General features: G+C 72.1%; 52 protein-coding genes (2 of these 52 cut by a window edge). 25 read left to right on the top strand and 27 right to left on the bottom strand.

The window, feature by feature from the left end; translation table 11 throughout:
• Positions 1-1533, bottom strand: the 5' portion of a protein-coding gene (gene asnB, locus RBJ65_RS35345) for an asparagine synthase (glutamine-hydrolyzing) (protein WP_306319506.1). Its footprint begins 15 nt before the window's first position; only the first 1533 of its 1548 coding nucleotides appear in the window; its start codon is at positions 1531-1533; the stop codon falls past the left edge of the window.
• A gap of 80 nt (positions 1534-1613) precedes the next feature.
• Between asnB and RBJ65_RS35340 the strand changes: the two genes are divergently transcribed.
• Positions 1614-2384 (top strand): IclR family transcriptional regulator, encoded by a 771-nt coding sequence (locus tag RBJ65_RS35340; RefSeq protein WP_306319505.1) that lies wholly within the window; start codon positions 1614-1616, stop codon positions 2382-2384.
• 56 nt (positions 2385-2440) lie between these two features.
• Here RBJ65_RS35340 and RBJ65_RS35335 read toward each other — a convergent pair whose 3' ends face one another.
• Complete coding sequence (locus RBJ65_RS35335) at positions 2441-3226, bottom strand: SAM-dependent methyltransferase (RefSeq protein WP_306319504.1); 786 nt, start codon at positions 3224-3226, stop codon at positions 2441-2443.
• 202 nt (positions 3227-3428) lie between these two features.
• On the opposite strand from RBJ65_RS35335, the gene RBJ65_RS35330 reads away from it, so the two are divergent.
• Positions 3429-3893 (top strand): cupin domain-containing protein, encoded by a 465-nt coding sequence (locus RBJ65_RS35330; protein ID WP_306319503.1) that lies wholly within the window; start codon positions 3429-3431, stop codon positions 3891-3893.
• 21 nt (positions 3894-3914) lie between these two features.
• On the opposite strand, the gene RBJ65_RS35325 is transcribed toward RBJ65_RS35330, so the two are convergent.
• Positions 3915-4880, bottom strand: coding sequence for a D-2-hydroxyacid dehydrogenase family protein (locus RBJ65_RS35325; protein ID WP_306319502.1), 966 nt, complete (start codon positions 4878-4880; stop codon positions 3915-3917).
• A gap of 197 nt (positions 4881-5077) precedes the next feature.
• Between RBJ65_RS35325 and RBJ65_RS35320 the strand changes: the two genes are divergently transcribed.
• A complete protein-coding gene (locus RBJ65_RS35320) occupies positions 5078-5938 on the top strand; it encodes a glycoside hydrolase family 16 protein (RefSeq protein WP_306319501.1) in 861 nt (286 codons plus the stop codon).
• A gap of 105 nt (positions 5939-6043) precedes the next feature.
• On the opposite strand, the gene RBJ65_RS35315 is transcribed toward RBJ65_RS35320, so the two are convergent.
• Positions 6044-6733, bottom strand: a complete 690-nt coding sequence (locus tag RBJ65_RS35315; protein WP_306319500.1) for a ribonuclease H — start codon at positions 6731-6733, stop codon at positions 6044-6046.
• Between the two features lie 387 nt (positions 6734-7120).
• Between RBJ65_RS35315 and RBJ65_RS35310 the strand changes: the two genes are divergently transcribed.
• Both RBJ65_RS35310 and RBJ65_RS35305 read left to right on the top strand, forming a co-directional pair.
• Positions 7121-7615, top strand: coding sequence for a GNAT family N-acetyltransferase (locus RBJ65_RS35310; protein WP_306319499.1), 495 nt, complete (start codon positions 7121-7123; stop codon positions 7613-7615).
• Between the two features lie 46 nt (positions 7616-7661).
• Positions 7662-8492, top strand: a complete 831-nt coding sequence (locus tag RBJ65_RS35305; protein ID WP_306319498.1) for an endo alpha-1,4 polygalactosaminidase — start codon at positions 7662-7664, stop codon at positions 8490-8492.
• Positions 8493-8517: 25 nt separating this feature from the next.
• Here the strand turns inward: RBJ65_RS35305 and RBJ65_RS35300 are convergent, their stop codons facing one another.
• The gene (locus tag RBJ65_RS35300) at positions 8518-9234 is read right to left on the bottom strand and encodes a hypothetical protein (protein ID WP_306319497.1); all 717 of its coding nucleotides are present in this window, start codon (positions 9232-9234) and stop codon (positions 8518-8520) included.
• Between the two features lie 639 nt (positions 9235-9873).
• Between RBJ65_RS35300 and RBJ65_RS35295 the strand changes: the two genes are divergently transcribed.
• Positions 9874-10464 (top strand): hypothetical protein, encoded by a 591-nt coding sequence (locus RBJ65_RS35295; protein WP_306319496.1) that lies wholly within the window; start codon positions 9874-9876, stop codon positions 10462-10464.
• Here RBJ65_RS35295 and RBJ65_RS35290 read toward each other — a convergent pair.
• From RBJ65_RS35290 to RBJ65_RS35280, 3 genes are all read right to left on the bottom strand, one after another.
• Positions 10429-11781 carry an LCP family protein gene (locus RBJ65_RS35290; RefSeq protein ID WP_306319495.1) on the bottom strand — a complete coding sequence of 451 codons (1353 nt, stop codon included), beginning with the start codon at positions 11779-11781 and terminating at the stop codon, positions 10429-10431. The genes RBJ65_RS35295 and RBJ65_RS35290 overlap by 36 nt on opposite strands.
• Before the next feature lie 115 nt (positions 11782-11896).
• Positions 11897-13111 carry a class I SAM-dependent methyltransferase gene (locus RBJ65_RS35285; RefSeq protein WP_306319494.1) on the bottom strand — a complete coding sequence of 405 codons (1215 nt, stop codon included), beginning with the start codon at positions 13109-13111 and terminating at the stop codon, positions 11897-11899.
• Positions 13112-13383: 272 nt separating this feature from the next.
• Entirely contained in the window at positions 13384-14337 is a 954-nt protein-coding gene (locus RBJ65_RS35280) for an SDR family oxidoreductase (RefSeq protein ID WP_306319493.1), read from the bottom strand.
• Positions 14338-14593: 256 nt separating this feature from the next.
• Between RBJ65_RS35280 and RBJ65_RS35275 the strand changes: the two genes are divergently transcribed.
• A complete protein-coding gene (locus RBJ65_RS35275) occupies positions 14594-15160 on the top strand; it encodes a rhodanese-like domain-containing protein (protein ID WP_306319492.1) in 567 nt (188 codons plus the stop codon).
• Positions 15157-15429, top strand: a complete 273-nt coding sequence (locus tag RBJ65_RS35270; protein WP_306319491.1) for a metal-sensitive transcriptional regulator — start codon at positions 15157-15159, stop codon at positions 15427-15429. Before RBJ65_RS35275 ends, RBJ65_RS35270 begins: the two co-directional genes overlap by 4 nt.
• On the opposite strand, the gene RBJ65_RS35265 is transcribed toward RBJ65_RS35270, so the two are convergent.
• The gene (locus RBJ65_RS35265; protein ID WP_306319490.1) at positions 15386-16096 is read right to left on the bottom strand and encodes a DMT family transporter; all 711 of its coding nucleotides are present in this window, start codon (positions 16094-16096) and stop codon (positions 15386-15388) included. The genes RBJ65_RS35270 and RBJ65_RS35265 overlap by 44 nt on opposite strands.
• Between RBJ65_RS35265 and RBJ65_RS35260 the strand changes: the two genes are divergently transcribed.
• Complete coding sequence (locus RBJ65_RS35260; RefSeq protein WP_306319489.1) at positions 16073-16360, top strand: hypothetical protein; 288 nt, start codon at positions 16073-16075, stop codon at positions 16358-16360. The two genes, RBJ65_RS35265 and RBJ65_RS35260, sit on opposite strands and share 24 nt — an antisense overlap.
• A gap of 21 nt (positions 16361-16381) precedes the next feature.
• Here the strand turns inward: RBJ65_RS35260 and RBJ65_RS35255 are convergent, their stop codons facing one another.
• The gene (locus RBJ65_RS35255) at positions 16382-17041 is read right to left on the bottom strand and encodes a maleylpyruvate isomerase N-terminal domain-containing protein (RefSeq protein WP_306319488.1); all 660 of its coding nucleotides are present in this window, start codon (positions 17039-17041) and stop codon (positions 16382-16384) included.
• 127 nt (positions 17042-17168) lie between these two features.
• Positions 17169-18092 (bottom strand): sigma-70 family RNA polymerase sigma factor, encoded by a 924-nt coding sequence (locus RBJ65_RS35250; protein WP_306319487.1) that lies wholly within the window; start codon positions 18090-18092, stop codon positions 17169-17171.
• Between the two features lie 69 nt (positions 18093-18161).
• Here RBJ65_RS35250 and RBJ65_RS35245 point away from each other — a divergent pair, with 69 nt between their 5' ends.
• On the top strand, positions 18162-18629 hold the full coding sequence (locus RBJ65_RS35245; RefSeq protein ID WP_306319486.1) for a pyridoxamine 5'-phosphate oxidase family protein: 468 nt from the start codon (positions 18162-18164) through the stop codon (positions 18627-18629).
• An 85-nt stretch (positions 18630-18714) separates the two neighbouring features.
• Here the strand turns inward: RBJ65_RS35245 and RBJ65_RS35240 are convergent, their stop codons facing one another.
• Both RBJ65_RS35240 and RBJ65_RS35235 read right to left on the bottom strand, forming a co-directional pair.
• Entirely contained in the window at positions 18715-20340 is a 1626-nt protein-coding gene (locus tag RBJ65_RS35240; RefSeq protein ID WP_306319485.1) for an MDR family MFS transporter, read from the bottom strand.
• Positions 20341-20494: 154 nt separating this feature from the next.
• Positions 20495-21136, bottom strand: coding sequence for a TetR/AcrR family transcriptional regulator (locus RBJ65_RS35235; RefSeq protein ID WP_306319484.1), 642 nt, complete (start codon positions 21134-21136; stop codon positions 20495-20497).
• Positions 21137-21278: 142 nt separating this feature from the next.
• On the opposite strand from RBJ65_RS35235, the gene RBJ65_RS35230 reads away from it, so the two are divergent.
• Together RBJ65_RS35230 and RBJ65_RS35225 are read left to right on the top strand one after the other, a co-directional pair.
• Positions 21279-21872, top strand: a complete 594-nt coding sequence (locus RBJ65_RS35230; protein WP_306319483.1) for a DUF4232 domain-containing protein — start codon at positions 21279-21281, stop codon at positions 21870-21872.
• Positions 21873-21987: 115 nt separating this feature from the next.
• Complete coding sequence (locus RBJ65_RS35225; protein WP_306319482.1) at positions 21988-22455, top strand: hypothetical protein; 468 nt, start codon at positions 21988-21990, stop codon at positions 22453-22455.
• A 6-nt stretch (positions 22456-22461) separates the two neighbouring features.
• Here the strand turns inward: RBJ65_RS35225 and RBJ65_RS35220 are convergent, their stop codons facing one another.
• Both RBJ65_RS35220 and RBJ65_RS35215 read right to left on the bottom strand, forming a co-directional pair.
• The gene (locus RBJ65_RS35220) at positions 22462-22728 is read right to left on the bottom strand and encodes a DUF5133 domain-containing protein (RefSeq protein ID WP_306319644.1); all 267 of its coding nucleotides are present in this window, start codon (positions 22726-22728) and stop codon (positions 22462-22464) included.
• Between the two features lie 136 nt (positions 22729-22864).
• Entirely contained in the window at positions 22865-23587 is a 723-nt protein-coding gene (locus tag RBJ65_RS35215; RefSeq protein ID WP_306319481.1) for a PP2C family protein-serine/threonine phosphatase, read from the bottom strand.
• Positions 23588-23834: 247 nt separating this feature from the next.
• Here RBJ65_RS35215 and RBJ65_RS35210 point away from each other — a divergent pair, with 247 nt between their 5' ends.
• The gene (locus RBJ65_RS35210) at positions 23835-26204 is read left to right on the top strand and encodes a LuxR C-terminal-related transcriptional regulator (RefSeq protein WP_306319480.1); all 2370 of its coding nucleotides are present in this window, start codon (positions 23835-23837) and stop codon (positions 26202-26204) included.
• A gap of 78 nt (positions 26205-26282) precedes the next feature.
• Positions 26283-28007 (top strand): GAF domain-containing protein, encoded by a 1725-nt coding sequence (locus RBJ65_RS35205; RefSeq protein ID WP_306319479.1) that lies wholly within the window; start codon positions 26283-26285, stop codon positions 28005-28007.
• Positions 28008-28014: 7 nt separating this feature from the next.
• Here RBJ65_RS35205 and RBJ65_RS35200 read toward each other — a convergent pair whose 3' ends face one another.
• The 3 genes from RBJ65_RS35200 to RBJ65_RS35190 all read right to left on the bottom strand — a co-directional run bounded on the left by RBJ65_RS35200 (position 28015) and on the right by RBJ65_RS35190 (position 30193).
• Positions 28015-28728, bottom strand: a complete 714-nt coding sequence (locus RBJ65_RS35200; protein ID WP_306319478.1) for a response regulator transcription factor — start codon at positions 28726-28728, stop codon at positions 28015-28017.
• Positions 28729-28855: 127 nt separating this feature from the next.
• Positions 28856-29314, bottom strand: a complete 459-nt coding sequence (locus tag RBJ65_RS35195; protein WP_306319477.1) for a Crp/Fnr family transcriptional regulator — start codon at positions 29312-29314, stop codon at positions 28856-28858.
• 291 nt (positions 29315-29605) lie between these two features.
• On the bottom strand, positions 29606-30193 hold the full coding sequence (locus RBJ65_RS35190) for a hypothetical protein (protein WP_306319476.1): 588 nt from the start codon (positions 30191-30193) through the stop codon (positions 29606-29608).
• A 245-nt stretch (positions 30194-30438) separates the two neighbouring features.
• Here RBJ65_RS35190 and RBJ65_RS35185 point away from each other — a divergent pair, with 245 nt between their 5' ends.
• The 7 genes from RBJ65_RS35185 to RBJ65_RS35155 all read left to right on the top strand — a co-directional run bounded on the left by RBJ65_RS35185 (position 30439) and on the right by RBJ65_RS35155 (position 39214).
• Positions 30439-31296, top strand: a complete 858-nt coding sequence (locus RBJ65_RS35185; protein ID WP_306319475.1) for a universal stress protein — start codon at positions 30439-30441, stop codon at positions 31294-31296.
• A gap of 75 nt (positions 31297-31371) precedes the next feature.
• Positions 31372-32373, top strand: a complete 1002-nt coding sequence (locus RBJ65_RS35180; RefSeq protein WP_306319474.1) for a LacI family DNA-binding transcriptional regulator — start codon at positions 31372-31374, stop codon at positions 32371-32373.
• Positions 32374-32568: 195 nt separating this feature from the next.
• Positions 32569-33987, top strand: a complete 1419-nt coding sequence (locus RBJ65_RS35175; RefSeq protein WP_306319473.1) for an extracellular solute-binding protein — start codon at positions 32569-32571, stop codon at positions 33985-33987.
• Between the two features lie 36 nt (positions 33988-34023).
• Positions 34024-34977 carry a carbohydrate ABC transporter permease gene (locus RBJ65_RS35170; protein WP_306319472.1) on the top strand — a complete coding sequence of 318 codons (954 nt, stop codon included), beginning with the start codon at positions 34024-34026 and terminating at the stop codon, positions 34975-34977.
• A 42-nt stretch (positions 34978-35019) separates the two neighbouring features.
• Complete coding sequence (locus RBJ65_RS35165) at positions 35020-35895, top strand: carbohydrate ABC transporter permease (RefSeq protein WP_306319643.1); 876 nt, start codon at positions 35020-35022, stop codon at positions 35893-35895.
• A 52-nt stretch (positions 35896-35947) separates the two neighbouring features.
• Positions 35948-37549 carry a glycoside hydrolase family 13 protein gene (locus RBJ65_RS35160; RefSeq protein ID WP_372341292.1) on the top strand — a complete coding sequence of 534 codons (1602 nt, stop codon included), beginning with the start codon at positions 35948-35950 and terminating at the stop codon, positions 37547-37549.
• 243 nt (positions 37550-37792) lie between these two features.
• On the top strand, positions 37793-39214 hold the full coding sequence (locus RBJ65_RS35155) for a PP2C family protein-serine/threonine phosphatase (protein ID WP_306319471.1): 1422 nt from the start codon (positions 37793-37795) through the stop codon (positions 39212-39214).
• Between the two features lie 80 nt (positions 39215-39294).
• Here RBJ65_RS35155 and RBJ65_RS35150 read toward each other — a convergent pair whose 3' ends face one another.
• Positions 39295-40797, bottom strand: coding sequence for a hypothetical protein (locus RBJ65_RS35150; protein ID WP_306319470.1), 1503 nt, complete (start codon positions 40795-40797; stop codon positions 39295-39297).
• Between the two features lie 234 nt (positions 40798-41031).
• On the opposite strand from RBJ65_RS35150, the gene RBJ65_RS35145 reads away from it, so the two are divergent.
• Together RBJ65_RS35145 and RBJ65_RS35140 are read left to right on the top strand one after the other, a co-directional pair.
• Positions 41032-42186: an aminoglycoside phosphotransferase family protein gene (locus RBJ65_RS35145; protein WP_306319469.1), complete on the top strand. Its 1155-nt coding sequence runs from the start codon at positions 41032-41034 to the stop codon at positions 42184-42186.
• Between the two features lie 305 nt (positions 42187-42491).
• Entirely contained in the window at positions 42492-44462 is a 1971-nt protein-coding gene (locus RBJ65_RS35140; protein WP_372341291.1) for an N-acetylmuramoyl-L-alanine amidase, read from the top strand.
• A 23-nt stretch (positions 44463-44485) separates the two neighbouring features.
• On the opposite strand, the gene RBJ65_RS35135 is transcribed toward RBJ65_RS35140, so the two are convergent.
• Entirely contained in the window at positions 44486-44983 is a 498-nt protein-coding gene (locus tag RBJ65_RS35135; RefSeq protein WP_306319468.1) for a hypothetical protein, read from the bottom strand.
• Positions 44984-45119: 136 nt separating this feature from the next.
• Positions 45120-48002, bottom strand: a complete 2883-nt coding sequence (locus RBJ65_RS35130; RefSeq protein ID WP_306319467.1) for an AAA family ATPase — start codon at positions 48000-48002, stop codon at positions 45120-45122.
• A 139-nt stretch (positions 48003-48141) separates the two neighbouring features.
• On the opposite strand from RBJ65_RS35130, the gene RBJ65_RS35125 reads away from it, so the two are divergent.
• Positions 48142-48864, top strand: a complete 723-nt coding sequence (locus tag RBJ65_RS35125; protein ID WP_306319466.1) for a leucine-rich repeat domain-containing protein — start codon at positions 48142-48144, stop codon at positions 48862-48864.
• Between the two features lie 13 nt (positions 48865-48877).
• Here RBJ65_RS35125 and RBJ65_RS35120 read toward each other — a convergent pair whose 3' ends face one another.
• The 6 genes from RBJ65_RS35120 to RBJ65_RS35095 form a co-directional block, all read right to left on the bottom strand.
• Entirely contained in the window at positions 48878-49792 is a 915-nt protein-coding gene (locus RBJ65_RS35120; protein WP_306319465.1) for a universal stress protein, read from the bottom strand.
• A 146-nt stretch (positions 49793-49938) separates the two neighbouring features.
• Positions 49939-50181 carry a DUF397 domain-containing protein gene (locus tag RBJ65_RS35115; protein ID WP_306319464.1) on the bottom strand — a complete coding sequence of 81 codons (243 nt, stop codon included), beginning with the start codon at positions 50179-50181 and terminating at the stop codon, positions 49939-49941.
• 94 nt (positions 50182-50275) lie between these two features.
• Positions 50276-51457, bottom strand: a complete 1182-nt coding sequence (locus RBJ65_RS35110) for a thiolase domain-containing protein (protein WP_306319463.1) — start codon at positions 51455-51457, stop codon at positions 50276-50278.
• Positions 51457-52515 carry a thiolase domain-containing protein gene (locus RBJ65_RS35105; RefSeq protein ID WP_306319462.1) on the bottom strand — a complete coding sequence of 353 codons (1059 nt, stop codon included), beginning with the start codon at positions 52513-52515 and terminating at the stop codon, positions 51457-51459. The genes RBJ65_RS35110 and RBJ65_RS35105 overlap by 1 nt, the downstream gene beginning before the upstream one ends.
• Entirely contained in the window at positions 52515-53477 is a 963-nt protein-coding gene (locus tag RBJ65_RS35100; RefSeq protein WP_306319461.1) for a Zn-ribbon domain-containing OB-fold protein, read from the bottom strand. The genes RBJ65_RS35105 and RBJ65_RS35100 overlap by 1 nt, the downstream gene beginning before the upstream one ends.
• A gap of 46 nt (positions 53478-53523) precedes the next feature.
• The gene (locus RBJ65_RS35095; RefSeq protein ID WP_306319460.1) at positions 53524-54324 is read right to left on the bottom strand and encodes a crotonase/enoyl-CoA hydratase family protein; all 801 of its coding nucleotides are present in this window, start codon (positions 54322-54324) and stop codon (positions 53524-53526) included.
• A gap of 180 nt (positions 54325-54504) precedes the next feature.
• Between RBJ65_RS35095 and RBJ65_RS35090 the strand changes: the two genes are divergently transcribed.
• Positions 54505-55382, top strand: partial view of an acyl-CoA synthetase gene (locus RBJ65_RS35090; RefSeq protein ID WP_306319459.1) — the 5' portion only. The gene runs 742 nt beyond the window's last position; the window shows 878 of its 1620 coding nt (coding positions 1-878); its start codon is at positions 54505-54507; its stop codon lies off the right edge, out of view.

Here is a 55382-nt window from a genome sequence, read left to right as displayed (position 1 = left end):
GCGCGTGAGCACCGCCTCCGGGCGCACGCCGGGCAGTGCCGCGCGGAACGTCCGGTAGTAGCCGAGCTCTTCCTTGCTTCGCAGCTCGGGGGCGCCGTCCTCGGCGACGGCCGCCGCGAACTCCGCGTCCGTGATGCGGGTTTCCCACAGCGGGCTCAGGACGCTCTCGGCGCCGCTGCCCGTGCCGAACTGCTCCTTGCGGCGCCACAGCAGATGTTCCGGCAGCCATCCGGCGAAGGCGCGCCGCAGATGTCCCTTCTCCATGCCGTCGGCCTCAAGTCCCTTCACCGACGCCGGAAGTGACATGGCGTGCGCGATGACATCACGGTCGAGGAACGGGACACGTGCCTCCAGGCCGTGCGCCATGGTGACACGGTCGCAGCGCTGGAGGTTCAGGCCGTGCAACTGGCCGATGGTGCGGCGCAGTTCGGCGTCCAGCTCGCCCGGCTGCGCGTACCGCTCGTGGTAGTAGCCGTATCCGGCGAAGAGCTCGTCGGCGCCCTCGCCGGTGAGGACGGCCTTGACGTGCCGGGCGGCGAGTTCGGAGAGGAACCAGTTCGGGACGGCGCTGCGGATGAGACTGGCGTCGAAGGACTCCACGCACCCGACCACCTCGTCGAGGGCCCGCGCCGCGGCCTCGGCGTCGAGCACCGCCTCGTGGTGCTCGGTGCCCAGGAACGCGGCGGCCTCCCGCGCGGCGAGCAGGTCCGGGGAGTCCTCCGTGCCGACGGCGAAGGTCTTGAGGCGCCGCCCCTGGCGGGCGTACGTGTCGGCGGCGACCGCGGCGACGAGGCTGGAGTCGAGCCCGCCGGAGAGGAACACACCGACCTCGACGTCCGCCATCAGATGCCGGCGCACGGAGTCGGCGACGGCCTCGAAGGTGGCCTTCTCGACGACCTGCTCGGACACTCCGCCCCAGCCGTCTCCGGCCGCCTCGGGCACCGGCTGCGCGAAGCGCCGCAGGCCGTCCTCGGGGGTCCACCAGCAGCCGGGCGGGAAGATCTCGGCGCTCGGCTGTACGTCGGGGTGGAAGGCGCGCAGTTCGGAGGCGAAGTGCACGGCGGTGTCGGTGCGCGCCCAGTACAGGGGCTTGACGCCGATGGCGTCGCGGGCGGCGACGAACCGGCCGCCGGGCGTGGCCGCGCACAGCGCCCACATGCCGCGCAGCCGGTGCAGGCCGTCGGGCCCCTCCGTGCGCAGCACGGCGAGCGCCGCCGCCGAGTCGGAGGAGGACGAGCCGAAGGACGCGTCCGGCAACTCCTCGCGCAGTGTCTCGTGGTTGTAGATCTCACCGTTGCACACGAGCGACCAGTCGTCGTCGCCCGCGGTGCCGCCGAGGGGCTGGTGGCCGCCGTCGAGGTCGACGATGGAGAGGCGGCGGTGGCCGAGCCACGTGTGTCCGCCGACGATTCGGCTCCCGCTGTCGTCGGGTCCGCGGTGGGCGAGCCGGTCGAGCATGCCCTGCGCCGCCGCGTCGGCGCACTCGGTGTCGGGACTTCCGTGATGACTGTGTATGGCTGCGATTCCGCACATGTGGATCGACCATAGGGCGGTCCGTGCGAGGACAACAATGAGAGTTGCTGTATACGCACGCCGCTGGCAATCTTCCCGTCATGGCAGCGGAGAATCTCAGCAGCGTGCACCGCGCGCTCGACGTGCTGCGCGCGCTCGCGCAGGGCCCGATGGGCGTACAGGAAGTGGCCCAGGCGGTGGGCCGGGAGAAGACGCAGGTGTCACGGACGCTGAAGGTCCTGGCGCAGGAGGGGTTCCTGGAGCGGGATCCGCGCACGCTGCGCTATCGGATCGGCTGGCAGCTGCTCGCGCTGGCCTCGTCGGCGGGCGAGGAGCGGCTGTACGGGGAGGCGCCGCCGGTGCTGCGGGATCTGGTGCACCGGGTCGGTGAACCGGCGTATCTGACGGTGCTGTCGGGGCACGGCGTGGTGACGGTGCTGACCGAGCGCACGTCGCGCGGGCTCCAGGCGCACGAGTGGATCGGCCGCACCTCGCCCCTGAACTGCACGTCGGCGGGGCGCGCCCTGCTGTTCGCGCTGCCCGACGACCAGATCGCGGCGCTCCTCGCGACCGAGGCGGGGGCGCCGCTGCCGGGCACGGACGCCGCGCCCCGCGACGTACCGGCCGTCCTGGAGCGGCTGCGGGCGGAGCGGGCGCGCGGCTACGCGGTGGCGGCGGAGGAGATGGAGCCGGGCCTGACCGCGGTCGCCGTCCCGGTGCACGACCACCGGGGCGACGTGGTGGCGGCGGTCAATGTGTCGGCGCCCGTGTTCCGGCTGCCGCCGGAGGCGCTTCCGCAGGTGGCGGAGGCGGTGGTCGCGGCGGCGCACCAGTTGTCGGCGAGGCTCAACGGGGCGCCGCCGGCCGCGTGAGTCCGGGGGCCGCGGACCACGGGCACCTACCGGGCGACGTGGGCCACGGCCGCGTATCAGGGGACTCGGGCCACGGCCACGTAGATGCCGCTGTCCTCGGGCTCCGGCGCGTTGTCGTCGCGGAACCATTCCGTGGCGGTCGTCAGGCCGGGTGCCACGAGGTCGAGGCCGTCGAAGAAGCGGGCCACGCCGTCCCGGGTGCGCAGGCCGAGCTTCATGCCCGCCTTCGCGTACTGCTCGCGCACCTGCGCGCCCTGCTCGACGAACAGGTCCGACGCCGCGTTCGACAGGGTGAGGTAGCTGCCCGACGGCAGCTCGGACACCAGCGAGGCCACGATGCCGTACGCCTCCTCGTCGTCCGCGACGAAGTGCATCAGCGCGATCAGCGACAGGGCGACGGGGCGGCCGAAGTCCAGGACGGTGCGGGCGTGTTCGAGGATGGCGGCCGGTTCGCGGACGTCGCCCTCGATGTAGTCGGTGACACCTTCGGGGCTGCTCACGAGGAGGGCCTGCGCGTGCGCGAGCACGATGGGGTCGTTGTCGGTGTAGACGATCTTGGCGGTCGGGACCGTCCGCTGCACGATCTGGTGCAGGTTCGGCGCGGTCGGGATGCCGGTGCCGATGTCCAGGTACTGGTCGACGCCCTGCGCTGCGAGCCAGCCGGCGGCCCGGTGCATGAACTCGCGGTTCTGCCGCGCCGCGTCCCGCGCCTCCGGCGGCAGTTGGGCACCCACGGCCTCGTCGACGGGGTAGTTGTCCTTCCCGCCGAGCAACCAGTCGTAGACGCGCGCTGGGTGCGCCTGACTGGTGTCGATACGGGGCCGGGATGCGGGTGCCGTCATGAGACTCTCCAACGTCGCAGAGGGGGCGGGACGATGTCTGTGACCTGCCCGCAGTGTGTCATTCCAACTCCCCCATCCTTTCACGGAGTTGCAGGTCACGGCGGGTGTGCGGGCGACAGCGCACGGTACTCGCCGAGCTGCCGCGGCGCCGTCCGCCCGCTACTCTTGACCGCCCACTCATGATCCACCCGGAGGAGCCACCGTGCGCGACTGGGAATCCGAGCTCGGCCTTGAGCCGCACGGCGAGGGCGGCGCCTTCCGCCGCGTCTACACGAGCCCCCACACCCTGTCGACGCCGCACGGCCCCCGCCCCTCCGCGACCTCGATCTACTACCTGCTCGACGAGCGCAGGCCGAGCGGACTGCTGCACCGCAACCGGAGCGACATCCTGCACTTCCTGATCGACGGCGGCCCCCTGGAGTACCTGACCGTGGACCCCGGAGGCACCCTCCGGCGCACCACGCTGGGCCCGGACGACGAGCGGTTCCTGCTGGTGCCGGGCGGCTGGTGGAAGGCCTCGCACCTGACGGACGGCGCCCGCCACGGCCTGGTGGCGGAGGTCGTCACGCCCGGCTTCGACTACGCGGACCACGAGTTCGCGACGGGCGCCGTACTGGACGAGTTCCCGCATCTCGCGGACGCGCTCAGGGAGTTCGTACGGAACTGAACCGGGCCTCGCCCGCGCCGCTCAGCCGAGTGTCCGCACGGGCTCGCCCGCGAGATACGCCTCGATGTCCTCGACGGCGCCCTGGAAGAAGCCCTCGTAGTTGCGCCGCGTGACATAGCCGAGGTGGGGCAGGCCGAGGAAGTTCGGGGCGGTGCGCAGCGGGTGGTCGGCCGGGAGCGGCTCGACGTCGAAGACATCGCTGCCCGCGCCCGCGATCCAGCCCTCTCGCAGCGCCCGCACGAGGGCGTCCTGGTCGACGATCGCCGCGCGCGAGGTGTTCACCAGGTACGCGGTGTCGCGCATGCGGCGCAGCTCGTCGGCGCCGAGCAGACCGCGGGTGCGCTCGCTCAGGACGAGGTGCACGGAGACGAAGTCGCTGGTGTCGAGGAGTTCCTCCTTGGAAGCGGCGAGGGTGACACCCTCCTCGGCCGCCCGCTCGGCGGTGAGGTTCCGGCTCCACGCGGCCACCTCCATGCCGAAGGCGGCGCCGACGCGTGCGACCCGCGCCCCGATCTTGCCGAGCCCGAGCAGGCCGAGCCGACGCCCGTGCAGGTCGGCGCCGAGGGTGGACTGCCAGGGGCCGCCGTCGCGCAGATTGCCGCCTTCGGTGAGGACGCCGCGGGCGAGGCCGAGAAGCAGGGCCCAGGTGAGTTCGACGGGCGGTTCGGGGTTGCTTGCGGTGCCGCAGACGGTGACGCCGTGCGCGGCGGCAGCGGCGAGGTCGATGGAAGCGTTGCGCATGCCGGAGGTGACGAGCAGCCGCAGCTTCGGCAGCCGGGCGATCAACTCGGCCGGGAACGGGGTGCGTTCACGCATCACGACGACGATCTCGCAGTCACCGATCTCCGCGACGAGCTCGTCGTGCGTATCGACATAACGATTCAGGTACCTGACGTCGACACGGTCCGAGAGGCGGTCCCAGTCGGCAAGTCGCGGGGCGACACCCTGGTAGTCGTCGAGTACCGCGCACTTCAGCATGCTCACCATCGCTCCCGGTTCGAAGATCGTCCGGAAACCCTAACCGGGAGCGCTGGTACGGACTTTCGCGCGGTCCCTTGACGGCCCCTCACCCCACCCCTTAAATCAACTCTTGAACGGAACACATCAAGCGCAGCTTTCTTGCCTTCACTTTCTGGCGTGCCGCGGGACGGCACGACCCCCTACCCGAAGTGATGTGATGCCCCATGCGCAGTTCACTCCGTCCACTGAGCCGCAGACTTCCGCTGGGCGCGGCGGCGCTGCTGTGCGTCGCCGCGGCCTTCGTCCCCACGGCCAGCGCGGCCGGGACCGAGGGCGAGGCCCACGCCGCGGCGGTCACCTTCTCCGACGACTTCGACGGGCCCGCGGGCTCGGCGGTCGACGGCTCGAAGTGGCAGCTGGAGACGGGAGACAACGTCAGCAACCACGAGCGGCAGTACTACACATCAGGCACCAACAACGCCGCCCTCGACGGCCAGGGCAACCTGGTCATCACCGCCAAACGCGAGAACCCGTCCAACTACCAGTGCTGGTACGGGACGTGTGAGTACACCTCGGCGCGCCTCAACACGTCGGGGAAGTTCGAGACGACGCACGGCCACGTCGAGGCCCGGATGAAGCTCCCGCGCGGGCAGGGCATCTGGCCCGCGTTCTGGATGCTGGGCAGCGACATCGGCTCGGCGGGCTGGCCGAACTGCGGCGAGCTCGACGTCATGGAGAACGTCGGCTTCGAACCGTCCACCGTGCACGGCACGATCCACGGCCCCGGCTACTCCGGCTCGGGCGGGATCGGCGCGGGCTACACCCTGCCCGGCGGCCAGGCCTTCGCGGACGCCTTCCACACGTTCGCGGTGGACTGGACCCCGAACAAGATCACGTGGTCGGTGGACGGAACGGTCTACCAGACCCGGACGCCCGCCGATGTCGGCGGCAACCAGTGGGTCTTCGAGCACCCGTTCTTCCTGATCCTGAACCTCGCCGTGGGCGGGTACTGGCCGGGTGACCCCGACTCGAGTACGCAGTTCCCGCAGCGGCTACTGGTGGACTACGTACGCGTCAGCACGTGAACGGGAGCAGGTGAACGGGAGCACGTGAACGGGAGTAGATGAAGGAACGGCGGGAGGGCCCGGCGCGGTGCGCGCCGGGCCCTCCCTGTTCCGTTCTCCCGCGTTCTACGCGTCGGTGGTGCGGCACTCCGGATGGCCCCAGCCGTCGGGGTTCTTGGCGATGTCCACGCCGGCGGCGTACGTGCGGCCGCAGCGGCAGCGGCCGGGGAACTTCGCCTTGATGGTGCGCGACGAGGAGCCGGAGGAGGCGGCCCGCTTGGCGGGCGCCGACTTCCTCGCGCGCGGCGGCTTGGCGGCGGACGGGGCGGACGGCGGCGGTTCGGGCGAGCCGAGGGCGCTGCCCGCGTCCTGCTGGACCACGGCGGCCTGGCTCGCGGCGCGGTCCGCGAAGTCGTTGAGCGGGTCGCCGTCGACCTGGTGCGCGGGCACGTACTTGAACTCGACCGCGCGGCCCTCGAGCAGCGCGTCGATCCGCTGCACCAACTCCTGGTTGGCGACGGGCTTACCGGCCGCCGTCTTCCAGCCCTTGCGCTTCCAGCCGGGCAGCCACGTCGTGACCGCCTTCATCGCGTACTGCGAGTCCATCCGCACCTCGAGCGGCACGTTCGCGTCGACCGTGCTCAACAGCCGTTCCAGGGCGGTGAGTTCGGCGACGTTGTTCGTCGCGGTGCCGAGCGCGCCGGCCTCCCACCGCACGGGCTTCTCGTCGCCGTCGGCGACGACCCACGCCCATGCCGCGGGTCCGGGGTTTCCTTTCGACGCGCCGTCACACGCGGCGATCACACGTTCTGCCATGCCTCGATCATGCCAGGTCCGCCGGAGCGCAGAAGAAAGCCCCGGCCGCGACGGGGGACCACGGCCGGGGCGGCTCTGGTGGGACACGGATGGCGGTCGCCTCTCGGCGGGGGGCTCCGTGGGGCTTCAGCCGAACGATCTTCCCCACGGGCAATAGGTGAGGCCCGGGGACACTGTTCCATCCGTGTCCACGTCTTGCTCAACGGACGGGATGGCAGGGTTGTTCCCGGCGGCGCCGGGGCGGGTCGTGAGGTACGTCACGGAGCGCTCCGCTTGATGGCTGTGCGGCTTGCCGACTGTTCGGCTTGATGGCTGTTCGGCCCGGCCGCGTCGCCAAGTCCACGACGACACGACGACACGACGACACGACGAAAGGAACCCTCCGCAATGCCCGAGCCGCGCGCGGCCCGCGAGGCCGACCACCCGATGCTCGTACGACGTGTCCAGGAGTGGTGGGGCGACTCGCGCACCCCGCAGGAGGCACGCGAGTTGTCGCTGCTGCTCCCCCGCCTGTTCCTGCAGTTCTTCGCGGGCACCAGCCTGGTCGCGGAGGACTCCTCCGGCGTACGGGCGTTCCTGGTGGGCCTGTACGCCGCCGACGACGACACCTCCGCGTACATCCACTTCGTCGGGGTCGACCCGGCGCTGCGCGGCACGGGCGTGGGGCGGGGCCTGTACGAGGAGTTCTTCCGGCGGGCGGCGAGGGCCGGGCGGCGGGACGTGCGGGCGATCACCTCGCCGGGGAACACCGGGTCCATCGCGTTCCACCGGGCGCTGGGGTTCGTGGTGGAGCCGGGCGACCGGGAGGTGGGCGGGGTCGCGGTGCGTGACGACTACGACGGGCCGGGGCAGCACCGGGTGTGTTTCCGGCGTCCGTTGTAGGGGTTGCGTGGAGGGTCGACGGGGTCGGGCGTTCTAGGCTACGCCGATGATCTTCAGCCCGGGTTCCCGACGACTGTCGGCGCTGGTCCTCTGCCTGACCGCCGCGTTCGCGCTGTCCGCGTGCGCCGGGTCTCCCGGCCCCGCGGCCGATTCGCCGCGCGTCCAACGGCCGACGCCGGACGCCGAGTTCGACTACCAGATCGGTGGCGCGTACAAGCCTCCGCCGGGGGTGCGCGCCGTCGCCCGGGACCGCGGGGACTCCCCCGCCCGCGGCCTCTACAACGTCTGCTACGTCAACGCCTTCCAGGCCCAGCCGGACGCGCTGCGGTGGTGGCACAGCCACCACGACGACCTTCTGCTGCGCGACGCGGACGGGCGGTTGGTGATCGACGAGGACTGGGACGAGCCGCTCTTCGACATCTCCACGTCGGCGAAGCGGTCGCGCCTGGCAGACATCGTCGGCGGCTGGATCGACGGCTGCGCCGACGACGGCTACCAGGCCGTGGAACCGGACAACCTCGACTCCTACGAACGCTCCGACGGACTGCTCGACTCCTCGGACGCGGTCGCGTTCGCCCAGCTCATCACCCGGCGGGCGCACCGGGCGGGCCTCGCGGCCGGCCAGAAGAACACGGCCGACCTCCTCCCCGAACACCGCAGCATCGGCTTCGACTTCGCGGTGGCCGAGGAGTGCGGGCGCTACGGCGAGTGCCGGGGGTACGCGTCGGCGTACGACGACCGGGTCTTCGCCGTCGAGTACCGGGAGGCGGACTTCGAGCGGGCCTGCCGGGCGTGGGGCGACCGGTTGTCGATCGTGCTGCGGGACAGGGATGTGCGGCCCGAGGGTACGAAGGGGCATGTCCGACGGGCCTGTTGAGCGCGTCCCCGCACGCATCCGTCCCTCATGTGGCGCTCAGCGCGTCGAGGCGGCGTTTGATCGCGTCGAGGGCGCCGGGGCGGCGGCCCGGCACCTGTTCGCGCAGGGCGGTCAGCGCGGCGGCGTGCCCGCGGGCCCGGCCCGGGTCACCGACCTGCTCCCACTGGTGGTGGGCGCGGTCGACGGCCGCCTCCACGTCCTCGTCGGACGGCGCCTCGCCGCGCGCCATGCGGGCGTGCGCCACGCCGATCCACAACTCGCAGCTGCGGCCGGGTTCGTCGGCTAGGCGGGCGAGGTCGGCGCGGACCTCCATCCAGTGGATGACCTCCGCCGACCGAAGCCCGTACACCCGCAGCGCCTCGCTCTCCCACATCGCCGCGATCGACGCGGCCTCCCCGTGCCGCCCCTCCCGCACGGCCACCAAAATCATCCCGTGCGGATCGGCTCCGCCGGGGGGTGGGGGTGTGGCTTGGCTCGCGGCGGCGGATGTCGGGGGTTCGGTGGGGCGGGCGGGGGCGTGGGCGGGCATGGGGGGTGCGGTGGGTGCCACCGGGGCGGGTTCGGGGTGCGGAGCCGGGGCGGGCGCGGGCTGTTCGGCGGGTGACGTGGTGACGGGGGCCGGGGGCTCGGCCGGGGCCGGAACCGGGGGCGGCTCTGCGTCCGGGGCCGCGTCCGTGGTCGATATCGGGGCCGTGCCGGGCGTGGCGCCTGACGCCGGGGCCGACGTGGTGACGTCGGGCATGGCAGGGCCAGGGGCCGGGCTCGCCGCCGGGGCGGGAACCGGGGCCGGCGTGATGGCGTCGGACGTGACCGAGCCGGGAGCCGGAGTCGGCGTGCTGACGTCGGACGTGGCAGGGCTGGGGACCCGAACCGGGGTGGGTGCCGGGACTGCGCCGGGGCTCGGGAGTGGTTCCGGTGGCGTGGACCGGGGGTCGGCCTCGTGGGGCATGGCCCCGGGACCGGCCGCGTGGGCCGTGGACCCGGGACCGACCCCGTGAGGCGCGGACCCAGGACCAGCCGCGTGGGCCGTAGACCCGGGACCGACCCCGTGGGGTGGGGACCCGGAGCCGACCCCGTGAGGCGCAGACCCAGGACCAGCCGCGTGGGCCGTAGACCCGGAGCCGACCCCGTGGGCCGTGGACCCAGGACCGACCCCGTGGGCCGTGGCCCCGGAACCGACCCCGTGGGGTGGGGCCGGGGAGTCCAGGGACACGAACAGCGCGTCCTTGGCGCCCGAGCGTGCCGCGGCCTCGTCGTGGAGTTGGGGCCGGGCGGGGCGGGAGCCGGTGCGCCAGATGTCGGCGTAGGCGCGGAGGTACGCGGGGGTGAGCGTGGTGCGGCGGGGCGGCGGTGGCACCACCCGGCCGAAGAGGCTCGTGCCGTGGCCGAGGCCGAGACCGCCCGCGCGAACGTGCTGGAAGGCGTCCGCGTCGGCGACGAGATCGACGACGACGGTCGTGGTGTGCGGGCGGCGCAGGGTGAGTTCGCCGGTGAGCCAGTGCCAGGGCAGCGCCGTGTAGCGCAGCGTCGACGGGGTGGTGCGGGCCAGGGCCAGGTGGAGGAGGCGCTGGCGCTGGTCTATGTGGAGTTGGCCCGTGACGTAGAGGTGGAGCGGGCCGGGCTGCGCGGCGACGGTGCGCAGACGCGTCAGGACGGCCTGCGGGTCGAGCGGGTCCGCGAGTTCGACGACCGTCGCCGCCGACGTGCCGGTGAGCACGCCCGGCGGCACCGCCGCGAGCGTCGGCAGCACGGCGGCCGCGTCGATGAGGCACCCCTTGCCGGCGGGAGCGGCCGCGAGCAGCAGCGCCGTGCCGGGCTCGGGGGTTTGTGCCTCGTTGTTGCCTTGCGCATTGATCACCACAGCAGAACCGTAACCGCAACACAGAGCGTCGCGCTGCCGTCACGGAACCTCAAGTGGCCCCGAGGCGGTAGGTTTTCAGCCCTTTTTACCCGAAGGGTGCGGACACCGTAGGCGGTCTCCGGTAACGGGCGCCCCCTCCACCATGCTCCGGTCGTACGTCACTTGCGTCACATCACGCCCCTCGCCCCCGACCGCCACCCGGAAGACGGGGCCGAATCCGGCCACGGGGCGCAGCTTCGCGCCGGGCAGGGCGGCGGCCAAGGAGGGCGCGTAGCGGGCGCGTTCGGGGTCGTAGGTGACGAGGGTGGGGCCGTGGCGGCGGGCGCTCGGCGCGGCGGTCTCCGTGACGTCGAAGCCGTTCGCGCGCAGCCCGTCGGCGACGCCCGCGTCGTCGACGGCGACCTTGGTGTCCTTCGGCGGCATGCCGACGGGGACCGGGCCGCCGGACTTCCGGGTGGAGGTCAGCGGACGATCGGTGCGCAGCGCGTCGAACATCCGCTTGGCCCGCTTCTTGTCCCACAGCAGCGAGGACCCCCACTTCGGGTCCCGGTAGTCGAAGTTCGCGATGGGCACGGTGGCGAACTCCGTCCGGCGCGGCGTGAGTTCACGCATCCGCCAGGCCAGGGAGAGGAGCGTGCGCAGCTCCGTGTGTCCGTCGGTGCGTACGTGCGCGAGCAGCGCGCGGGCCGTGCGGGCGGTCGCGGCGGGGTCCTGGAAGACCTTCGCGTCGGCGAGCCGCGCCAACATGCCGAGCAGCAGCTTCTGTTGGCGGCGCACCCGCCCGAGGTCCCCTGGCGGGTCGACGTGCCGTGCGCGGACGTACCGCAGGGCGTGCCGGCCGTCGATGTCGTGGGTGCCGGCGGCGAGTCGGAGCCCCGAGTTCTCGTCGCGCAGCGGCTTGTCCGCGCACACCTCGGCGCCGCCCAGGTCGTCGACGGCCGCCACGAACCCGCGGAAGTCGGCCTCCAGGTAGTGGTCGACGCGCACCCCGGTGGCGCGTTCGACGGTACGCACGGTCAGGTCGCGGCCCCCGTGGTCGTACGCCCCGTTGATCTTTCCGCTGTGCGCGCGGTGGCGGTGCCCGGCGAACGGGACGAACGAGTCACGGGGCAGCGAGACGACGCTGAGTCGGCGGCCGTCGGCGGCGATGTGCACGAGCATCAGCACGTCGGTGCAGCCGCACTCCTGGCCGCCGACGTGCAGCCGCTGGATCTCGTCCCGTGTCATCCCGCTGCGGCGGTCGAGGCCCGCGACGAGCAGGTTGGTGCCCTTGTCCTTGCCCGCCCCCATGCCCTTCCCGTCGGCGGAATCCGGACCCGCGCCGGTGCCGGGCCCGCCCTGCGCGGGTCCGGCACCGGCGAGCGTGGTGATCAACAGGGCTGCCGCGGCCACCGAGTGGCGGCGGCGGAGACGGTGGTGGGGGGCCATGGACGTACCTCCGTCGTACGGATGGTGAGGGCGGGCGCCCGGATGGGCGGGCGCGACGAGACCCCTTTACCCTGGGCTGCGGCATTTGTCCCGCACGGCCACGCCCGATTCACCGTCATGTCCCCACGATCCCCTCCCCCGTTGACCCCATCGGGCCCATCGGACCCATCGGACCCATCGGCCTCGTCGACCCCGCTACCGGAAGCAGCCGCCACAGCGACGTCACTTCCGCCGCGCGTGCGGCACTCAGCGGATCCGTACGGCCCCGGTCACCACCACGGGCCCGTGGGTGGCGCGGCCGGACGTCGAGCCGATCCGCGACCCGCAGGCCCGCCGCGGCGAACGCGGCCAACAGCCAGTCGCGGCCGCGCAGCCCCAGGTGTTCGGCGAGGTCGGAGAGGATCAGCCAGCCCTCGCCCCCGCCGGGTTCGAGGCGTTCGGCGAGCCCGTCGAGGAAGCCGCGCAGCATGCGGGAGTCCGGGTCGTACACGCCCTCGTCCAGTGCCGCGACGGGCCGGGCGGGGAGCCATGGCGGGTTGCATACGACGAGGTCGGCGCGGCCTGCCGGTGGCCACAGGCCGGCGTCGCTCACCTCGACGCGGTCCGCGAGGCCGAGCCGGTCGACGTTGTCGCGGGCGCAGGCGAGCGCGCGGGGGTTCGCGTCCGTGGCGACGACGCGGCCGACGCCGCGCCGGGCGAGCACGGCGGCGAGCACCCCGGTTCCGGTGCCGAGGTCGAAGGCGACGCCGCCGACCGCGCCGCGCGGCAGCGGCGCCGCGCCCACCAGGTCGACGTACTCGCCCCTGACCGGGGCGAACACCCCGTAGTGCGGATGGACGCGGTCCCCGCCGAGCGCGGGCACGGGGACTCCGGTGCGGCGCCATTCGTGGGCGCCGACGACGCCGAGCAGTTCGCGCAGCGGTACGACGCCGGGCGTGCCGGGGGCGGGTCCGTACGCCTCCGCGCAGGCGCGGCGCACGTCAGGGGCGCGGCGCAGGTCGAGGCCGTGGTCGGCGTCGAGGGCGACGAGCAGCATGCCGAGGATCCTGGCACGGTGGGCCTGGTTCCTGCGGTGCTGGTGGAAGCCGTCGGCGGGCGGCAGCGCCCGTTCGACTCGGCGGCCGAGCGCGCTCAGCAGGTGCCGGGCGCCGTGGTAGTCGCCGCGCCACAGCAGCGCGGTGCCTTCGCAGGCGTAGCGATACGCCACCCGCGCGCTGATCCGGTCGTCGGCGGGCACGACGCGCCGGGGCGGGCGTCCGCCGCCGAGCGCGCGCCAGGGCGCGGCGTGGGTGGTGTCGGTTTCGGGATCGGTCCAGTGCAGGACGGTCACCGTGGGAACTCCTCGTAGTGGAACGTGCGGGGCACGAAGCGCACTTCGGCGAGGAGCGGGAAACGGCCCGGAGGTCGTCTCCGGGCGAGCGCCCGGGTCAGCCTCGGCTCCGCCCCCGCGTCGCGGTGCGCGGGGCGGAGTCGCCGAGGACCAGTCCGGGAACGATCGCGTGGGCCGAAGTCATGGCGTCGATTCTCGCACCCCCAACTCGCACCCCGAGAGGAGCCCCGGCCTCAGGACCCGGCGTCAGGACTCGGCCTCAGGACCCGGCCTCACCGGTACCCGGTGACATCGGCCGGCTTGTCCGCGTCCTGGACCTCGACGAGGTAGCGCCAGGCGTCGGGGCTGCTGCCGTCGAGGTCGGTGTAGCCGTAGACGCGCGCGAGACCGCCGCTGGACTGGGACGTTCCGTTGAACCGGGCGACGTCCGGGTCCGCGGCGAGCGCGGCGACGGCGCGGCCGGTGTACCGGGGCGTCTCGGAGATCGCGAAGTGCGGCTGGGCCGTCAGCGCCTCGCGCCAGGTGTCCTCGGTGACACCGAACACGTCGAGCATGATCTCCGAACGCATCCAGCCCGGCGTCAGGGCCACGGCCGTGGCGCCGCGCGAGCCCAGTTCGTGGCCGAGGGCGAAGGCCATGCGCAGCACCGAGCTCTTGGCCAGGTCGTAGAAGAAGGAGCTGCGGTAGTTGGCGCCGTTGTACTCGGCGGTGCCGTCGGTCATCTCGATGACCAGGCCGCCCGGCGTGCGCAGCAGCAGCGGCAGCGCGAAGTGGCTGGTGATGGCGTGCGTCTCGACGGCGAGTCGGTGCAGCCTCAGTCCGTTGTCGAGGTCGTGCTCCCAGACCGGCGCGTCCCATTCGAAGAGTTTCTCGCCGCCCCAGATGTCGTTGACGAGGACGTCGAGGCGGCCCTGTTCGCGGTCGATACGTTCGACGAGGGCGCGGACCTGGTCCTGTTCGAGGTGGTCGGTGGGGACCGCGATGCCGTGGCCTCCGGCGGCGGTGACGAGGTCGGCGGTGTCCTCGATGGTCTCGGGGCGGTCGTACTCGGACCGCTGGGCGCGGGTGCTGCGGCCCGTGACGTAGACGGTGGCACCGGCCGCGCCGAGTTCCACGGCGGTGCCTCGGCCCGCGCCGCGGGTGGCGCCCGCGACGAGGGCGACCTTGCCGGTCAGGGGTTGTTGTTGTCCGTCCGTCGCGGGACGTGGGGTGGGGGTGTCGGGCATGGGGTGTCTCCCGTTGTCACGGTGTGCCGGTTGTCGTGGTGTGTCGGTTGTCGTGGTGTGTCGGTAAGTCGCCATGTCCTCTCGCTCCTACGAGCATGTCCCGGAATCCCGACATCCCCTGTCCTGCTTTCGGGCCGACTTCGCCCCACTGACACCAAATACCCATAGGGGTATATGGTGATACCCTCGGGGGTATAAAGTCGATCTAGCCATGCAACCCCACCCCGCACCCCCACCCCACCGGAACAGGAGAGACATGAGCACCACCCTCGCCCCCGCCGAGCTGCGCGGCAGGGCCGCCGACGACACCCTCGTCCTCGACGTCCGCGCGCCCGCCGAGTACGCGTCCGGCCACGTGCCCGGCGCGCTCAACGTGCCCGCCGACCTCATCGACGCGCTGCTGCCCGAGCTGCGGGACGCGGCCGAGCGGCGCCGGATCGTCGTCGTGTGCGCGGCGGGGCAGCGCTCCGCCGCCGCCTGCGCGAAGCTCGCGGAGGCCGGCGTCGACGCCCTCGGCCTGGACGGCGGCACGCAGGCGTGGACCGCCGAGGGGCTGCCGGTCGACACCGCGGAGCGCCCCGAGCGCGCCGTCTGGGCGATGGACCGGCAGGTCAGGTTCGCCGCCGGTTCGCTGGTCCTGCTCGGCCTCGCGCTCGGCCGCCGCACCCCGAAGAGCCGCCTGCTCGCCGCGGGCATCGCCTCCGGCCTCGTCTACTCGGGCGTGAGCAACACCTGCGGCATGGCGGCGCTGCTCGGCAAGCTGCCCTTCAACCGTCCCGCGCCGGGCACGCTCGACACGGCCCGCGCGGCGCTGCGCTCATGAGCGGCACGGGCAACCCCGAGGCGATGGACGCCGTCCTGAAGCGGCTGCGCCGCGCGCAGGGCCAGCTGTCCGGCGTCATCGCGATGATCGAGGCGGGCCGCGACTGCAAGGACGTGGTCACTCAACTCGCCGCGGTGTCACGGGCGTTGGACCGGGCCGGATTCAAGATCATCGCCTCCGGCATGCGGGACTGCATGAACGCGGCGGACGGCGAGCAGCCGCCGCTCAGCGAGGACGAGCTGGAGAAGCTGTTTCTTTCGCTGGCGTGACGCCGTCGGCTGGCGCGCCGCGCCGCTTCGGGGTGGCGCGCCCCAGCAGTACGACACCGGCGAGCGTCACGACGCCGCCTGCCACCTCGACGAGCGTCGGCGTCTCGCCCAGCCACAGGTACGCGACGACAAGGGCCACTCCCGGTACGAGGTACAGCGCGGCGGTCGCCGCCGTCACGGTCAGCCGGGCCACCGCGTACCCCCACACCACGAACCCGGCGGCGGACGGCAGCAGCCCCAAGTACAGGGCGGCGAGCGTCGCGTCGAGCGGGGCCCGCACCACCTCGCCGAGCGCGCCCGGCGCCAGCGGGAGCAGCAGCGCCGTGCCCGCCCACATCGCGTAACAGGCGACTTCGAGGCCGGTGCGGTGCCGCAGCAGCGGCTTGATGGCGAAGTGGTACACGGCCTGCACGACCGCCGCGCCCATGACGGCCCAGGCGGCGACGCTGTAGCCGGTCTCGCCGCCGGTGAGGGCGATGAGCGCGCATCCGGCCAGCGCCGTCGCGGACCCCACGACGGTGCGCCAGGTCGCCCGCTCCCCCAGGAACGCGACGGCGAGCAGCGCGCTGAGCGCGGGCCCGTACCCGTCGAAGGCGGGGCGCTGCCCGTGCCGGACGAGGCCGCCTTCAACGTGATGTCCGCGGTGACGGGGACGCTGACCGCGCACTACGCGTACCTCGCCACGCTCTCCTCGTGGGTCACGGACCACGGCATCGACGCGGGCGACGCCGACCGGTACGTCCGCGGGCTGTTCCAGGGCGTCGGCCGCGCCCTGGGGGACGAGACCCGCTCCCTGGACCGGCTCGCGGCCGACCACGAGACACCGAAGGGGAACAACGAGCGCATCCGCACCACCTGGTTCACGCAGGCCAACGCGGCAGCTCTCGGCGAGGCCCTCGACGGACTGCTCGACGACCTCGGACGGCCGTAACCCCGCCGCGAGGCCTTCGCGTCACCCGATCACGAACGGCAACTCGGCTGCCAGCGCGCCCAGTTCGGACCGCTCCCGCGCCGTCGCCGTCCGGCGGCCGGTGCCGACGAGGAGGGCGTCCGCGTCGGCCCAGGCGGCGGGGAAGCGGGCCCCGGCGATCTCCTCCAGGAGCGCACGCGCCCCGGCGAGGCCCTCCGCGGGCGGGCCCGGGACCTCGTCCGGGAGGTGGGCGACCAGGTCGAGGTGGTGGAGGGTCCACTCCAGGACGTACGCCGTGAGGTAGTCGCCGACCGTGAGGATCTGCTCCTGCGTGCTCACGCGGGCGGCCGGATCGGCGAGTTCGGCGGCGCGGCCCGCCGCCGAACCGACGTCGTCGAGGTGGAACGTGAGCAGCGCCGGGTCCTGGTAGGCGGCGGCGAGGCGGACGGTCAGCGCGTCGAGCGGGTCCTCTCCGGTGGGCGGCTCGTGCGCGACGTGCCAGTACGTCGCCGCGTTCACGGTCGGCTCCGCCGAGGCCGGTGTCACCAGCGTGATCAGCACGTCCTGCGCGTCGATGACCAGATGGCACACGAGGTCGCGGACCAGCCAGCCGGTGCAGCCGGAGGGCTGCGCGAAGGCCTGCTCGGGAAGGGCGGCGACCGTCGCGCGCAGCGCGGCCCATGAACGCGAGAAAAGATCCACGACGGCACGCTAATCCGACGGGGGTGGCCGGACAAACGCGTTCCGGGCGCGTCGGTGACCGCTCCGTCGACTACTACCCCGTCGACGACTACCCCGTCGACGACCGTGCCGTCGACGGGCTGACGTACTACTCGTTTCCGGTCCGCTTCGGGCGGTGCCTGCGGCGCAGCGGGACGACGTCCATCGACGCCAGCCGCCGCTCGTCCGCGACGAGTTCGATGCCGGTGATGCGGGGCGGGTCCGCCGTGAGGTCGACCTCGACGGCGAAGGCCACCTTGAGGGTGCCCGCGTGCGACCACACGAATCCGGCCGCGCCGTCGAGCAGGGCGAGCCGTGCGGCCTTGGCGCGGCCCGCGTACAGGGAGGCCACGGCGCGCGCGCCGACGATCTCCGGTTCCGAGCCCATCGCGATCGCCGCGCCGTCCGAGCGGACCACGACGTCCGGGTCGAGCACGGTGAGCAGGGCCTCGAAGTCGCCGCCCTGTGTCGCGGCGAGGAACGCGTCGACGACCTCGCGGCGCCGCTCCCGGTCCGCTGCCTCCGCGGCGCGCGGGTCGGCGTCGCGCACCCGGCGCCGTGCCCGGCTGGCGAGTTGGCGGGTGGCGGCGGGGGTGCGCTCCACGATCGGCGCGATCTCCTCGAAGGGCACGGCGAACAGGTCGTGCAGCACGAACGCGAGGCGCTCCGCCGGGGCCAGCCGGTCGAGGACAACCAGCAGCGCGAGGCCCACCGCGTCGGCGGTGACCGCCTCGTCCGCCGGATCCACGGGGCCGGGGCCGTCGCCCGGCTCGTCGTCGCGCGCCTCCAGCGGGTCCTCGCGGCGGGTGGCGCGGGCACGCAGCGCGTTGAGGCAGATCCGGGAGACGACCGTGGTCAGCCATGCGGCGAGGTTGTCGATGGCCTCGGGCTCGGCGGTGCGGCTCAGCCGCAGCCACGCCTCCTGCACCACGTCGTCGGCCTCGGCGGAGGAGCCGAGCATCCGGTGGGCGACGGCGCGCAGCCGCGGTCGGTGCTCCTCGAAGCGGGCGGCCAGGACTTCGGCGTCGGCCATCTGTCACACTCCTGCGTGCTGTCGTGTCATGGCAGTGCGCCACCCATGGTCACCGCAAAGGAGAGCCACATGTCGCAGGCCGCGCCCGCCCGTTCGGCGAAACAGCGCAAGCAGGACACCCTCGACCGTCTGGAGCGCGAGGTCGATGTGTGGGTCGCGACGGCCGGGCCCGAGGGCGGCGCGCCGTACATGATGCCGCTCTCCTTCATGTGGCTCGACGATTGCGTGTACGTGTCGACGCGGGCCACGAACCCCGTGGCCCGCAACCTCGTGGCAAACGGACAGGTGCACCTGGGCATCGGGCCGACACGGGACGTCGTACACATCATTGGTCGCTGCGAGGCGCTGGCCGACGACGAGGTCACCGAGGAGTTCGGCGACGCGTTCGCGGCGCGGGCCGGGTTCGATCCACGGGAGGACGCCGGAGCGTACGTGTACTTCCGGATCCGGCCCGTACGCGTCCAGGCCTGGCGCGAGGCGAACGAGCTGGCGGGCCGTGACCTGATGCGGGACGGGGTGTGGCTGGACGCCGACTGATACGACGGGTGCCCCCGCCGGACTCCGGAAAGCGCGGCGGGGGCACATGTCGTACGGGAAGGGGAAGGGGCTTGGGGCCCGGAGGTCAGCCGACCGGCTCCGGCTCCTTCTCCGCGGCCGGACCCGCGTTCTCCGCGTGCCAGTCGTCGTTGTCGGCCAGCGGCTTCTCCTTCAGTACGAAGGCGAGGACCAGGCCGACCGCGAAGACGGGCAGCAGGTACAGGAAGATCGGAACGAGCGCTTCCTGGTAGGAGTTGACGACCGTGTCGCGCAGATCGGCCGGCAGCGCGCGGACGAGCGCCGGGGTCAGCGAGTCGCTGTCGCCGACCTTGGCCGCCGCCTCCGCCGGGATGCTGGACGCCAGCTGGTCCGTGAGGCGGCTGGCGAACACGGCGCCGACGACGGCGGTGCCGAGGGTCGCGCCGATCTCCCGGAAGAAGTTGTTCGCCGAGGTGGCGGTGCCGACCTCGGCCGCCGGGAAGTCGTTCTGCACGGCGAGCACGAGGGTCTGCATCATCAGGCCGACGCCCGCGCCCGCGAGACCGACGTACACGCACACCAGCCACACCGGGTCGGAGACGTCGAGCGTGGACATCAGGAACGCGGTGAGCATGATGATGACGGTGCCGGCGATCGGATAGACCTTGTACTTGCCGGTCTTGGACATGATCGCGCCGGACGGCAGGGCGGTGCCCATGATGCCGACGACCATGGGGATGAGCAGCAGTCCGGACTCGGTGGCCGACTTGCCGTAGACCATCTGCAGGTAGGTGGGCATGTAGCCGACGATCGCGAACATGCCGAGACCGATGACGATCATGCCGAGCAGGGTGGCGACGTTGAAGATCGGCGAACGGAACAGGTGCAGCGGGATGACCGGCTCCTTGGCGCGCTTCTCCGCGACGAAGAACAGCACCCAGGCGACGACGGCGCCGATGCCGAGGCCGATGACCAGCGGGTCGGACCACTCGTACTGCGTGCCGCCCCACGAGGCGAACAGGACCGTGCACGTCACGGCGGCGGCCATCAGGATCGTGCCTACGTAGTCGAGCGTGACCTGAACCGCCTTGCGCGGCAGCTTGATCGCGACGGCGGCGACGAAGAAGGCGAGGATGCCGAGCGGCAGGTTGATCCAGAACGCCCAGCGCCAGGAGTGCGCGTCGGTGAACCAGCCGCCGAGCAGCGGTCCGACGACGGACGACAGACCGAACACGGCGCCCATCGGGGCCATGTACTTGGCGCGCTCACGCGGCGGCACCAGGTCGGCGATGATCGCCTGCGAGGTGATCATGAGGCCACCGCCGCCGAGGCCCTGGAGGGCGCGGCCCGCGATCAACGTGCCCATGTTCTGGGCGAGTCCGCAGACCACGGAGCCCACCAGGAACAGGGCTATGCCCGCGAGAAAGATGTTCTTGCGGCCCATGAGGTCGCCGAGCTTGCCGTAGACCGGCATGCCGATGGTGGCGGCGAGGATGTACGCGGTGGTGATCCAGGCCATGTGCTCGATGCCGTTGAGCTCGCCGACGATGGTCGGCAGCGCGGTCGAGACGATGGTCTGGTCGAGCGCGCCGAGCAGCATGGTCAGCATCAGCGCGGCGAAGATCAGGCCGAAGTTGTGCGGCTTGACGGTGCTCTCGTCGACCCCTTCGAGCCCGGCGGCCGCCGGGTCGGGGCCGGAGTTCATGCCCTCGGATGCGGGGGCGTGCGTCATTGCGGTGTTCTCCGATGTGAGTGTGTGCCGGACATTGCAGCCCCTCCGGCGCGTGAGGAGCGGGGGCCGGGGCATGGAACCCCGGATTGTCGGCGCCGGACGGGCACGTGACCGCGAAGGGGGAGTCGGTCACACGAGAGAGGGGGCGGTGCGCCTACTTCACGGCGGCCGGCCCAAGAAGGGCGCGCAGCGCGTCGAACGACTCCCGTACGCGTCCGGCGGGACCTTCCTCGTGGTCGCTCGACTGCGACCACCGCTTGATCCCGCTGCGTACGGTCGACATCGCGACGCCCGCGAGCAGTTCGGCGGCCTCCCCCTCCGGGGAGGTGCCGGTGCGCCGGGCGATGAGACCGGCGAGGTCCCGTTCGACGGCCTCGCACTGGGCGAGGAACGTGGCGAGGACCGAGGGCACGCCTTCCGCGATGCGCAGCGAGTCCTCCAGCTCCTGCGGCTCGGGGGCCGCTTCCTGGAGGTGGTCGGCGAGGATGTCGCCGAGGTCGCGCAGCACGGCGTCGGCCCCGCTCCCCTCGCCCTCGGCGAACCGGTCCGCGAGAGCGGGCGGGACCGCGCCGGGCAGGGCGAAGAGGGCGGCTTCCTTGCTGGGGAAGTAGTTGAAGAAGGTGCGTGGGGAGACGCCGACCTCCTTGCTGATCATCTCGACCGTGACCTGTGCGAAGCCGTGCTCGCGGGCGAGCCGGACGGTCGCCGCGTGCAGCTCGGTGCGCGTCTGGCGGCGCCTGCGCGCGCGGAGGCCCTCGGCGGGGGCGCTCGGCTGCTGCGGGTCGGGGTCGGTCACGGCGAGATTCTTGCACACTGTGCAAACCTTGCGCGCGCTGCACCCCCCGCCTCACGGCGTGCCTCGCGTCACACTTTCGCGCTAGGGTCGTATGTCCGCTTTTACCGGGTTCGGAACTGATTCAGGACTGGGGAGACTTCCGATGCTGCCGATGCTTCCGATGCCGCAGACGCTTCCGATACGCGTACGCCGTCTCGCGGGAAACACCGCCGCCACGGCCACGGCTCTCGCCCTCGCGCTGACCGCGCTGAGCGGGATCGCCGCGCCGACGGCGGAGGCTGCCGCCCGGTGCGGCGAGAACGATCTCACCGTGCGCGCCGAGCCCTCCGACGACAGCGCGGACATCCTGAAGCTGAGCGTGCGCAACGACTCCTCGAAGGCCTGTGTCGTCGACCGCGTCCCCACGGTCACGTACGGGGATCTGGACGGGGCGGCGCTGCCGCTGCCCACCGTGCCGCACGCCGGACGCACGCTTGCCGCCCACGACACCGCGTACGCGGCGGTGCTCTCGGTCTCCGACCCCGAGGACGCCGAGGACGAGGCCCCGGCCGTCATGTACGTGACGGTGTCGGCGCTGCCCGACCAGGAGGGCCGCAGCTTCCAGGCGCTGACTCTCGGCTCACCCACGGGTGTGCGGGTGTGGGAGCCGGTGACGACGCTGTGGCAGTCGTCGCCCGCGAAGGCGCAGAAGGTGCTGGAGGAGCAGACGACGGGCCGCGACAGCATGGTGGTGTGATTCACCGCTCTCTCCGGGACGAAGGCCCCGCCACTCGGGACCTTGGACCCGCTCCCCGGCCCCACCTCCCGGACCTAGCCTTGGGTGTAACAGGCACGGAAACCGAGGCACGACGATGGCCCATCTCCCTTACCCGAGCGGCCCCCGACCCACGCGGCAGAAGCGGCGCTCGGCACGTTCCCGGCTCACACTCGGCGGCGGGGTCGTCGCGGCGGCCGTCACCATCGGCGTGATGGCCGGGTCCGGCGGCGCGGACACCGCGGAGGCGGACAGCACGACGCGGTCGGCCGACGACGTGACGATCAAGGACTCCGGCCTCGCGGTCGAGAACACGTCGGGCAAGCGGACCTACCTCGTCAGCTACAAGATCACCAACACCGGCGACCGGGCCGCCGACTACGTCGCCCAGCTGCGGTTCCTCGACAAGAACGGCGACCTGCTGGGCTCGACGGATGTCGACGCGGCCCGGCTCCCCTCCGGGGACTCCACGGCGGACACGGTCACCGCGGACCTCGACCACGGGTCGGTCGGCGACATCACCGCGGTCGAGGTCGGCACGGTCGACCGCGCCGAGACCGACTGACGCCCCTCAACGACGGCTCAGCGCCCGCGAACCCCGGTGCCTGCGCGCGCCGGTCAGCGCCGAGTCGTCGTACACCCGCGCACCCGGCAGCCGGTGCCGGGCAGCGAGCAGGGCGGCGTCCACGTCGCTCGTGCCGGTGGCGACGCACAGGCTGTACCCGACGTCGTCGAGCCGCCGCCGAGCGGCGGGCCCTCCTTCGTCGGCGTCGAGCGCGCTGAGTGTCTCGTACTCGCGGACGAGGTCGGTCAACAGGGCGGGATGGGCGAGCAGCATCTGCGGGCGCTCCCTTCCGTCGTCGTCTTCTGTCACACGGTCCGCCCTCCGGCTCCCCTGTCACAGCGGCCCAAAACCGGTGCGGTTCACGCGCTCTCAGTACGCTGCCGTGGAGCGCACCCGGTGGTGCTTCGGGTCAGATCGGGGTCGGGTGCGCGGAGAGTGACTCCACCGCCACCAGCGAGGCCTCGTCCTGGAGGCGGCCCCCGGCGTGGTGCAGCAGGTCGGCGGAGAGCGCGGCGGTGAACGGGGCGAGCGGCAGGGCGCTCAGCTCTGCGGCACGGTCGGCGAGGGGGTAGTGGCCGCCGTCCGCGTCCCGGATCTCGGTGGCGCCGTCGGTGTGCAGCAGCATGCGGTCCCAGGAGGACGCCGATATCTGCTGGGCGCCGCACCAGCCGTGCGCCGGGTCGAGCCGGCCGAGCGGCGGCGCCGGGGCGGGCACGGCGGCCGGAACGGCGGAGCCGTCGCGGATCAGGAGGGGCGGCGGGTGCCCGCAGCAGACGAGTTCGGCGGAGCCGTCGGGGGCGACCGTCACCAGCGTGGCGGTGACCGCCGGGTCGTCCTCCTCGCAGTGCGCGACCAGCGAGTGCAGCCGCACCGCGAGGACCTCCAACGTCCGCTGCACGCGCGCGAGTCGGCGCCAGGTGCGCAGCACCTTCTCGGCGGTCCTGGCCGGTTCGGGCCCCTTGCCCGGCACGTGCCCGATGAGCAGCCGGGCCCCGTACGGCGAGTCGACGACGCCGTGCAGATCGCCTCCGGAGCCGCCGGGCCCCGTGCCCACCGTCAGCCGGCGGGCACTGACGCCGAGCGTGCCGAACGTCTCGGGCAGAGAGGTGGCAGAGGACGGACGGGTGGTCATGAGGGCCTTCCGGAAGGGGGTTCCGGACGCTTCAAGTCCGGTTGTGACGAGGGCGCGCGGCATGGTCGGCGCGGCGGTCGCGGCGTTCCGGGAAGTGTAGTCAACCGGGCGCGCCGTGTGACGGTTTCCCCGAAGAGCGGCCGGAATCCCACGGTCCTGTGCCGACTCCCCTTGTGCGACTGCCCGTTCGGGTGGCCGTCTTGTGAAGGAGGTCCGCACACACCCGATTTACGCCTAGCCTGGCGGCGTGAACCCCCGTATGCACTCCAGCCCCGCCCGGCGCACGCCCGGGGAACTGCCCGCCGAGACCACCAGTTTCGTGGGGCGGCGCCGGGAGTTGGGGCAGGTGGCGGACGTGCTGGCGCGGGCCAGGCTGGTCACGCTGACCGGTCCGGGCGGCGTCGGCAAGACACGGACCGCGGTGCGGGCCGCGCGCGAGCTGCGGGGCGCGTATCCCGACGGAGTACGGCTCGTGGAGCTGTCGGCGCTGCACGACCCGGAGTTGCTCGCGAACGCCGTGGCCGCCGCGCTGGACCTCCCGGAGCAGACGGCGCGGCCCGCCCTCGAAGTGATCGCCGACCATCTGGAGGACCGCGAGCTGCTGTTGCTGCTCGACACGTGCGAGCACCTGGTCGACGCGTGCGCGATGCTCTGCGACGAACTGCTGCGCTCCGCGCCCCGGTTGAGGATCGTCGCCACCAGCAGGCAGCCGCTCGACGTGCCCGGCGAGCACGTCCTGGCGATCGGCCCGCTGAGCATGCCGGAGCTCGCGCCGGGCGGCGGCGACCGGCGCGAGTGCGACGCGCTGGCCCTCTTCGCGGACCGGGCGTCGGCGGCGGTGCCGGGGTTCACGGTCGGCGAGGACAACCGGGCGGACGTGCTGGCGCTGTGCCGCAGGCTCGACGGGATCCCGCTCGCCATCGAACTCGCGGTCTCCCGCCTTCGCGTACTGTCCCTCGACGAGATGCTGGCCCGGCTCGACGACCGGTTCCGGCTGCTCACGGGCGGGCGCCGGACGTCGGTGCCGCGCCATCAGACGCTGCGTACGGCGATCGGCTGGAGCCACGATCTGTCGACGGCGGCGGAGCGGCTGCTGTGGGCGCGACTGTCCGTGTTCGCGGGCGAGTTGAGCCTCCAGGCGGCCGAGTCGGTGTGCGCGGACGACGATGTGCTGCCCACGGACGACGTCCTGACCTCGCTGATCGGCCTCGTCGAGAAGTCCGTCGTGGTGCGCGTCGAGACTCCGGAGGGCACGCGGTACCGGATGCTCGACACCATCCGCGAGTTCGGCCTGGAGCAGCTCGCCGTGCTCGGCGGCGAGGAGCGGACCCGGCGGCGCCACCTCGCGTACTTCCTCGACGCGGCCCGCGCCTTCGACGAGGAGTGGACGGGCGACGCGCAGATCCCGCTGCTGCGGGCGCTGGTCCGGGACCAGGCCAATCTCCGGGTCGCCCTGGAACACTGCGCCGCGACGCCCCGCCTGCACTGCGACGGGCTGGAGTTGGCGACGGCGCTGTGGGGGTACTGGCACGCCACCGGGCTGCTCACCGAGGGCCGCTACTGGCTGCGCCGCGCCCTGGACGGCTGCCGCGACGAGACGCCGCAGCGGGTGAAGGCGCTCTGGCTGATCAGCTGGTACATGGACCTCCAGGGCGAGCGGGGCAGGAACGAGGAGCTGCTGAAGGAGGCCGAGCAGCTCGCCGCGCGGATCAACGACCAGGTCGGCGCCGCGTGGACGCTCTCCTTCCAGGCGCACCGCCGGTACTTCCTCGGCCACATGGACGGCTGCGCCGAGGACTTCGACGAGGTCCGCACGCGGCTGACGGCGCTCGGCGACGACACGGGCCTGCTGATGCTCGGCTTCTACGGCGGGTTCATGCTGATCCTCGCCGGCGAGCACGAGAAGGGCATCGCCTGGTGCGACGACTCGCTGGGGCGGGGCGCCGAGTATCCGGGCGAGCAGTGGGCGCGCGGCTGGGCGCTGTGGGTCAAGAGCGTGGGGCTGTGGCTGAGGGGCGATCACGAGGCGTCCGTGGAGTGCGCGCGTGAGGGCATCCGCAGCAAGGCGGCGCTGCACGACCTGATGGGGCTCGCGCACTTCATGGAGGGCCTGGCCTGGCGCGCGGCCGAGCTGCGCCGCTTCGAGCGGGTCGCGGTGCTGCAGGGCGCGGCGGACGCGCTGTGGCGCAGGGCCGCGAAGGAGGCCCGGTTCGCCATCCCCGTACTGCACGAACTGCACACGCGGGCCGCCGAATCGGCGCGGTCCGCGCTCGGCGCCGACGGCTACCACCACTCCTTCGAGGAGGGCGGGGCGCTGCCGCTCGACGCCGTGGTGGATCTCGCGCTCGACGACGAGTCGGGGGCGTCCCCGGACGTGCCGCCGCAGCGCTCGGGCCCCACCGACGTACTCACGCCGCGCGAGCGTCAGGTCGCCGCTCTGGTCGGCGAGGGCCGCACCAACCGGGAGATCGCGGCCAAGCTCGTGGTGTCGAAGCGGACGGTCGACTCCCATGTGGAGCACATCCTCACGAAGCTCGGTTTCACCTCCCGTTCCCAGATCGCGGCGCTGCGCGCCGAGGTCGCGGCGGACTGTGCCGTTCCGCCGCCCGAGGTGTGACGAAGCAGGTCGTCGAGGGGCCGACAGCCGCTACCTTGAGTACGAAAAGACACCTCACCGAGGCCCCACGGAGGCCGGATGGCCGAGGACGGTGCACGGGGGTCGGGTCCGCTGCCGAGGCTGCGGCTCGACGAACTGCTCGAAGAACTCCAGGTACGTATCGGAGCGGTCCGCCGTACCCGAGACCGCTTGCAAGGACTCCTTGAGGCGGTCCTCTCCGTCGGCCAGGAGCTGAATCTCTCCCAGGTGCTGCGGCGGATCGTGGAGGCGGCCGTGGTCCTGGTGGACGCCGAGTACGGGGCGCTCGGAGTGATCGGCGAGGACCGGCGCAAGCTGTCGCAGTTCCTGCCGGTCGGCATCAGCGACGAACTGCGCGCGGAGATAGGCGAGTTGCCCTCGGGGCACGGCCTGCTGGGTGAGCTCATCCGGCACCCGGAGCCGCTGCGGCTCTCCGAGCTCGCCGAGCACCACGCCTCCGCGGGCTTCCCGCCGCACCATCCGCCGATGCACACGTTCGTCGGCACCCCGATCCGGGTGCGCGACGACGTGTTCGGGAACCTGTACCTGACGCAGAAGCGCGGCGGCGTCGACTTCGACGACGAGGACGTGGCGGTGCTGCAGACGCTGGGCGCGGCCGCGGGCGTGGCGATCGAGAACGCGCGCCTGTACGAGGAGGTCAGACTCCGGGAGCGCTGGCTGCAGTTGAGCGCCGACTTCACCGGGAGCCTGCTGTCGGGCGCCGACCAGGCGGAGGTGCTGCGCCTCATGGTGGACCGGGCGCGCGAGATCGCCGCGGCGGACCTCGGGGTGGTGGCGCTGCTCGTCCCCGGCGACTCCCTGCTGCACGAGACACTCGCGCTCGGGGAACGGGCCGGGGCGCACACCGACGTGACGCTGCCGCGCGAGGGCACGTTCGCCGGGACGGCGCTGAACACGGGCGCGCTGGTGACGTCCGACGACATCCGCAAGGATCCCCGGATCACCTACCAGCCGGACCGCTGGGAGGGCCTCGGGCCCGCCGTGGCCGTGCCCATCGGCACCTCCGACGGCGTACGCGGGGTGCTGATGCTGGCCCGCCGCGCCGAGCACGCGCCTTTCTCCGCCGCCGAGTTGATCCCGCTGAGCGGCTTCGCGGGGCAGGCGGCGCTGGCCCTGGAACTCGCGGACCGGCGGCGGGACGCGGAGCAGATGAGCCTGCTCGAGGACCGCGACCGGATCGCCCGCGACCTCCACGACCTGGCGATCCAGCGGCTGTTCGCGACCGGGATGACACTGCAGAGCGCGCAGCGGTTCGTGCAGCACCCGGAGGCGGCGGAGCGGCTGCTGCGCGCCGTGGACGACCTGGACACCACCATCAAGATCATCCGCTCGACCATCTTCGGGCTGCGCGAGCGCGGCGACCCGCCGACCGGTTCCGGGCTCCGGGTGCGGGTCGTACGGGCGGTGGAGGACGCGTCCCACGTCCTGGGCTTCACCCCGTCGTTGCGCATGGAGGGCCTGATCGACGCGGATGTGCCGGGCCCGCTCGCCGACGACGCGCTGGCCGTGCTCGGCGAGGCGCTCACGAACGTGGCCCGGCACGCGCACGCCTCGTCCGCCGATGTCGCCCTCGTGGTGCGCGGCGGCGCGTTCGCGCTGACCGTGGCGGACGACGGGGTGGGCATCGCCACGGTCTCCGCCGACCAGCGCAGCGGGCTCGCCAATCTCGCGGCGCGGGCGGGGCGGCGGGGCGGCGAGCTGTCGACGACGGCGCGCGAGGGCGGCGGCACCCTGCTGGAGTGGTCGGTGCCGCTCGCCCCGTGACCGGGCGTCAGGGGTGGTGGTTGCGGTCCTGCGGCAGCCTCGTCGCGATCACGGCTGCCTGGATCCTGCGCTCCACGCCCAGCTTGGCGAGCAGCCGCGAGATGTTGTTCTTGACCGTCTTCTCCGACAGGAAGAGCCGCCGCCCGATCTGCCGGTTGGTGAGGCCCTCCCCCACGAGCGCGAGGATGTCCCGCTCGCGCTCGGTCAGTTCGACGGATTCGACGGTCTGCGCTCCCCCGCCGCCGGGCCCGCCCTGCTCCCCCTGCTCGGGACCGCGCAGGCTGCGCATCAGCCGGGCGGTCGTCGCCGGGTCGAGCATGGACTGGCCCGCGGCGACGGTGCGCACCGCGGAGACCAGGTCGGAGCCCTTGATCTGTTTGAGTACGTAGCCGCCCGCGCCCGCCATGATGGCGTCGAGCAGCGCGTCGTCGTCGTCGAACGACGTCAGCATGAGGCAGCTCAACTCCGGTATGAGCACGCGTAGTTCGCGGCAGATCGTGATGCCGTCGCCGTCCGGGAGCCGCACGTCGAGCACGGCCACGTCGGGCCGGAGCGCGGGCCCCCTCGCGATGGCCTGCGCCGCGGTGGCGGCCTCCCCGACGACGGACATGTCGGGTTCGGCTCCGAGGAGGTCGCGCAGTCCGCGGCGGACCACTTCGTGGTCGTCGAGCAGCAGGATGCGTATGGGCCGGTCCGCTGAGAAAGTACGTGGCTGTGACATACGGCCCCCTCGGATGCGGTGTTTCCCAGACGGATGGATGCGAACCCGTCTAGATCCTGGGGCCGGACGGACTGATCCGCCAGGGCCGAACGGTCCAGTTCACCGGCGACGTCGGCCCTCGCTTCCGCTACGCGGCGTCCGATCCGTACGGCGCGTAGAGGTCGAGCAGCCGGGTGCGGGTGACGCTGAGCCGGTGGGCGAGGACGCGGCCCACCCACTGGGCCACGAACGAGCCGAGGCCGGGGTCGGACGCGCACAGCAGCCGGACGGTGAACGCGTCGAACTCGTGGGCCCTGACCCGGGTTTCGGCCTGGGCGCCGAGCTGCCACACGTACGGCGGGAACAGCCACGACCAGCCGATGAGGTCTCCGTGGCCGAGGTACTCGACGACGGGGGCGCGCTGTCCCGGCACCCGCATGTCGAGGGCGACGGTGCCGCTGCGCACGATCCAGAAGCGGTCGGCACGGGAGCCCTCGTCGAAGAGTCGGGCGCCGTCCGGGAAGGTCACGTCACGGGCGAAGCGCATCAGCCGGCCGCGGTACTCCTCGGGCAGGGTCTGGCTCATCCGCGGTGCCGTGGTGGTCATGGGCGGCCTCCTTCGGTGGCTCGGACGAAGGACCGGAACGCGCTTCCCTGGTGGTGGCGGGTGCCGCCGGGGCCCAACTGTCGGCGGAGCGGGGCTCCGGCGGCGTCCTCGCGTCCCTTCCGGACCGTCGTCCTTGCGATACCTCGACGATGACGGCTGCGGGCCGCAGGGGGCAGGGGCCGAACGGCTCCGGCGCCGGGCCCTGTCGGCTCTGTCGTCGGGCCTGTCGGGTCCCTGAGCAGGCGCTCAGCCCTTTAGGTGCCGTCCCGCCCGGCCCTGCCGACACCGTCCCTACGCGGGCCGCCTGCTCCACTCCGGTCCCACGCGGCGCCAGTCCCGGTCCCAGGCCGCGAGCCTGCGGCGGTCGAGGACGCGGCGCAGGGTGAAGCGGGCGAGCAGGGCGAGGGTCGCGGTGGTGGCGGTGACCAGGAACGCGGCGGTGAGCGCGCGGGCCCAGACGGCTTCGGAGCCCCAGGGTTGGGTGGTGACACGGCCGCGCTTGTCGAGCCAGACGGTGGCCGGGTCGCCCCGGTCGAGCCCGGCGGACACCGGGGCCGTCGCCACGACGGTGCGCCGCCCGCCGTCGGTCCAGCGGACCTTGACCGGGTACGTCACCGAGTTCTGCGTGCCGCTCTGCGACGGTACGTAGTCGGGGGCGTCCTCGACGAGCTCCGCCCGCACGTGCTGGCGCTGCGCCACCTGGGCGCGGGCGTGTGCGAGGGCGTCGTCGTGGGCGGCCCAGCCGGCCGCGGCGCCCGCGGCGGGGGCCACCAGGAGGGCGATCAGTCCGAGCAGCAGCGCCGCCCAGCCCTCGACCGCGTCCGACCTGCGCCGCAGGGGGTTCCCCTTGGCTTGCCTGAACTTCTTGCAGGTCGTCATCGTCACCTCCCTGCCAGAGTAAGGCCACGCTCGCGCTAGCGAGCTGCCCGGCACAGGGGCCGAACGGCCCCTCGCAGAGGGCCGGTTCGCCTCTCCCTTCGCAGGTCGGGCCGGTGAGACGGTCCCCGGAACCGGGGCCGTCAGGCACCGAATCCCGCCGTGCTCCACACGAGTGAGCACCGCCGTCCGTGGAACCCGCGACGGCAGCACACCGACCGTGTCACCGCCATGGAGAGGTTCCCGCCATGACCAGTACCCGCGTCCTGAGCGTCGGGACGGACGCCTCCCGCGAGAGCGCGCACGCCGCGGACTGGGCGGCCCGCGAGGCACTGCGTCGCGGGCTTCCGCTGCGGCTCGTGCAGGCCGCGGACGCGGAGCGGGAGGTGCCGCGGCTGCCGGACGTCGACATGCCGGGCCGCGGCGTCCTCGACCTGGTCGCGCTGCGGCTCTCGTACGCGCACCCCGCGCTGGAGATCATCGCCCGGCGGCGCTCCGAGCAGCCGGTGACCGCGCTCTTGGAGGCGGCGTCGGAGTCGGAGACGCTGGTGCTCGGCTCGCGGGGCTTCACCGGCTACTCCGGGTTCCTGGTCGGCTCGGTCGCCCTCGCGGTCACGGCGCGGGCGCGGCGTCCGGTGATCCTGGTGCGGGCGGGCGGGCTGCCGGAGGACGAGCGGGAGGGGCCGGGCTTCCGCCCCGTGGTCGTGGGGCTCGATGTGACGGCGCCCGCCGACGAACTCCTCTCGTACGCGTTCGAGGCGGCGGCGCTGCGCGGCGCGCCGCTGCACGTGCTGCACGCCTGGACCTTGCCGCCGTTGCACGGCCATCGGCCCGACGGGGCGCAGCCGGGCGACGCGGCGCGGCAGGAGGAGGGGCTGCGCAGGTCCCTCGCGGAGGCGGTGCGGACCTGGCGCTCGAAGTATCCGGAGGTGCCCGTCGAGGAGCTGCTGCTGTACGGGCAGCCGGGCCACCATCTCCTCAAGGCGGCGACGGCGGCGAGCCTGACGGTGGTGGGCCGGCGGACCTATGCCTCGCATCTGGGTGCGACCGCGCACTCGGTGGTGCACCACGTGACGAGCCCGGTGGCGATCGTCCCGCACAGCTGAGGGGCGCGGCACGGCCCCGACGAATGTCCCCATCACGCAAACGCCCCGCAAGTTCTTGCGCTAATCTTGCGCTCCATGACGCGCAGACTTGCTCAGGTGGCGAAGAAGGTCGGGGTCAGTGAGGCCACGGTCAGCCGGGTGCTCAACAACAAGCCGGGCGTATCGGAGGCGACCCGTCAGTCGGTGCTCACCGCGCTCGACGTGCTCGGCTACGAACGGCCGACCCAACTGCGCGGCGAGCGGGCCCGGTTGGTGGGCCTGGTCCTGCCGGAGCTGCAGAACCCGATCTTCCCGGCGTTCGCGGAAGTGATCGGTGGCGCGCTCGCCCAGCAGGGCCTCACCCCGGTCCTGTGCACGCAGACGAAGGGCGGCGTCTCGGAGGCGGACTACGTGGAGCTGCTGCTGCAACAGCAGGTCTCCGGTGTGGTGTTCGCGGGTGGTCTGTTCGCGCAGGAGGACGCCGAGCACGGCCACTACCAGCGGCTCGCCGAGCGTCAGGTGCCGGTGGTGCTGGTGAACGCGTCCATCGAGCGGCTCGGTTTCCCGTGTGTGGCGTGCGACGACGCGGTCGCCGTCGAGCAGGCCTGGCGGCATCTCTCCTCGCTCGGCCACGAGCGCATCGGCCTCGTCCTCGGCCCCGACGACCACATGCCTTCGCAGCGCAAACTCGCCGCGGCCCGCGCCCTGGAGGGCCGGCTGCCCGCCTCCGCGGTGGAACGGGCGATGTTCTCCCTTGAGGGCGGGCACGCCGCGGCGACCCGGCTCATCGGGCGCGGCATCACGGGGATCATCTGCGCGAGCGACCCGATCGCGCTCGGCGCGGTGCGGGCCGCGCGCCGGGCGGGGCTCTCCGTGCCGGGCGATGTGTCGGTGGTCGGCTACGACGACTCGGCGTTCATGAACTGCACGGAGCCGCCGCTGACCACGGTGCGCCAGCCGATCGAGGCGATGGGGCGGGCGGCCGTGGAACTGCTCGTCGCGCAGATCCAGGGTGGTTCGGTGCCGCCCGGTGAGCTGCTGTTCGAGCCCGAGTTGGTGGTGCGCGGCTCGACGGCGCCGCCGCCCCCGGCCACGTAGAGACGCCTCGAAGACGCCTCAACTCCCCCACGCCACCGTCCTGTTCATTTTTTGCGGAATACGCGCGACATCTTGCGCTCCACGGGTGGCGGTGCTTGAGTGTGGCTCGCCCCGGCACCCCGGTCTCGCCGACCGCGGCGCCGCGGGCCTCCACGTTCCTGCCTGCACAGGCTCAGGCCCGAAGGGGACCCACCGATGAGAAGCACCTGGCCGCGCCCTGCCCTCCGTACGTCCGCCGCGGCGATCGCCACGGCCCTGGCCCTGGGCTCGCTCGCGGCCTGCGGCACCAGCAGCTCCGACGACGGGGGCGGTGACGGCGCGGGCGCCGGGTCGAAGGCCGACATCAGCGCCCCGCTCGACCCGAAGACGAAGGTCTCGCTCACCATCGACTGCATGCCGCCGAAGGCGAAGGCGGCCGAGCGCCGGCAGTGGATCGAGGACGTCAAGACGTTCAACAAGAAGTACCCGAACGTGACGATCAACGGGAAGTCGACCGCCGGACAGTGCGAGGAGCCGGCCCGCTTCACCGCCGCCCTCAAGGCGAAGTCCCAACCGGACGTCTTCTACACGTACTTCACCGACCTCCAGCAGGTGCTCGACAACAACGGCGCCGAGGACATCACCCAGTACGTCACCAAGAAGACGGTCCCCGCGCTCGACTCGATCGACCCGAACGTGATGAGCGCGCTCAAGAAGGACAACAAGCTCTACGGCCTGCCCACCAGCAACTACACGATGGGCCTGCTCATCAACCGCAAGCTGTTCAAGAAGGCGGGCCTCGACCCGGACAAGCCGCCGACGACGTGGGACGAGGTGCGTACGGCCGCCAAGAAGATCGCCGGGCTCGGGGGCGGCGTCTCCGGGTACGGCGAGTACAGCGCCGAGAACACCGGCGGCTGGCACTTCACCGCGACGATGTACGGGCTCGGGGGCGACGTCGTCTCCTCCGACGGCACCAAGGCCGCCTTCAACGACGCGACCGGCAAGCAGGTCGCCCAGCAGCTGCACGACATGCGCTGGAAGGACAACAGCATGGGCAAGACCCAGCTGCTCAAGTGGGGCGACCTGCAGAAGCAGATCGCCTCCGACAAGCTCGGCATGTTCCTCGCCGCGCCCGACGACGTGACGTACATGGTCCAGCAACTGGGCGCCGATTACGACAACTTCGGGATGGGCCCGATCCCCGGCGGCAAGGCCACGCTGTTCGGCGGCAACGACTACATGATCAAGAAGGGGTCCTCGCCCGACAAGATCAAGGCGGCGATCGCCTGGCTGAACTTCAAGACGCTCACCCCCGGCAAGGGCCAGTTCGACTGGGCCCGCACCAAGCAGGACAAGCTCCCGGTCGGCCTGCCGCAGCCGAACTTCTTCACCGGCTCGGTCAAGGCGGAGGACCTCCAGTCGCGGACGAACAACGCGACCATGCCCGTACGCAACTTCGAGCCGTTCATGGCGAATCCGGTGCGCGGCAAGGCGGAGCCGCCGAAGGCGCAGGAGGTCTACAAGGTCCTCGACAACGTCATGTCGGGCGTCCTGACCAACAAGAACGCGGACGTCGACAAGCTCCTGTCCACCGCTGAGCAGCAGGTCAACCAGGTGCTGGCCAACCAGTAAGCCGCCCCGCCACCACCTGTGATCCGAGGAGTGACCATGTCGGCCCCGACGCTGCCCGCGAAGCCACGGCAGTCCGCACCACCCGCGCACAAACGCCAACTCGGCAGCCCTGACGGCTCGTTGGCGCGCACCGTGAAACGCAACATCTCCGCCCACGGCTTCCTGATCGGCGCGGTGCTCTGCTTCTCCTTCTTCTCCTGGTACCCGATGGTCAGGGAGTTCCTCCTGGCCTTCCAGAAGACGAAGGACGGCCGCACCACCTGGGCCGGCTGGTCCAACCTCAGTTACGTCTTCAACGACCCGGCCTTCTGGCAGGCCTGGCGCAACACCCTCCTGTTCACCGCCCTGGCCCTGCTCCTGGGCTTCGCCGTGCCGTTCTTCGTGGCGGTGCTGCTCAATGAATTCCGGCACGGCCAGGGCTACTTGAGGATGCTGGTCTACCTCCCGGTGATGCTGCCCCCGGTCGCGTCCGTGCTGCTGTTCAAGTACTTCTACGATCCCGGGTACGGCCTCTTCAACCGCGTCCTCGGCGTCTTCGGGATACCGGAACAGCAGTGGCTGCAGTCCACCGACACCGCGATGCTGTCCGTGGTCATCGCGGCGACGTGGATGAACATGGGCGGGGCGACCCTCATCTATCTGGCGTCGCTCCAGGGCATCCCCGGCGAGCTGTACGAGGCTGCGGAGCTGGACGGCGCGGGCCTGTGGCGCAAGATCTGGCACGTGACGATCCCGCAGACGCGACTGATCCTCTCGCTGATGTTCCTGATGCAGATCATCGCGACGATGCAGGTCTTCACGGAGCCGTTCCTGCTGACGAACGGCGCGGGCCCGGAGGGCTCGACCACGACCGTCGTCTATCTGATCTACCAGTACGCCTTCAACTTCAACAACTACGGCGGCGCGGCGGCCCTCGGCCTCGTCCTGCTCGTCCTGCTCGCGGGGTTCTCCGCGGTGTACGTGCGACTGAGCCGCTCCCAGGACGACTGACTCCCAGGCCGACCAAGGAGACGTTCCATGGCCAGCGACACGATGCGCCCCCGCACCCTGATATCCCCCGCCCAGCTCGGCCGGCGCCGCGGGAAGATCCTCTACTGGACGGTCTTCGGCCTCACCATGACCCTGTTCACGCTGGTCTTCCTGGGCCCGCTGTACTGGATGGTGACCGGCGGCCTCAAGACCACGGCGGAGATCGTCCAGTCCCCGCCCACCCTGGTGCCGGACAGCGTGCACCCGAAGAACTACCAGTCCGCCTGGCAGGTCATGGACCTCGCCAAACTCCTCTTCAACACTCTCTACTACGCGTTCGGCGCGCTCGCCTTCCAGCTCGTCCTCGACGTGGCGGCCGCCTACTCGCTCTCCAAGCTCCGCCCGATGTTCGGCAACGTCATCCTCGGCATGATGCTGGCGACGCTGATGATCCCGGCGACGGTCCTCGTCGTCCCGCAGTATCTGACCGTCCTCGACGTGCCGATCTTCGAGCGCAATCTGCTCAACTCGCCGTGGGCGATCTGGCTGCCGTCCGTCACCAACGCCTTCAACATCTTCCTGCTCAAGCGGTTCTTCGACTCGATCCCGCAGGAGCTGCTGGACGCGGCGTCCATCGACGGCGCCTCCTCGCTGCGCACGCTGCGCTCGGTGGTCCTGCCGATCTCCCGGCCGATCCTCGGCGTCGTCTCCATCTTCGCGGTGGTCGGCGTGTGGAAGGACTTCCTGTGGCCGATGCTGACGCTGCCCGACCCGGCGAAGCAGACGCTGAACGTCGGCATCTACTCGCTGTCCAACGGCGTCCCGCAGAACCAGCTGATCGCCGCGCTGACCATCGCGTCCGTGCCGACGCTGATCCTCTTCCTGCTCTTCCAGCGGAACATCATGAGCGGCCTGACCGCCGGCGGCCTCAAGGGCTGACCCCCGCCCCGCTCACCTCCCACTTTGCATCCTTGCGCGAAAGGAACCCTTCGTGGTGGCCGACGACTGGTGGCGCAGTGCTGCCATCTACCAGGTGTACGTCCGCAGCTTCGCCGACGGCGACGGCGACGGCACGGGCGACCTCGCCGGTGTCCGGGCCCGGCTGCCGTATCTGGCCCGGCTCGGCATCGACGCCATCTGGTTCACGCCCTGGTACCGCTCGCCGCTCGCGGACGGCGGCTACGACGTGGCGGACTACCGGGCGATCGACCCGGCGTTCGGCACCCTCGCGGAGGCCGAGAAACTGATCGCGGAGGCACGGGACCTCGGCATCCGCGCGATCGTCGACATCGTGCCGAACCATGTGTCCAACCAACACCCGTGGTTCCAGGCCGCGTTGGCGGCCGGTCCCGGCAGCCCGGAGCGCGAACTGTTCCACTTCAGGCCGGGACGCGGCGCGCACGGCGAACTGCCGCCGAACAACTGGCCCTCCCAGTTCTCGGGCGGCACCTGGACCCGCGTCCCGGACGGCGAGTGGTACCTGCACCTGTTCACGCCGGAGCAGCCGGACCTCAACTGGGCGCATCCGGCGGTGCGTCAGGAGCACGAGGACGTGCTCCGGTTCTGGTTCGAGCGGGGCGCGGCCGGCGTCCGCGTCGACTCGGCGGCCCTCCTCGCCAAGGACCCCGCCCTCACCGACGCGAACGGCGACGACGACACGAGCGGCTACATCGACCGCGACGAACTGCACGACGTGTACCGCTCCTGGCGCGCCGTCGCGAACGACTACGACGGCGTCCTCATCGGCGAACTGTGGCTCCCCGACCCGGAGCGCTTCGCCCGCTATCTGCGCCCCGACGAGCTCCACACCGCCTTCAACTTCGACTTCCTGGCCCGCCCCTGGGACGCCGCCGAACTGCGTGCCTCCATCAACGCCACGCTCGCCTACCACGCCCCGGTGGGCGCGCCCGCGACCTGGGTGCTGTGCAACCACGACGTGACCCGCACCGTCACCCGCTACGGCCGCGCCGACACCCGCTTCGACTTCGCCGCGAAGCGTTTCGGGACGCCGACCGACCTCGGCCTCGGCCTGCGCCGGGCCCGCGCGGCGGCGCTGCTCTCGCTGGCCCTGCCGGGCTCCGTGTACCTGTACCAGGGCGAGGAGTTGGGGCTGCCCGAGGTGGAGGTGGACCGCGCACACATCCAGGACCCGATGCACGCCCGCTCGGGCGGCGTCGACCCCGGCCGGGACGGCTGCCGGGTGCCGCTGCCGTGGACCGCGCACGGATCGACGTACGGCTTCGGGGACGCGGGCGAGGGTGCGGGCCGGACCGCCTGGCTGCCACAACCCCCGGACTGGGGGGCCTACGCCGCCGAACGCCAGGAGGCCGACCCGCACTCCATGCTCTCGCTCTACCGGACGGCACTGCACCAACGGGCATGCCAACCGGGCTTTCGTGGCGCCGAGTTGACGTGGCTGCCCTCGGCCGAGGACGTACTCGCGTTCGGCCGCGGCCAGGGCCTCGTCTGCGTCGTGAACCTCGGCGCGCTCCCCGTCGACCTCCCGCCGCACCACGAGGTGCTGCTCACCAGCGACCCCCTGGACAGGGACGGACGGCTGGCACCGGACACCGCGGTCTGGCTGCGTACGTAGGCGGGGCTACGTCGTTCGGCGGGGCGGGTGTTCACCGTACGTATGAACACGGCATACGCCCCGCCCGACCACGCGTTCGACGGAACTCCACGAAGGAGGCTACTTAGAGGACATGGGCATATGCCGTAAGCACCACCGCATCGTGTATGGCCAAATCCCTTACGGGGCAACGCGGCCTGTGCCAGAGTCTTTAGCGGTCCTTCCGTCAGCCGTGGCCGTCTGTGCCTGCATCGGAGTCTCCTCATGCCGCCCCATGCCTTCGCGGACCGCCCCGCCGGCCAACCGCCGGAGCGGGGCACGGTCGAGGCGCTGATCACGCAGACGCGTCGGCTGCTCGGCGAAGTCGACGCGGTACGCCGCGAATCCGCGATGACGGACGAGGCCGACGCCGAGTCCCGCTGGCAGCGCGCCCTGTACGAACTCGCCGTGCATCAACTCAGCGATCTCGACCGGCACTTGGCCCAGCTGCGCGAAGGCCCCGCTCCCCTGCGGGGCCTGCCGCCCCAGCGGCCGAACCCGGCGCCGCAGCGGTCCGGTTCGCTGCTGAGCCGGGTGGGCAGCGCCGAATGGAATCTGCTGACCGACGAGGCCACCTGGTCCAGCGAGCTGTACCAGATCCTCGGCAGGGAGCCCGGCGCGCCCGCGCTGACCCTCGATGAACTGCCCGCCCTGGTGCACCCCGACGACCAGCCGAAGCTGACCGCGATGGTCACGGACTGCCTGATCGACGGCAAGCCGATCGACGGGGAGTTCCGCGTCGTGCGCCCGGACGGCTCCGTGCGCACGGTGCACATGATGGGCGAGCCCGTGCTCGACACCGACGGCGCGACCGCCTCGATGTGGGCGGTCGTACGCGACGTCAGTGAACTGCGCCGCAGCCAGCGTACGGTGAGCGAGACCCGTGACTCGCTCCAGCGCCAGCGGCATGTCGCGCAGACCGAGCACCGGCTCGCGGTCGAGCTGCAGGAAGCCGTGCTGCCGCCGTGGCGTGGCTCCCTGCGGCTCCCGCACAGCGGCCCCGGCGGCCTCGATCTCGCCGCCCAGTACTTCCCCTCGCCCGCCGGCAATCCGATCGGCGGCGACTGGTACGACGCTCTCGAACTGCCGGGCGGCCGAACCCTGTTGACCGTCGGCGACCTCACCGGACACGGCGTGGCCGTCAGCTCCGGCATGGCGATGCTGCTCGGCGCGGTCCGCGGCATGGCGATGTGCGACGCGGCGCCCGGCGAGCTGCTCGGCTCCCTGAACCACCTCCTCGACTCATCGGCGCAACCGGCGCTCGGCAGCGCCCTGTGCTGCCGGTACGACCCGGCGGCCCGCACACTGGCGTGGGCGCAGGCGGGACACCCCGCACCGCTGCTCTTCCGCGACGGGACGGGGCGTGCGCTCACGCCACCCGAAGGCGTCCTCCTCGGCGCCACGTCCGGCGCCGTCTACGGGCAGGCCGAAGAGCCGCTGCGCGCCGGGGACCTGCTGGTCCTGCACACGGACGGCCTGGTGCCACGGCGCGGCTCGACCGCGTCCGTGGGCCGCCTGCTCGCGCTCGCGGAGCCGCTGACCGCGGCCCGTGACGCGCAGGACTGTGTGCGCGTGCTACGGGACGAGCTGGGGCAGGGCGAGCGTGAGGACGGCGCGTGTGTGCTCGTGGCCAGGATCGGTTCCTGAACTCCTGGTTCCTTGTTGTTCCCGGTTCCTTGTTGTTCCTGGTTCTTTGTTCCTGATTACGCCTGCATGCGCTTGATTGATTACGCCTGCATACGCTTCCCCGTCGCCCTCGGCAGTGCCAGCTTGATCTCCTGGCGCAGGTCGTCGATCTTCGGGTAGTCCGCGTAGTGACCGGTGAGCCGGTACATCTCGCGGAGCCGGTCCCAGGTGCGGTGCGAGGAGTTGGAGCCCATCGAGGAGAGCGCCAACCGCGCGTACCTGTCCGCCTGTTCGGGGTCGTCGGCGATGAAACAGGCCGAGGCCATCGACAGATGGTCGAAGATCTTCGAGCGGTCCCGGCCGCCCACCCGCAGCGCCAGCGCCTCCTGGGCGTGCCGCTGCGCGATGACGGCAGCGGACGGGTCGTGCTCGGCGAGGGTGCGGTAGGCGAGGGCCTGCATGCCGTGCAGGTCCGCCTCGTCGAACATCTGCATCCAACTGGGCGGTGGCACATCGCCCTTGTCGGAGACGAAGAGTTCCTCGGCCTGCCCGAGCGTGCGGCGCATCGCCTGGCCCTTGCCCAGGGATGCCTGCGCCCAGGCCTCGATGGTGCAGAGCATCGCCTTCGTGCGCGGCAACACCTGGTCGCCTGAGCCGGACTTGGCGAGCTTCATCAGGTCGAGCGCCTCGCCGGGCGCACCCAGGTGGATCTTCTGGCGGGCGGCCCGCGACAGGGCCTCGCCGGCCCGCGGCCGGTCGCCGCCCTCGCGCGCGGCGTGCGCGGCGATGACGAAGTACTTCTGCGCCGTGGGCTCCAGGCCGACGTCGTGCGACATCCAGCCCGCGAGGACCGCGAGGTTGGCGGCGACGCCCCACAGGCGCCGCTGCAGATGGTCGGGGTGGCGGTAGGAGAGCATTCCGCCCACTTCGTTGAGCTGGCCCACGACCGCCTTGCGCTGCAACCCGCCGCCGCGGGAGGCGTCCCAGGCCCGGAACACCTCGACCGAGCGCTCCAGTTCCTCGATCTCCTGGGAGCCGATGGGGGCGGCCTCGTAGCGGTCGAACCCGGCCGCGTCGGCGGTGGCCGGAGAGGACAGCGGATGGTCGGTCCTGGGGGCGTCGGCCACGAGGGCCGGGTCGGTGTGCAGCCAGTCGTGCATGGCGCTGCTGAGTGCGGAGCCAGCGGCGAGCGCGGCACCCGCGCCCACCAAGCCGCGTCGGTTGAGCATGAGGTCCATTCCCGTGAATTCGGTGAGGACCGCCGCTGTCCGCTCGGGCGCCCACGGCACTCCGTCAGGGCCCTGTTCCTCCAGGCCCCCGCCGCCTTGCCGTCTCCCTACGCGCCCGTGTCGGACGAGACCGAGGTCCTCGATGGTCACGACACGGCCGAGTCGCTCGGTGAACAGCGCCGCCAGCACCCGCGGTACCGGATCGCGCGGGATCTCTCCCATGTCGATCCAACGCCGCACCCGCGAGGTGTCGGTCGCCAGCTGCGCGTGGCCCATGGCCGCGGCCTGCCGGTTGACCAGTCTCGCGAGTTCGCCCTTGGACCAGCCGGCGAGGCCGAACAGGTCGTTCAGGCGGGAGTTGGGTTGTCCGTTCACGTAAGCCCCCAGGTTCTCGGCTGAAATTGACAGTAGCCCCCTGTCAGTTGCAGGGCGACTATTCGCCAGGGTTCGCCAGGGTGCGCCAGCTGTTGTGCTCATGGACGCCTGGTGTCAGGTAGGAGTGCGCCATCCCGACCCGGCCGCCACAGGGCATTCCCCAGGGTGTACCGAATCGGCCGGGCCGGGCCGGCGCAGGCAATTCACTGGCACACGAAGGGATCTGTTTCGCCCATGTACGCAGCATCGTCCTCCGTGTCCGCCCCACCCCGGCCGCCCCGTCCCGCCCGACCGGCGGTCGGCGGAAGCGGCCCGTACCTCGACCCCGCGCGGCCCGCGGCCCCGACGCTGAACGGCATCGCCCGCCCGCGTCGCGCCCCGGGGCTCGGTACTCAACCGCTCAGCGGGAGACTCGACTTGTCCGGCCCTCAGGGCGCCCAGCTGCGCACGGCGATCGCGTCGGTGCACCGGATCTGCCCGGAGTTCCATCCGGTGCAGGTATTGCGCCGCTCCCCGCGCTCCGTCCTCCTCGTCGGGACGACAGGACGCAGCACCGCCGTCGCGAAGTGTTTACTGGACCACGCGCCGGCCTTCGCCTCGCGGATCCGGCACGAGATAGCCGCATACCGCTCGTTCGTCCGACACCGGCCTCCGGTACGGGTGCCCCGGCTCATCGCCGCGGACCCCGACAACGGCACGCTGGTGATCGAGCGGATGCCCGGCCGGGTGGCGGCCCTGCAGCGCCACCCGGTCGAGGCTCCGCCGCGGGCGGACGTGCGCGCCGCACTCGGCGCGATCTGCCGGCTCAACCAGTGGCGGCCTCCGGCGGGCACCTTCGACGCGCCACTGGACTACGCGGCCCGGATCAACCGCTTCCACGAGCTGGGTCTGCTCACCGACCGGGACATGGGAGACCTGCAGAAGCTGCTGCACGGCATCGCGCACACCTCGGGCCGCGGCGGCATGGGCCAGTTCTGTCACGGCGACGCCCTGCTCTCCAATGTGCTGCTCGCCCCCACGGGTCCGGTGCTCGTGGACTGGGAGCACGCGGGCTGGTACCTGCCGGGGTACGACCTGGCGACGCTCTGGTCCGTGCTCGGTGACGCGCCGGTGGCGCGGCGTCAGATCAGTCAGCTCGCGCAGTCCGGCGGCCCGGCCTCGCGTGACGCGTTCCTGGTCAACCTGATGCTCGTACTGACTCGGGAGATCCGTACGTACGAGACGGCCGTGCAGCGTTCGCTGCGCGAGGAGACACCGGCGGCGTCCGCGGCCCAGGGCCACCCCGGTGGCACCCCGTCCGGCGAGGAGCAGCGGCTGTTGCTGCGCCGCCTGCACGACGACTGCAACATGGCCCGGAGGGCGGTGCGTGCGGCAGTCGGCACTCGCTGACGGGGACGAACGATCCGCGGGGCGCCCGGGAGGTCACCAGGGCGCACCGCGGATCTTCGTATGTGCGCGTCCTTGTGTGTGGGTCCGTATGTGTGCGGCCAGTGGTTCACACCACTGACGCGTCGCAGGCGGTCGCACCACCGCGTACGAAAGCCGCGCACACGCCCGTTGACTTGGGAAATCCCGGGGAATCAACCCTGTGCGTCGCATGATTGACGGATCGTCGGCGAGCCGATACCACTGAGCCACCATCGGCCCGCAGGCATCGCGCAGCATCCACACCCCGGCGTTCCCAGGAGGCACCGTTGCACCGGTTCAGCCGTACTTTTTGCCACAGACGCACCCTCGCCGCGGGCGGCGCCCTCGGCGTGGCGGCGCTGCTGTTGCCGCTGCTCGGAGCGGCTCCACCCGGCCCTGCGGCCGAGGCGCCCTCCGCCCGGTTGCAGGGCGCGTTCGCCGCGGCGGCGGCCGAGTACCAGGTACCGCAGAGCGTGCTGCTCGGTGTGTCGTATCTGCAGTCGCGGTGGGACGCGCACAACGGGGCGCCCAGCGTCACGGGCGGCTACGGCCCCATGCACCTGACCGACGCCCGCGCCGCGCTCGCGAAGGCCGTGGCGCACGACCACGCGGAGGGCGACGCGCGCGGCGACGACTCGCGGGCCCCGCTGAAGGCGTCGGACGCCGTGCCGGCCGAGGGCCAACTCCCGGCCCGGCTGCGGACGTTGCCGCGCGCGGCGCAGCTCAGCGGACTGTCGGCGGACGAGCTGCGCAGCGACCCGGCGGCCAATGTGCGCGGTGGCGCCGCGCTCCTCGCGGCCGCGCAGAAGAAGCTCGGCAAGCCGTTGAGCGACCGTCCTTCCGACTGGTACGGGGCGGTCGCGAAGTTCTCCGGAGCGGACGACGCCGCGACGGCGGGCACGTACGCGAACGATGTGTTCGCGGTGATCCGGGACGGCGAGCGGCGCACCACGGACGCCGGGCAGCGGGTCACCCTTGCCGCCGATCCGAAGGCGGAGCCGCGGGCGGCGCAGATCGAGAGGATGGGCCTGCGCAAGGCGGACGCGGGCGACACCGAGTGCCCGCGGACGGTGTCCTGCGAGTGGATCCCGGCGCCGTACGAGGAGTTCGGCGACGGCGACTACGGCAATCACGATCTCGCGGACCGGCCGAAGGACCAGAGCATCGACTACATCGTCATCCATGACACGGAGGCGACGTGGGAGCAGACGCTCAAGCTGGTGCAGGACAAGACGTATCTGGCGTGGCACTACTCGCTGCGCTCGACGGACGGGCACATCGTGCAGTCCATCAAGAACAAGGACGTCGGCTGGCACGCGGGCAACTGGTACGTCAACGCGAAGTCGATCGGCCTGGAGCACGAGGGTTTCCTCGCGCAGCCGGACTCCTGGTACACGGAGGAGATGTACCGGTCGTCGGCGCGCCTGGTGAAGTACCTCTCGAAGAAGTACGGCATTCCGCTGGACCGGCAGCACATCCTCGGCCATGACACGGTGCCGGGTCCGACGACGTCCACCATCAAGTCGATGCACACCGACCCGGGGCCGTACTGGGACTGGTCGCACTACTTCGCGTTGATGGGCAAGCCGTTCCACCGGACGGCGGGGCCGGACGGCGGGCTTGTGACCGTGGCCCCCGAATTCGCCGAGAACCAGCCGAAGTTCACGGGCTGCGAGAAGGCGGGTGTGGCGTGCGCGCCGCACGGGTCGAGCGCGGTGCGGCTCTACTCGGAGCCGAGCGAGGACGCCCCGCTGATCAAGGACATCGGCCTGCGGCCCAATGGCGATCCGTCGACGATCGACGTCAACGACATGGCGTCGCGGGTGTCGGCGGGCCAGCAGTACGCGGTCGCGGGGCGCGAGGGTGACTGGACGGCGATCTGGTACCTGGGTCAGAAGGCCTGGTTCAAGAACCCGTCGAAGCAGCCGACCGCCGTGTCCGCCAAGGGACTTGTGGTCACGCCGAAGCCGGGTGCGAGCGACGTCCCGGTGTACGGGAGGGCCTACCCGGAGAAGGAGGCGTACCCGGAGGGCATCACGCCGCAGGCGGTCTCACCGCTGCCGTACAAGCTCCTGGCGGGCCAGCGCTATGCGACGGGTGGGACGACCACGGGCGAGTACTTCTACTCCCCCACGTTCGACGTGTCGAAGCACAAGGTGGTGAAGGGCTCGGACGTGTACTACGAGATCCAGTTCGGGCACCGCGTCGCGTATGTGCGGGCGGCGGATGTGACGGTGCTGCCGTCGACGGTGTCCTGACGGCGACCGGCTTGTAGCGCTGCTCAGCCCTGCTGGAACAGTTCCGCCGGCAGCGGCTTGAGCAGCGCGTACAGGTCGTCCGTGATCGGGCGGTCCCAGGACGCGATGGTCACGAGCACGTTGTCGCTGCGGTCGAACTGCACGCAGGAGATCCGCGTCTCGGACAGCTTCAGGCGGCGCACCACGAGGAGGTTGTCGCCCTGCATCACCGGGACGTCCTCCACGTCGGTGACGGTGACTTCCTCGTCGTTCTCCAGCGCTACGAGGAGCTGGGCGACCTCGAAGGGGATCTCGCCCTCGCCGACCTCGCGGGCCGGGGAGCCCTCGGGGAGGTTGCCGATGACCATCGCGGGGCCGCGGCCGCCGAAGAGGTCGTAGCGCAGGAACACGCCCTGGCAGGTTCCGTCGGGGGCGGGCAGCAGGCCGGCACCGAGGTTGCCCGGCCAGTCGCCCGGGTCCATGGCCAGGACGTCGAAGTCGGGACCCGCGGGGGTCGCTGCGCGGCGGCGGAGGAAGGACATGCGGCCAATGGTACGTCGACGCTCCGCGTGGATCGGGTTCGGGTCGTCCTGATTGACGCCGACGTCTTCGTTCGCGGCACCGGGGGCTGTGCCCACCCGTTCCGCCGTGCGGAACGCCTGCCCACAGCGGTGCGGACTACTCCCCCAGCGCGGCTGCGAGCCCGGAGGGCTCCGTGCCGAGTTTGCGGTACGCCGCGGAGAGGAGCCGTACCGTGGTCGGCTCGTCCAGACGAAGCTCCGCCGCTATCTCCGCCGGGCACAAGCCGCGCACCGCGCACCGTGCTGCGGCCCGCTCACGTGCGGTGAGCGTGTCGGTCACCGCGCCGCGCAGGGGGCGCGGCCGCAGGCCCGACGCGGCGAGTTCTTCGCGGGCGTACTGGACCAGGCCGTCGGCTCCGCAGCCGACCGCCGCGTCGAGCCCTCGGTAGAGGTGGTCGGCGGCCTCTTTGGAGCGGCCCTTGCGGCGCTGTTCCGCGCCGAGGGCGACGAGGGAGCGGGCCAGCTCGTAGCCGGCGGGTGAGCGTTCCAGGTGGGCGACGGACTCCTCCAGGAGCTTGCCGCGGTCGGTGCCGACCGAGACCTCGGCCGCGGTGCGCAGCGCCTGGCCGATGCCGGACGGGGTGCCGAAGTGGCGGGCCCGCTCGACGGCGTCCGCGGCGAGGGCCCGGGCCCGCTCGGGTGCGTCCGGGGCCTCGGCGCGGGCGAGGTGCAGCTGCCAGGGGCACCAGGCGGGGTTGCGCATGCCGCGCGGGTCGAGGCGGCGGCCCGCGGCGGCGAGTTCCTCGGCGGCCTCTTCGGTGCGGCCGAGCGCGAGGAGGAGTTCGCCGTACACGGTCTGCGCGTCGGGGAAGACGACGGCGGCGGGGAACGGCTGTCCGAAGGAGTGCGCGTCCGCCACCTCCTTGGCCTCGGCGATCCGGCCGCGCGCGAGCAGCACTTCGACGAGGGTGCCGACGGCGTACCAGTGGGCGGGGGTGCCGGGTCCTACGCGCTCGGCGAGGCGCAGGCCCGCGCGCACGAAGTCCTCGGCCTCGGCGAGCCGGCCGCGCCGGTGGCGTACGTAGCCGAGCAGGGTGTACGCGAAGGAGAGGTGGCCGCCGCGCCAGCCGGACTGCTCGAAGTCGGCGATGCCCTCGACGAAGAGGTCCTCGGTGCGGCCGGGGCGGTCGGCGTAGAGGAAGGCCATGGCGACGAGGACGGGGACCTCGAAGCCGCGGTCCTCGTCGGCGGCCCAGCGCAGGCCTCCGGCGAGGGCGCGCTCGGCGTACTGGATGACCGCGGCGGCTCCTTCGCCGCGCAGGGTGGCGTCCCAGGCGCGCAGGCCGATGATGTAGCGCTCGGTGAGGTCGCGTCCGCTGAGCCGGTCGGCGAGTTTCGCGAGGCGGCGGGAGCGGGCCGGGGAGTCGGGTTCGTCGGCGCGGAAGGCGTCCCACATGAACTGTTCGGCCTGCATGCGCAGGCGGACGCGCGGGTCGTCGGTGACGCGGATCTCGCGGGCGAGGGTCTCGGATGCCTCGGCCAGGCGGTCGGTGTGGGCGAGGACTTGGGAGAGGCGGTAGACGATGCCGTGGCGCAGGGTGGGGTCGGTGATGGGTTCTTCGAGGGCGGCGCGCAGGTGGTTGACGGTGGTGGCGGGTTCGGTGAGGAGGGAGGCGCTGCCGAGTTCGTAGAGGACGGCGGCGCGGTCGTCGAAGGCGGGTGGTTCGCGCAGGGCGCGGGCGAGGTAGCGGCGGGCGGCGTCGGGGGCGCCCGCGCGGACGGTCTCGGCGGCGGCGGCGCGCAGTTGTCGCACGACCCACGGGTCGCCTTCGGGGTGGGTCTCCAGGAGGTGCCGGGCGGCTGCGATGGGGCCGAGTCCGGCGTCGAGGACGGTCTGGGCGGCCTTGCCGTGCAGGGCGACGCGGAGGGGTCCTGGGATGGCGCGGTAGACGGCGGTGGCGATGAGCGGGTGGACGAATTCGAGGGGTTCCACGCCCTTGAGTACGCGGGCCATGCGCAGCCGGTCGGTGGCGTCGGTGGCGTCCTCGAAGCCCAACCCGGCTACGTTGGCGGCGAGTTCGGGTGCGATCTCGGTGCCGAGGACGGCGCAGGCCCAGGCGAGGTGGACGGTGGCGGGGCCGAGGCGTTCGATGCGGGCTACGAGGCCGCTGCCCCGTGCGGCGGCGGCGAGGTCGCGCAGCAGGTGGGCGCCGTTCTCGGTTGGGGTGAGGCCGCGGTCGCGGACCTTGGCGGTCAGCTCGACGGCTTCGAAGGGGTTGCCCGCGGTGACGGCCCAGCACTCGCGGCAGAACGCGTCGTCGGCGTGGCCGCCGAGGGATTCGCGGACGAGTGAGGCGATGGCGGTGGCGCTGAGCGGTTCGAGGCCGAGGGTGCGGCGCCCGGACCTGCCGGGGAGGCCGCGCAACGCCTCGGCGTGGTCCGGGAGTTCTTCGGGCCGGTAGGCGACGACGAGCAGCAGGGGTAACTCCTCGGCGCGCGGGGCGAACGCGGCGAGCCAGCTCAGGGACTCGGGGTCAGCCCAGTGGGCGTCGTCGAGGACGAGCACCATGGGGGCCTGCTGTACGGCGAGGTGGGTGAGCACCCAGTCGAGGCCGTCGCGCAGGCCCTGCGGGTCGGGTGGCGCGCCTTCGGTGGGGGCGCACAGGCCGAGGGCGGGGCCCACGATCGCGTACCAACTGCCCAGCGTGGCCTGGAGGTCGGCGGCGGGGATGCCCGCGAGGCGCGGCTGGAGGAGTTGTCGCGCGACGTGGAAGGCGACGCCCTGCTCCTGGTCGCCACCGCGCGCGTACAGCACGGTGCAGCCTTTGGCGGCGGCCCTGCGGCGCACCTCGGCGAGGAGGGTCGTCTTGCCGAGTCCGGCGGGCGCGGCGACGGCGAGCAGTGCGCCGTGCGGCCGCTCCGGGGACTCTCCACTCCCCTTGGCCAGCCCGGCCAGCTCGTCCAACACCACGTCCACAGCGGCGAGTTCACTGTCCCGCTCGAACAGTCTCCGCCTGCCCCGGCCGTCGCTCCGCACCATGGCGCACCCCCACCCGCGGCGCGGTCGCGCACCGCGGTTTCCAGGCAGCTCAGCGTACGCCGGGGCGAGTCCGCCGGAGTGTGATGCGGGGTTCTTGGTACGGAATCGTGTGCCGCGGGCGCGGATAAGGTACGGGCGCATGAACCGGAACGTGCTCGACTACTGGCGGGCCGGCCTGGACGCGGTGCCGGAGGAGGTATGGGAGCACCCGTCCGTCGAGGTCCTGCTGCTCGCCGACAATCGCCTCGCACACCTGCCCGCGCCCATCGGCACCCTCTCCCGCCTGCACACCCTCGACCTCGGCCACAACCGCCTCACCTCGGTCCCGCCGGAACTCGGCGACCTCACCGGCCTGACCCGCTTCCTGTACCTGCACGACAACCGGCTCACCGAACTGCCGGATTCGCTGGGCCGCCTCGACCGACTCGGGTACCTGAACGTCGGCGAGAACCGGCTGACGACGCTGCACTCCACGCTCGGCTCGATGACCGGGCTGGTGGAGCTGCGCGCCCAGCACAATCGGCTCGCCGCACTGCCGGAGAGCATCGGCGGGCTCTCGGCGCTGCGGGAGCTGTGGTTGCGGGGCAATCGGCTGTCGGCGCTGCCCGCCGCCGTGCGGGACCTGGCGGAGTTGCGGGAGGTGGAGTTGCGGGAGAACGCGTTCGAGGTCGTGCCCGGGGCGCTGCGCGGGCTGCCGCGGCTGCGCCGGGTCGACCTGCGGGGCAATCGGCTGCGGGAGCTGCCGGGGTGGCTGGCGGAGCTGCCGTGTCTGGAGAAGCTCGATCTGCGGTGGAACGACGTGCGCGTCCCGCCCGGTCTGCTCGACGAGCTGGCCGGGCGGGGGTGTGTCGTGCTGCGGTGAGCCGGGGTGCGGCTCAGTCCTCCTCGGGCTCCGGCGGCACCACGGCCACCGGGCTCGCCGCGTGCAGCAGCACCGCGTGGGTGACCGAGCCGAGCATGGGGGCGGGGCGGGTGAGGCGGCGGCGGTGGCGGCCGACGACGAGGAGGTCCGCTTCGCGGGAGTTCTCGACGAGGCGGCCCGCCGCGTCGCCCGGAAGCACGGAAACCTCAACCTCAACTTTAGGGTTAGATTCGCGCAGCTCCTTGAGGGTTTCCTCGGCCACTCGAAGCGTGTCGCGCTCGGCCGCCTCCTGGTCGACGGTCGTCGGCGTGAAGTCCCCGTACGCGGTCCAGCCGAGAACGGGCCACGGGTACACCACGACGACGTGCGCCCGCGCCCCGGTGCGCGCCGCGTGCGCGAAGGCGAAGCCGAGCGTCGCCAGGTCCGGGTCGTCCGTCTTGAGCCCGACCACGACGCGCGGCCCCGCGGGAACGGGCTCGTCGCCGTGCACCTCGCGGCCCGGCCGTGGCACCACCACGACGGGGCAGGCGGCATCGCGCGCCGCCGCCACGCCGTTGGAGCCGAGCAGCAGGCTGGCGAATCCGCCGCGGCCGCGCGAGCCGAGGACGAGGAGCTGTGCGTCGCCGCTCATCTCGGGCAGCACCACGGCCGGAAGCCCGGTCCGGCTGATGAATTCGAGCGGCGGCAGCCCCTCGCGGCCCTCCAGGTCCTTGCGCAGCTGCGTGAGGACCGTGTCGTTCTCGGGTTCCTCGACGAGGCCCGCCGCGAGCACCTCGGCGCGGACGAACGGCGCGTACTGCCGTACGTGCACGACGCGCAGCTCGGCGCCGCGCCGGTTCGCTTCGGCGAGCGCCCACTCCAGGGCGCGCAGGCTGTCCTCGGAGCCGTCGAACGCGGCGAGGACGGGCTGGGAGTGCGGGCTTGCCATGATTACGTCGCCTCCGACACCGGGCGCGTCGCCGCGCCCTCATTGACCGGCTGTTCCTGTGGCCAGGCTCGCAAAAGCCAGGGCCACAGGACAGGGTCGTAGGTCCCGTGTCGGATCTACGTAGGCAACTCCATGGCTGCGTATCGCTACGTGAGGTCGAACTCGCCCTCGCGGGCGCCGCTCACGAACGCCCCCCACTCGGCCGGCGTGAAGATCAGGGACGGGCTCTCGGGGCTGCCGCCGTTGCGCATCGCGATGAAGCCCTCGACAAAGGCGATCTGGACATCGCCGAGACCTCTGCTGCTGGAACGCCAGTCAGCCCCACTGAGATCCAGGTCCGGCTTCTCCCACCCCATGAGCGGGTGCTGGTCGATGGTGCTCTCGGCCACGTCCGTGCTCCTCCCGGTTCGTCGTCCGTGCGCCAGCCTAGCGATCGGCCCGTGCCCCGCACAGGCCGCGAGAGCGACGAAGGTCAACGCGCGTTCATCGGGTGGGTGGTTCGGAGCCGACGAGCCACATGGAGAAGAACTGCGAGCCGCCTCCGTAGGCGTGCCCGAGGACCTTCCGCGCGCCGTCGACCTGGTGTTCTCCGGCCTGTCCTCGCACCTGGAGGGCGGCCTCGGCGAAGCGGATCATGCCGGAGGCGCCGATGGGGTTGGTGGACAGGACGCCGCCCGACATGTTGACGGGGAGGTCCCCGTCGAGTTCCGTGACGCCGGATTCGGTGAGTTTCCAGCCCTCTCCCTCGTCGGCGAACCCGAGGTTCTCCAGCCACATCGGCTCGTACCAGGAGAACGGGACGTACATCTCGACGGCGTCGATCTCGCGGCGCGGGTCGGCGATTCCGGCCTGCCGGTACACGTCGGCGGCGCAGTCCTTGCCGGCCTGCGGGGACACGAAGTCCTTGCCCGCGAAGAGGGTCGGCTCGCTGCGCATGGCGCCGCCGTGCATCCAGGCGGGCGGCTTCGGCGAGCGGTCCGCGCCCGCGCGGTCGGTGAGGATCATGGCGCAGGCGCCGTCGGAGGAGGGGCAGGTCTCGGAGTAGCGGATGGGGTCCCAGAGCATGGGCGCCGCCTGGACCTTCTCCAGGGTGATGTCCTGCTCGTGGAGGTGTGCGTAGGGGTTCTTGAGGGCGTTGCGGCGGTCCTTGTAGGCGACGAGGGAGCCGACGGCGTCAGGGGCGCCGGTGCGTCGCATGTAGGCGCGCACGTGCGGCGCGAAGAAGCCGCCGGCCCCGGCCAGCAGTGGCTGCTGGAAAGGGATGGGGAGCGAGAGGCCCCACATGGCGTTCGACTCGGACTGCTTCTCGAAGGCGAGGGTGAGTACGGTGCCGTGGACGCGGGCCGCCACGAGGTTCGCGGCGACGAGCGCGGTCGAGCCACCCACGGATCCGGCCGTGTGCACGCGCAGCATCGGCTTGCCGACGGCGCCGAGGGCGTCGGCGAGGTACAGCTCCGGCATCATGACGCCCTCGAAGAAGTCGGGCGCCTTGCCGATGACGACGGCGTCGATGTCGGCCCAGGTCAACTCGGCGTCGGCGAGGGCCCGTTGGGCCGCTTCGCGGACGAGTCCCGCGATGGAGACGTCTTGGCGGGCGGCGACGTGCTTGGTCTGGCCGATGCCGACGACGGCTACGGGCTCCTTGGCAGACACGGCTTTCGACATCACTGGTCCTCCCCTTCGAGTACGGCGACCAGGTTCTGCTGCAGGCAGGGCCCGGAGGTGGCGTGCGCGAGGGCGCGCCGGGAGCTCCCGCCGTGGATGCGGGCGGCGGCCTCGCCGATGCGGATGAGCCCGGCGGCCATCACCGGGTTGGCGGCGAGCGCGCCCCCGGACGGGTTCACACAGACGTCGTCGCCGAGGCGCAGGGCGCGTCGCAGGACGACTTCCTGCGAGGTGAACGGGGCGTGCAACTCGGCGGTGTCGACGGGCCGTTCGAAGGCTCCGGCGTTCTCGGCGGCGAGCCGCGTCGAGGGCGAGTCGGTGAGGTCGCGCACCCCGAGGCTGTGCGCCTCGATGCGGTGGTCGATGCCGCGGATCCAGGCGGGCCGCTCGCACAGCTCGCGCGCCCGGTCCCCGGCGGCGAGGATCACGGCGGCGGCGCCGTCCCCGATCGGCGGGCAGTCACCGGTGCGCAGCGGATTTACGACGTAATCGCCGTGGGGGACGTTTCCGCGCAGTTGGGCGTGCGGATTGTCGGCGGCGGACTCGCGGCTGCGGGCGGCGACTCCGGCGAGCGCGGGCTCGTCGGTGTGCCCCTCGTCGATGAGTGCCTGCGCCTGGAGGGCGGCGAGCGCGACGGAGTCGGGCCACAGCGGGGCGACGTAGTACGGGTCGAGCTGGCGCGTCAGGACGTCGCGTACGGAGCCGGGTGAGGACTTTCCGTACGAGTAGACGAGCGCGGTGTCGGCCTCGCCGGTCAGCAGTTTGGTCCACGCTTCGTACATGGCCCAGGCGCCGTCCATCTCCACGTGCGACTCGGAGATCGGCGGCCAGGCGCCGACGCCGTCGAGGGCCATGGTGAAGGAGAAGGCGCGTCCCGCGAGGTAGTCGCTCGATCCCGAGCAGGTGAACCCGATGTCGCTGGTCTTCAGTCCTGTACCGGCGAGGACCTCGTGCAGGACGGGCATCAGCATCTCGACTTCCGACTGTTCGTCGGAGGTACGTGTGTGGTCGGTCTGCCCGAAGGCGACGACGGCGATGTCCCGGATCGGCGGCCGCATCAGATCATCTCCCTGTAGGTCTCGTAATCGGCGTCGGGTTCACCGGTGGGCCGGTAGTGGTCCGGGTAGCGCCCGCCCTCCGTCCACACCGGTTCGACGCGAAGGCCCATCCGCACCTCGTCGTACGGGATGCCGGCGATGCGGCCGTGCAGGGCGAGGTCGGCGCCGTCGAGGGCGATGTGGGCGTACACGTACGGGACTTCGATGTCGAGGTTCTTCGCCTTGATGTTCACGATGCAGTACGTGGTGACGGTGCCGCCGGGGCCGACCTCGACCTGGTCCGTGGTGGCGACGCCGCAGGTGGGGCAGGCGCCGCGCGGCGGGATGTACACCTTGTGGCAGGAGGGGCAGCGCTCACCCACGGTGCGGCGTTCGGCGAGGGCGTTGATGTAGCGGGTCTGGGCGCCGCCGGGGCTGTAGGTGTAGTCGAGGCGGGCCTCGGCGACGATGCCGGTGACGGGTTCATCGAACTCGCCGCTGTGCGGGGCGACTTGAGAGGGAGCGTCGTCACCCTCGTATGGTTCGAAGCACGCGATGTCCGTGATGGCGCCCTCGCGCTCCTCGGCCCAGCGGATTCGGACGCGCTGTCCGGTGTGCACGGCGTCGGGTCCGGTGACGTCGAGGGCGTGCAGCAGGGCGGTGTCGGCGCCGTCCAGCTTGACGAGGACCCAGGCGAAGGGGGTGTCGAGGGGCTGGCCGCGCCGTGGTTCGGGGTTCCAGGCCCAGGTGGTGACGGTGCCGGTGGCGCCGACCTCGACCAGGTCGCGGATCTCGTCGGCGGTCACGGGGTCGTACTCGACGGGCGGCACCATCACCTTGCCGTCCGTGGTCTTGACGCCGAGGACGACGCGGTCGCGCAGTCCGCTGAGGAAGGCGGACTGGACGGGGCCGAGGGAGCGCGTGAAGGGGAACTCCACGACCAACGGCGCGCGCAGCACCTCCGGTTGGGCGGTGGATGTCATGAGGCCTCCTTGGAGTGCGGTCGAATGGGTGGGGGGGTGCGGTGACTCACTCCCGGCGGAACTCGGCGGGGCGCTTCTCGGCGAACGCGCGGGCGCCTTCCTTCGCGTCGGCGGTGTCGAAGATGGGCCAGCCGCGCTTCAACTCCGAGGCGAGGCCGTCGGTTTCGGTCATCTCGGCGGTCTCGTAGACGGAGGCCTTGACCGCCTCGACGGCCAACGGGCCACAGGCGTTGATCTGTTCGGCGATTTCGAGTGCCGTGTCGAGCGCGGTGCCGTCGGGCACGACGCGTCCGACGAGCCCGATCGCGGCGGCCTCCGGCGCCGGGTAGGGCCGACCGGACAGGAGCATCTCCAGGGCGTGCGTACGAGGCACCTGGCGCGGCAGCCGCACCGTGGAGCCGCCGATGGGGAAGAGGCCGCGCTTGACCTCGAAGAGGCCGAACGTCGCCGACTCCCCCGCCACCCGGATGTCCGTGCCCTGAAGGATCTCCGTGCCGCCCGCGACGCAGTGCCCCTCGACCGCCGCGATGACGGGCTTTCGGGGCCGGTGGTGGCGGAGCATCGCCTTCCAGTGCAGATCGGGGTCGGCCTTGAGCCGGTCCCGGTAGTGCTCGCCCTCCATGCCCTTGCCCGCGAGCGCCTTGAGGTCCATTCCCGCGCAGAAGACACCACCGGCCCCGGTGAGCACGATGGAGCGGACCGAGTCGTCCGCGTCGGCCTCCAGCCACCCGTCGTAGAGGCCGACGAGCATCGGCAGGGACAGCGCGTTCTTGGCCTCGGGCCGGTTCAGTGTGAGTACGAGCGTGGCGCCCTCGCGGCGCACGTCGAGATGTTCGGTGCCACCCATGACGGGTCCTCCAGTCAGCCGCAGCCTCGGACCTGGAACAGGTTGCAGGAGCGCACGTGCCAGTTCAAGAGTTTTCTGACACTCAGTCAGTTTTCTTGTGCGAGGGCCCTTCCCCCTTACTCCCGGTTCTGTTCTGATGACGGCCAGGAGAGAGTTGCGGCCTGGATCAGGAGGAGCGCGGTGGAGTACAACCTTGCCGACCTGTTCGAGTCGGTCGTCGACGTGGTCCCCGACCGCGAGGCGCTCGTCTACGTCGATCACCCCGGTACGGGCGCGGAACGCCGGCTCACGTACGCGGAGCTGGACGCGGCGGCGAACCGCGTCGCACACCACCTCATCGCGGCCGGGATACAGCCCGGCGAGCACCTGGGCCTGCACCTCTACAACGGCATCGAGTACCTGCAGACGGCCCTGGGGTGCCTGAAGGCGCGCGTCGTGCCGGTGAACGTCAACTACCGGTACGTGGAGGAGGAGCTGGTCTACCTCTACCAGGACGCGGACCTCGTGGCGCTGGTCTTCGACGCCGAGTTCACGCCGCGCGTGGCGGCGGCGCTGCCGCGCACACAGAAGCTGCGGCACCTGGTGCGGGTGGGTGCGCCGGAGGCGGACGCGCCGCCGTTGAAGGCGGTGGACTTCGAGGAGGCGACGGCGCAGGCATCGGACGGGCGCGGGTTCCCGTCGCGCTCGCCGGACGACCAGTTCATCATCTACACCGGTGGCACGACGGGCATGCCGAAGGGTGTGATGTGGCGTCAGGAGGACCTGTTCTTCGCGGGGTTGGGCGGTGGAGCGCCGACTGGTGAGCCGGTGTCACGGCCACAGGAGCTGGCCGAGCGGGTGGCGGCGGGCGGTGACGGCATCACGTTCTTCCCCACTCCCCCGCTGATGCACGGCACGTCGACGCTGACCGCGTTCATCGGCTTCAACTTCGGTCAACGCGTCGTCATCCACCGCAAGTTCGTGCCGGAGGAGGTGCTGCGCACCATCGAGAAGGAGAAGGTGACGAGCGTTTCCTTGGTGGGCGACGCGATGCTGCGCCCGCTCATAGACGCCCTGAA

The sequence above is a fragment of the Streptomyces sp. KL109B genome, assembly GCF_030766935.1.
GTDB lineage: Bacteria > Actinomycetota > Actinomycetes > Streptomycetales > Streptomycetaceae > Streptomyces.
This window is presented reverse-complemented; position numbering and strand designations above follow the sequence as displayed.

Bases quoted from the DNA above. Each gene is read 5' to 3' on its own strand.
- RBJ65_RS35205 (WP_306319479.1), top strand. From the start codon at position 26,283: ATGGCCGAGGACGGTGCACGGGGGTCGGGTCCGCTGCCGAGGCTGCGG.
- RBJ65_RS35200 (WP_306319478.1), bottom strand. From the start codon at position 28,728: ATGTCACAGCCACGTACTTTCTCAGCGGACCGGCCCATACGCATCCTG.
- RBJ65_RS35100 (WP_306319461.1), bottom strand. From the start codon at position 53,477: ATGACATCCACCGCCCAACCGGAGGTGCTGCGCGCGCCGTTGGTCGTG.
- RBJ65_RS35300 (WP_306319497.1), bottom strand. From the start codon at position 9,234: ATGCCCGACGTCACCACGTCGGCCCCGGCGTCAGGCGCCACGCCCGGC.
- RBJ65_RS35225 (WP_306319482.1), top strand. From the start codon at position 21,988: ATGGCCCATCTCCCTTACCCGAGCGGCCCCCGACCCACGCGGCAGAAG.
- RBJ65_RS35110 (WP_306319463.1), bottom strand. From the start codon at position 51,457: ATGTCGAAAGCCGTGTCTGCCAAGGAGCCCGTAGCCGTCGTCGGCATC.
- RBJ65_RS35120 (WP_306319465.1), bottom strand. From the start codon at position 49,792: ATGGCAAGCCCGCACTCCCAGCCCGTCCTCGCCGCGTTCGACGGCTCC.
- RBJ65_RS35310 (WP_306319499.1), top strand. From the start codon at position 7,121: ATGCCCGAGCCGCGCGCGGCCCGCGAGGCCGACCACCCGATGCTCGTA.
- RBJ65_RS35165 (WP_306319643.1), top strand. From the start codon at position 35,020: ATGCGCCCCCGCACCCTGATATCCCCCGCCCAGCTCGGCCGGCGCCGC.
- RBJ65_RS35335 (WP_306319504.1), bottom strand. From the start codon at position 3,226: ATGACGGCACCCGCATCCCGGCCCCGTATCGACACCAGTCAGGCGCAC.
- RBJ65_RS35195 (WP_306319477.1), bottom strand. From the start codon at position 29,314: ATGACCACCACGGCACCGCGGATGAGCCAGACCCTGCCCGAGGAGTAC.
- RBJ65_RS35095 (WP_306319460.1), bottom strand. From the start codon at position 54,324: ATGGGTGGCACCGAACATCTCGACGTGCGCCGCGAGGGCGCCACGCTC.
- RBJ65_RS35125 (WP_306319466.1), top strand. From the start codon at position 48,142: ATGAACCGGAACGTGCTCGACTACTGGCGGGCCGGCCTGGACGCGGTG.
- RBJ65_RS35230 (WP_306319483.1), top strand. From the start codon at position 21,279: ATGCTGCCGATGCTTCCGATGCCGCAGACGCTTCCGATACGCGTACGC.
- RBJ65_RS35315 (WP_306319500.1), bottom strand. From the start codon at position 6,733: ATGGCAGAACGTGTGATCGCCGCGTGTGACGGCGCGTCGAAAGGAAAC.
- RBJ65_RS35220 (WP_306319644.1), bottom strand. From the start codon at position 22,728: ATGCTGCTCGCCCATCCCGCCCTGTTGACCGACCTCGTCCGCGAGTAC.
- RBJ65_RS35340 (WP_306319505.1), top strand. From the start codon at position 1,614: ATGGCAGCGGAGAATCTCAGCAGCGTGCACCGCGCGCTCGACGTGCTG.
- RBJ65_RS35290 (WP_306319495.1), bottom strand. From the start codon at position 11,781: ATGGCCCCCCACCACCGTCTCCGCCGCCGCCACTCGGTGGCCGCGGCA.
- RBJ65_RS35180 (WP_306319474.1), top strand. From the start codon at position 31,372: ATGACGCGCAGACTTGCTCAGGTGGCGAAGAAGGTCGGGGTCAGTGAG.
- RBJ65_RS35305 (WP_306319498.1), top strand. From the start codon at position 7,662: ATGATCTTCAGCCCGGGTTCCCGACGACTGTCGGCGCTGGTCCTCTGC.
- RBJ65_RS35155 (WP_306319471.1), top strand. From the start codon at position 37,793: ATGCCGCCCCATGCCTTCGCGGACCGCCCCGCCGGCCAACCGCCGGAG.
- RBJ65_RS35215 (WP_306319481.1), bottom strand. From the start codon at position 23,587: ATGACCACCCGTCCGTCCTCTGCCACCTCTCTGCCCGAGACGTTCGGC.
- RBJ65_RS35190 (WP_306319476.1), bottom strand. From the start codon at position 30,193: ATGACGACCTGCAAGAAGTTCAGGCAAGCCAAGGGGAACCCCCTGCGG.
- RBJ65_RS35240 (WP_306319485.1), bottom strand. From the start codon at position 20,340: ATGACGCACGCCCCCGCATCCGAGGGCATGAACTCCGGCCCCGACCCG.
- RBJ65_RS35170 (WP_306319472.1), top strand. From the start codon at position 34,024: ATGTCGGCCCCGACGCTGCCCGCGAAGCCACGGCAGTCCGCACCACCC.
- RBJ65_RS35275 (WP_306319492.1), top strand. From the start codon at position 14,594: ATGAGCACCACCCTCGCCCCCGCCGAGCTGCGCGGCAGGGCCGCCGAC.
- RBJ65_RS35175 (WP_306319473.1), top strand. From the start codon at position 32,569: ATGAGAAGCACCTGGCCGCGCCCTGCCCTCCGTACGTCCGCCGCGGCG.
- RBJ65_RS35135 (WP_306319468.1), bottom strand. From the start codon at position 44,983: ATGTCCTTCCTCCGCCGCCGCGCAGCGACCCCCGCGGGTCCCGACTTC.
- RBJ65_RS35250 (WP_306319487.1), bottom strand. From the start codon at position 18,092: ATGGCCGACGCCGAAGTCCTGGCCGCCCGCTTCGAGGAGCACCGACCG.
- RBJ65_RS35320 (WP_306319501.1), top strand. From the start codon at position 5,078: ATGCGCAGTTCACTCCGTCCACTGAGCCGCAGACTTCCGCTGGGCGCG.
- RBJ65_RS35145 (WP_306319469.1), top strand. From the start codon at position 41,032: ATGTACGCAGCATCGTCCTCCGTGTCCGCCCCACCCCGGCCGCCCCGT.
- RBJ65_RS35280 (WP_306319493.1), bottom strand. From the start codon at position 14,337: ATGCCCGACACCCCCACCCCACGTCCCGCGACGGACGGACAACAACAA.
- RBJ65_RS35130 (WP_306319467.1), bottom strand. From the start codon at position 48,002: ATGGTGCGGAGCGACGGCCGGGGCAGGCGGAGACTGTTCGAGCGGGAC.
- RBJ65_RS35325 (WP_306319502.1), bottom strand. From the start codon at position 4,880: ATGGTGAGCATGCTGAAGTGCGCGGTACTCGACGACTACCAGGGTGTC.
- RBJ65_RS35185 (WP_306319475.1), top strand. From the start codon at position 30,439: ATGACCAGTACCCGCGTCCTGAGCGTCGGGACGGACGCCTCCCGCGAG.
- RBJ65_RS35245 (WP_306319486.1), top strand. From the start codon at position 18,162: ATGTCGCAGGCCGCGCCCGCCCGTTCGGCGAAACAGCGCAAGCAGGAC.
- RBJ65_RS35270 (WP_306319491.1), top strand. From the start codon at position 15,157: ATGAGCGGCACGGGCAACCCCGAGGCGATGGACGCCGTCCTGAAGCGG.
- RBJ65_RS35105 (WP_306319462.1), bottom strand. From the start codon at position 52,515: ATGCGGCCGCCGATCCGGGACATCGCCGTCGTCGCCTTCGGGCAGACC.